The organism is Streptomyces indicus (genome assembly GCF_900100315.1).
Lineage (GTDB): Bacteria > Actinomycetota > Actinomycetes > Streptomycetales > Streptomycetaceae > Streptomyces > Streptomyces indicus.
Genome location: NZ_FNFF01000015.1, coordinates 1 through 55939, shown reverse-complemented (window position 1 = coordinate 55939; position 55939 = coordinate 1). Strand labels below are relative to the sequence as shown.

The following is a 55939-nucleotide window of genomic DNA, read 5'->3' as shown; positions in this document are numbered from 1 at the left end:
GGTCTCCACCGCCTCGTTGATGTTGAAGGGGTTCGCGGCTATGTCGCCCGCGTCCGCGACCTGCGCGAGCGCGAAGGGGGAGGCGTCCTGCGCCGGGTTGTAGGGGCGCAGGAGCCGGGAGGCCTCACGGATCGCGTTGCCGCCGAAGCGCGCGCCCGGGCGGTAGGAGACCCCGCTGTCGAAGGGCACGCCGACGACGGCGACGTCCGTGGTGCCCACCTCGTCGAGGCGGGGCAGCCGCGCGAAGGTCGCCGGACCCGCGTACCGCGGAATCCGCGAGGAGTCCACGGGCCCGCGCGGGGCGGAGGTGCCGGAGGTGGCGGGGGTCTCGCTGCTGCTCATCGTCGAGCTCCTTCAAGGTGGTGCGGGTGGTGCGGATGTACGCCCCTGCGCGGCCCCCCGGTCCGGGGGCCCGCGCACGTGCGCTGCGAATCGAAATGCGCTTCAAGTGTCGCCCAGACCGCCGAGGCGGCGATCAGGCTGTGGACGACCGACGGGTTGTGGACAACCCCGTCACCCACCAGAGGCGGGGAGCCTCAGAGGGCCGAGGAAGGCCGGACGGACGCCGCCGGCTCGGTCTCCGACGGCGGCTCCTCGCCGCCGCGGCCGGCCAGCCGCTCCCGCCAGTTGGCGAGCACGGCCTCGTCGGTGGGCTTGGTGGCCAGGGAGACGACCAGGTACGCGGCGAGGGAGGCGAGCAGCCCGTAGTAGACCGGCTCGTTGGCGAGGATCCCGTACTTCCACATCAGGAAGATCACCGTGACACCGCCGACGCCGACCGCCGCCAGCGCCCCGTACACCGTGCCGCGCTTCCACAGCAGACCGCCGAGGATCGGCACGAGCAGACCGCCCACGAGCAGGTCGTACGCGACGGTCAGGCCTTCGAGGACGCTGTCCAGCTGGATCGCGATCACGATCACGGCGACGCCCATGATGAGGATGAAGACCCGGTTGCCCTTCACCTCGTCGCGCTCCTCGTGCCCGCCGGCGGAGACCACGCCGCGGATCCGCGCCCAGATGTCGTTGTTCGCCACGGTCGCCGAGGCGATCAGGGCGCCGGACGAGGTGGACATCACGGCGGCGAGCGCGGCGGCGAGCACCAACCCGCGCACCCCGACCGGGAGTTCCTCCTTCACGATGGTCGCGAAGGCGTCGTCGGCCGAGCCGAGCTTCGGGAAGAGCACCTTGGCCGCCGTGCCGATCACGGCGCCGGCCAGCGCGTACGCCAGACAGTAGGTGCCGGCGACGGTGCCGCCCCACCTGGCCGTCCGGTCGCTGCGCGCGGTGAACACGCGCTGCCAGATGTCCTGCCCGATCAGCATGCCGAACGTGTAGATCAGGACGTACGTGAAGATCGTCTCGCCGCCGATGCCCAGCGGGTCGAAGTACGAGGTCGGCAGGGAGTCCTTCATCTCGCCGAAGCCGCCCGCCTTCACCACCGCGATGGGGAGCAGGAGCAGCAGCACGCCGATCGTCTTGACCACGAACTGCACCATGTCGGTGAGCGTGATCGACCACATGCCGCCGAGCGTGGAGTAGGCGACCACGATCGTGCCGCCGAGGATGATCGACATCGTCCGGTTGAGGTCGAAGAGGACGTCGAAGATCGTGGCGTACGCGATGGTCGAGGTGACCGCGAGCATCAGCGTGTACGCCCACATCACCAGGCCGGAGATGATGCCGGCGCGACCTCCGTAGCGCAGATCGAGCATCTCGGAGACGGTGTAGACCTTCAGGCGGGCGATCCGCGCCGAGAAGAAGACGCTGAGCGCGAGCAGGCCGAGGCCGATGGTGAACACCATCCAGGCGCCGGACAGGCCGTACTGGTAGCCGAGCCCCACACCGCCGATGGTGGAGGCGCCGCCGAGGACGATCGCGGCCATGGTCCCGGAGTACATCCACGGGCCGAGCCGGCGTCCGGCGACCAGGAACTCGCTCTTGTTGCGGGCCCGGCGCATGCCCCACCAGCCCATGGCGAGCATGCCGACCAGATAGACGATGATCACCGCGTAGTCGACGGCCACGGGCTTTCCTCCAATGCGCCTCGGGGGCGGTTCGTGGGTTGACCCTAGGTGGCCTGCACAGGGCCGTGAAGTGTACGTTTCATCCATTCCAGAGCCCCTCGATGGAGGGAACGTCCACCGTGCCGGACCCCATGGCACCGCCCGCCGCCCCGACGGCCCCGCCCACCCCTCCCATCCCGCTCGCCGCCCTGCTCGCCCGCACCGATCTGGGGCTGCGGCAGGTGGCGGGCCCGGTGGACGCGGACACCGCGGTGCACTGGGTGCACACGAGCGAGATGGCCGACCCGTATCCGTATCTGCTCGGCGGCGAACTGCTCCTGTCGGCCGGGGTGCACGGCACGGATCCGCAGGACGCGGCGCACTACGACCACTACGCGCTGCGGATCGTGCAGGCGGGCGGCGCGGCGCTCGGGTTCGGGATCGCGCCCTTGCACGACCGGGTGCCGCCTCCGCTGATCGAGGCGTGCGACCGCTACGGCCTGCCGCTGCTCGAAGTCGCCCCGAAGACCCCGTTCACGACGGTCGCGCGGGCCGTGTGGCAGCTGATGGCGCAGGCCCGCCACACCGAGCTGCGCCGGGCCGCCGAGGCCCAGCAGGCGCTGGCCGCCGCGGCGGCGCGGCCCGATCCGGTCGCCGCCGTGCTGCGCCAACTCGCGCGCAGGATGGGCGGATACGCGGTGCTGCTGGGTGCGTCCCCGGAGCGCTCCGCGGGCCGCGCACCCGCCGAACCGGTCCGAGCGGCGCTCACCCGCCTCGCGCAGGTGGTCGGTCCCGGGGCGTCCCGGCCCGCGTCGGCGACGGACACGGTGACGGTGACGGAAGCGGACACGGCCGAGGAATCGGATACGGGAGCGAATACAGAAGCGGATACGGGAGCGGATACGGGAGCGGATACGGGAGCCGTCACGGAAGCGGTCGCGCATGGGGAAGCGGCCGGGGCGGAGACGCGGGGCACGACCGCCCACCTCGCCGCGTACGCCCTCGCCGGCGCCCCCGGTCTCGCCCTCGGCGTCGTCACCGGGACCCGCACCCCCGGCGACCACGCCATCGCGGGCGCCGCGGCCGTCCTCCTGTCGCTGCTCACCGCCGAGCACCAGGGCGCGGCCGAGACCCGCCGCAGCGGCGCCCTGGTGCGGCTGCTGCTCGGCGCGCGGGCCGACGAGGTGGCGCCGCTCCTCGGGCCCGCACCCTGGACGGTCGTACGGGCCCGGCCCACCCAAGGGGACGCGGATCCGGGGGCGTTGGCGGCCGCGCTCGGCAGCGCACTCTTCGACCGGGACCGCGAGGGGGTGCGCGTGCTCCTCACCGCGGGCGCCGAACCGGCCGTGCAGGACGGCTGGATCCTCGGTGCGGGCGCGCCCGTGGACCCCGCCGATCTCGCCACCTCGGACGTCCAGGCCCTGCGCGCGCTCGGCCGTGCGGAGGCGACGCGTTCCCCGCTCGTACGGCACGGGGTCCGGCGCTCCGGGCTCGGTGAACTCGTCGCGCCCGCCGACGCGCAGGCGCACGCGGACACGCTGCTCGCTCCCCTGCGCCGGGCGCCGAACGGGCCGGCTCTCGTCGAGACCCTGCGCACCTGGCTCTCGCTGCACGGGAGTTGGGACCGCGCGGCCACCGCGCAGGGCGTCCACCGCAACACGGTCCGCCAGCGCGTGGCCCGCTGCGCGGCGCTTCTGGAGGCGGACCTGGACGATCCGGATGTCCGTATGGAGCTGTGGTTCGCGCTGCGTTCCGCCGGGTGAGCGCGGGGCGCAGGCGTACGGGTGGGACGGGCGGTGCGTCCACCGACCGGGACGCCGCGTCGCCCGCATCCCCCTGAAGGCACAATGAACCCATGCCGATACCCAGCCGCGAAGCCCTCGTCGACCATCTCGTCCGTACGCGTATCGCCGGTGACGTCGCCACACCCCGCGAGAACAACCTCTCCCACTACCGCAGGCTCTCCAACGGCGACCGCCACTACTGGCTGGGAATCGAGCTCGGCGACCGCTGGACCGACGAGCAGGACGTGCTCGCGGTGATGGCCGAGCGGTGCGGGGTGATCGACGATCCTGAGCACCGTTTCGGGCAGGACACCATCGACCCCGAACTGACCGTCGCCGGTCTGGAGCGGATGGCCGCGCGGCTGCGCAAGGCCGCCGCCGCCCAGGAGCGCGTCCTGTTCGCGACCGGCCACCCGGGCTCGCTGCTCGACGTGCACCGCAACACCGCGGAGGCGCTGCGCAGAGCCGGCTGCGAGATCGTCCGGATCCCCGGCGGCCTGGTCGCCGACGAGGGCTATGTCTTCCAGTTCGCCGACGTGGCCGTGTTCGAGCGGGGCGCGAGCATCTGGCACACCCACTCCCCCGAGCCGATGAACGCGATCCTCGACGCCCTGGAGGCCGAGGGCAGTCCGCTGCCCGACCTGGTGGTCGCCGACCACGGCTGGGCGGGGCGCGCGGGCCAGCGCGGGATCGACGCGGTCGGTTACGCGGACTGCAACGACCCGGCGCTCTTCCTCGGCGAGGCCGAGGGAACCGTCCAGGTGACGGTCCCCCTCGACGACCACGTCCTCGACCCGCGGTTCTACGAGCCGATGACCGCGTTCCTGCTGGACGCGGCGGGGCTGGAGCAGGTCTGAGCGGTCTGACGGGTCCGAGCGGTCCGACCGGCCTGACCGGCCCGGGCGTTGTCAGTGGGCGCCGATAGCCTGAAAAGGGGCTCGGCCCCCGGGCGGGAGGGGACTGTTCGGACCCGGCTGCTCACCAGGTCTTCCCGGCCTGCTCCCGCACGCTCCTGTTGATCCGGTTGAAGAAGTTCGTCAGCGAGATCTCCAGGATGAGCGCGGACAGCTGCTCCTCGGTGAAGTGGTCGGCGGCGGCGTCCCAGATCTCGTCGGTGACCCCCTGGGCGCCGTCCTGGATGCGGGTGGCGGCCTCGGTGAGTTCCAGGGCCGCCCGCTCCTCGTCCGTGAAGAACGGCGTCTCGCGCCAGCTCACCACGCTGTGCAGCCGCTCGTCCGTCTCGCCCTGCTGCTTCGCCGCCGTGACACTGGCGTGTACGCAAGGGCTGCACCCGTTGATCTGGCTGGCCCGCAGGTGGACGAGGCTCAGCAGGCCCGGCGCGACACCGCCCGAGTGGATCGCCTTGTAGAGGTGCTTGACCGCGGTGGTGACATCGGGGTTCACCGCGGCCTGCATACGGGGAGTGCGTGCGTCGGTGCGCGGGTCGGCAGGTGCTTCGGTACGTGCGTCGGTACGTGCGTTCATCGGTCTGCTCCTCGAGTGTTACGTCGGCCCGTCCGGGCCCGTCACCCTCCTGACGGAGCAGTCGCGAGGAAGGTGACAACATGGCGGAGCAGAGCGCGGTGGACCCGGTGGGGCACGGCGGTCCGAAGGACCCCGTGGCCGAGGCGTTCGAGGCACAGCGCACGCGGCTGCGCGCCATCGCGCACCGCATGCTCGGCTCGGCGGCCGACGCGGAGGACGTGGTCCAGGAGGCCTGGCTCCGGCTCTCGCGCCAGGACCCGGCCGAGATCCACAACCTCGGCGGCTGGCTGACCACGGTGGTGGGCCGGATCAGCCTCGACGTGCTGCGCTCGCGCCAAGCCCATCCGCTGGCCTCTCTCGACGACGACGGGCGTGAGCTCGTGGTGACCGCCGACGACGGACCCGGGCCCGAGGAGACGGCGGCGCTCGCCGACTCGGTCGGGCTCGCGCTGCTCGTCGTCCTGGAGTCGCTGCGGCCGCACGAGCGGCTCGCGTTCGTGCTGCACGACCTGTTCGCGGTGCCCTTCGACGAGATCGCGCGCATCCTCGGCAAGTCCACCGACGCCACGAAGATGCTCGCGAGCCGTGCCCGCCGCAAGGTGCAGGCGGGCGAGCGTCCGCCGGCCGCGGCGCGTGAACAGCGCGCGGTGGTCGAGGCCTTCCTCGCGGCGGCGCGCGGCGGGGACTTCGACGGGCTGCTCCGGGTCCTCGACCCCGAGGTGAAGCTGACCGCCGACACCCCCGAGGGCCAGGTCGTGGTCATCGGCGCCACCAAGGTCGCGGCCGGGGCGCGGATCGGTGCGATCGAGGGGGTGCTCGGCCGTGCGGTGCTCGTCGACGGGCTGCCCGGCCATCTGGCCTGGCGCGCGGACCGCACCCCGCTCGCGCTGCTCGCGTTCACGGTGGCCGAAGGCCGTATCAAGGAGATCCGCTCCCTCGCGGACCCGGCCCGGCTCGCGGCACTCGATCTGCCGGATCCGGCCGGACAGGGCTGACAGCTCAGCGCCGCACCCGACCGACACCGCGGCCCGGTCAGCAGCTCCGGGCCCGGCTGCGGAGCGAGCCCTACCCCTCCTCCGCCGGCGGCGTCGGGTCGATGAACACCCGCCGTACGGACGGGAACCGGGCCCGCAGCCGGCGTTCCGCCTCCTCACAGGAGCGCTCCACGTCCGCCGCCGAGACCACGTCGCGGAAGTCCGCCTTCGCCGCGATCAGCACCTCGTCCGGACCCTGCACCAGCGTGACGAGGTCGATCACCTCCATCACGTGCGGGACGGCGAGGAGTTCGGCCCGCACCTCCTCGCGCAGAGCCGGCGGCAGCGAGCGCCCGATGAGGAGCTCGGCGTTGCTGCGGCCGAGGGCCCACGCCACCCACACCAGGAGCAGCCCGATCAGGATCGAGGCCGCGCCGTCGTACACCCCGGAGCCGGTGAGCTGACCGCCGAGCAGGCCGCCCGCGGCGAGCGTGAGGCCGACGAGGGCGGCGCTGTCCTCCAGGAACACGGCCTTGACCGCGGTGTCCGGGGTCCAGCGGACGTAGCGCTTCATGCCCACGCGGTGCCGGTCCGCCTCGCCGCGCACCTGGCGCCAGGCGACCCGCAGGGACGAGGCCTCCAGGACGAAGGCGACGGCCAGGACGATGTACGAGACGGTCGGGTCGCCCGGCTCCTCGCCATGGGTGAGCGTGTGGATACCGTCGTACACGGCGAAGACGCCACCGCCCACGAAGGTGGCGACGGCCGCGAGCAGCGCCCAGACGTAGCGGGCGCCGCTGTAGCCGAGCGGGTGGGCCGCGTCGGCCGGTTTCTCGCCGGCCTTCAGGGAGACGAGCAGCATCACCTCGGTGACGGTGTCGGCCACCGAGTGCGCCGCCTCGGAGAGCATCGCGCTCGACCCGCTGATGATCCCGCCGACCGCCTTGGCCACGGCGATGCCGAGGTTGACGCAGACGGCGACGATGACGGTCCCGACCGACTCCGACTGCCCGGCCGGCGCTTCGAGCTCGCTCATGCAGCGACGTTATGTCCGATACGGGACGCACGCGAGGCAAGCACGGCCACGGCGCCCGGCCCGCCCGGAGGACTCAGCGCGGTACCCGGACCACACCTTCCTGGATGACCGAGATCGCGAGCCGCCCGTCCTGGGTGTAGATCCGGGCCTGGCCCAGGCCGCGGCCGCCGGAGGACGAGGGGGACTCCTGGTCGTAGAGGAGCCATTCGTCCGCGCGGAACGGGCGGTGGAACCACATCGCGTGGTCGAGCGAGGCGCCGACCACGTCGCCGACCGTCCAGCCGCCGCGGCCGTGCGCGAGCAGCACCGAGTCGAGCAGGGTCATGTCGGAGACGTACGTGGCCAGGCAGACGTGCAGGAGCGGGTCGTCGTCGAGCTTGCCGCTCGCGCGGAACCACACCTGCGAGCGCGGCTCGCGCGGCTCGCCCACGGTGCCGAACGGCGGCGGGCCCGCGTACCGCAGGTCCACCGCGCCGCGCGCCTTGATCATGCGGTCCACGACGCCCGGGTCGCGGAAGTTGTCCGCGTAGCGCGGCAGCATCTCGGCCGCCGTCGGCAGCGTCTCCGGATCGGGCGCGTCCGGCATCTCCGCCTGGTGCTCCAGGCCTTCCTCGTACGCCTGGAAGGAGGCCGAGAGATGGAAGATCGGCTTGCCGTGCTGGACGGCGACGACCCGGCGCGTGGTGAACGAGCGGCCGTCGCGGATGCGGTCGACCTCGTACACAATGGGCGCGCCCGGGTCGCCGGTGCGCAGGAAGTACGCGTGCAGCGAGTGTGCGTCGCGCCCTTCGGGCACGGTGCGGCCGGCCGCGACCAGAGCCTGGGCGGCGACCTGTCCGCCGAAGACCCGGGGCACGAGCGCGGACCGCGACTGGCCGCGGAAATAGTCCTGCTCGATCTGCTCCAGGTCGAGCAGATCGAGCAGGCGCTGGAGTTCGTCGTTCAAGACGCGAGTCCCGGTGCGGGTCCTAGAGACCCATGTCCTTCGCGATGATCGACTTCATGACCTCGCTGGTGCCGCCGTAGATGCGGTTGACACGGTTGTCCGCGTACAGGCGGGCGATCGGGTACTCGTTCATGAAGCCGTAGCCGCCGTGCAGCTGGAGGCAGCGGTCGATCACGCGGTGCGCGACCTCGGTGCAGAACAGCTTCGCGGAGGCGGCCTCGGCGGGGGTCAGCTCACCGGCGTCCAGGGCCTCCAGGGCGCGGTCGGCGACGGCCTCGGCGGCGTCCACCTCGGCCTGGCAGGCGGCCAGTTCAAACTTGGTGTTCTGGAAGGACGCGACGGGCTTGCCGAAGACGGTGCGCTCCTGCACGTACTCCTTGGCGAACTTGATCGCGGCCTTGGCCTGGGCGTAGGCGCCGAAGGCGATGCCCCAGCGCTCGGACGGCAGGTTCTGGCCGAGGTAGTAGAAGCCCTTGTTCTCCTCGCCGAGCAGGTCCTCGACGGGGACCTCGACGTCGACGAACGCCAGCTCGGCGGTGTCGGAGGTCTTCAGGCCCAGCTTGTCGAGCTTGCGGCCGATGGAGTAGCCCTCGGACTTGGTGTCCACGGCGAACAGGGAGATGCCGAAGCGGCGGTCGTCCTCGCGCGGGGCGGAGGTGCGGGCGCAGACGATCACGCGGTCGGCGTGCACACCGCCGGTGATGAAGGTCTTGGCGCCGTTGAGGATGTAGTGGGTGCCGGCCTCGTTGAGCTTGGCCGTGGTCTTCATGCCGGCGACGTCGGAGCCGGTGCCGGGCTCGGTCATCGCGAGCGCCCACATCTCCTCACCGGAGACGAACTTGGGCAGGTAGCGCTTCTTCTGCTCGTCGGTGGCGAGCAGCTGGATGTACGGGAGACCGAGGAGGACGTGCACCCCGGAGCCGCCGAAGGAGACGCCGGCGCGGGCGGTCTCCTCGTACATGACAGCCTCGTACTTGTGCGAGTCGATGCCGGCGCCGCCGTACTCCTCGGGGACGCGGATGCCGAAGACACCCAGCTCGCCGAGCTTGTAGTAGAAGTCGCGCGGGGCCTGGCCGGCCTCGTACCACTCGTCGTAGACCGGGACGACCTCGTTCTCGATGAAGGCGCGGATCGTCTCGCGGAACGCCTCGTGGTCTTCGTTGAATACGGTGCGGCGCACGGAGGTCTCCTTTTACGTTGACGGGGCGCCCACAATCGTCAAAGGGCCGCACCCTGGCTAAGCGCTTGCTCAGGTTACCGGCCAGTTGGTACGCGCGTCCAGAGATGTGCGTCACGCCCGCGCGTGGGGCGTTTCCAGCCTGCGGCTGCGCGCTGCTCCGTCGCTCCGCGAGGGGTGAGATTTTCGGGGGCTGACGCCCCCGGGCCCCCGGCGCTGCGCCCCGCCCGCGCAGGTCGCCACCGCGCCGCACAGGGGGCAGCCGCCACAGCCGCCCCCCCTACGCCGCCGCCGCCGAAAACGCCCCCAGCGCCAAGCGGTGCAGCAGGTCCGCCATCGCCGCGCGGCCCGGGAGGGCGCCCGGGCGGCTCAGGTGCGGGGTGGAGTTCAGGAGGCCGAAGACCGCGTGTACCGAGGCGCGTGCGTCCGGCTCCGCCAGCGAGGGGTAGACCTTGCGGACCACCTCGACCCACAGCTCCACGTACTGGCGCTGGAGCTGGCGCACCAGCTTGCGGTCGCTGTCGCGCAGGCGGTCCAGCTCGCGGTCGTGCAGGGTGATCAGCGGGCGGTCGTCGAGCGCGAAGTCGATGTGGCCTTCGATGAGCGAGTCCAGCACCTCGGCGGGGGCGCCCGCCGCCTCGGCCACGCGCCGCTTGCCGCCCGTCAGGAGCTGCTCGCTGATGCCGACGAGTAGCTCGGCCAGCATCGCGTCCTTGCCCGCGAAGTGCCGGTACAGACCCGGCCCGCTGATCCCGACGGCGGCCCCTATCTCGTCCACGCCCACCCCGTGGAACCCGCGCTCGGCGAAGAGCCGCGCCGCTTCCTTGAGGATCTGCTCGCGGCGGGTCGCGCCGGCCGTGGTCGTACTCATCGCACCCTCGCCTCGCCCGCGATCCCCCGCGGCCCTCTGGAGTAGTCGCTGCTCATGAAGTCATTGTAGACAGCGTGGTTAGCGCTCGTTAACCTGATGGAAATGGGTTAACGCTCATTAACCACCGTCGGCGGGGAGCAAGGGGGCTTCACGACCATGCAGCAGGCACCCGTACTGGGCAGCGGCGCCGATCCGGCGTCCGAGGCCTGGCGGACGAACGAGGCGGCGCACCGCGCCCTCGTCGAGGAGCTGCGCGACAAGCTCGCGGCGGCCCGGCTCGGCGGCGGCGAGAAGGCCCGCGCCCGCCATGTGGCGCGCGGCAAGCTGCTGCCGCGCGACCGTGTGGACACGCTGCTCGACCCGGGCTCCCCGTTCCTGGAGCTGGCCCCGCTGGCCGCGGACGGTCTGTACGGCGGGGACGCACCGGCCGCCGGGGTGATCGCCGGCATCGGGCGGGTCAGCGGACGCGAGTGCGTGATCGTGGCCAACGACGCCACCGTCAAGGGCGGCACGTACTACCCGATGACGGTGAAGAAGCACCTGCGCGCCCAGGCCGTGGCCCTGGAGAACCGCCTCCCCTGCCTGTACCTGGTCGACTCCGGCGGCGCCTTCCTGCCGATGCAGGACGAGGTCTTCCCCGACCGTGAGCACTTCGGGCGGATCTTCTACAACCAGGCCCGGATGTCCGGCGCCGGCATCCCGCAGATCGCGGCCGTCATGGGCTCGTGCACGGCCGGCGGCGCCTATGTCCCGGCGATGAGCGACGAGGCCGTGATCGTGCGCAATCAGGGCACGATCTTCCTGGGCGGTCCGCCGCTGGTGAAGGCCGCCACCGGTGAGGTGGTGACGGCCGAGGAGCTGGGCGGCGGCGAGGTCCACTCGCGTACGTCGGGTGTGACGGACCACCTCGCCGAGAACGACGCGCACGCGCTGCGGATCGTGCGGAACATCGTCTCCACGCTGCCCGAGCGCGGGCCGCTCCCCTGGTCGGTCGAGCCGGCCGAGGAGCCGAAGGTCGATCCGTACGGGCTCTACGGCGCCGTGCCGGTCGACTCCCGCACCCCGTACGACGTGCGCGAAGTGATCGCGCGGATCGTCGACGGCTCGCGCTTCCAGGAGTTCAAGTCCGAGTTCGGCCAGACCCTCGTCACCGGGTTCGCCCGGATCCACGGGCACCCGGTCGGGATCGTCGCGAACAACGGCATCCTGTTCTCCGAATCCGCCCAGAAGGGCGCCCACTTCATCGAGCTGTGCGACCAGCGCGGCATCCCGCTGCTCTTCCTCCAGAACATCTCGGGCTTCATGGTCGGCCGCGACTACGAGGCGGGCGGCATCGCCAAGCACGGCGCCAAGATGGTCACGGCTGTGGCCTGTACGCGCGTGCCGAAGCTGACCGTCGTGGTCGGCGGCTCGTACGGCGCGGGCAACTACTCGATGTGCGGCCGGGCGTATTCTCCGCGCTTCATGTGGATGTGGCCGAACGCGAAGATCTCCGTGATGGGCGGCGAGCAGGCCGCGTCCGTGCTCGCCACCGTCAAGCGCGACCAGATCGAGGGCCGTGGCGAACAGTGGGCGGCGGAGGCCGAGGACGAGTTCAAGGCCCCGATCCGTGCGCAGTACGAGACGCAGGGGAACGCCTACTACGCGACCGCCCGCCTGTGGGACGACGGGGTCATCGACCCGCTGGAGACCCGCCAGGTGCTCGGTCTCGCCCTGACCGCGTGTGCCAACGCCCCGCTCGGTGAACCCGAGTTCGGCGTCTTCCGGATGTGAGGGGACCCCTGACGATGTTCGACACAGTTCTGGTCGCCAACCGCGGGGAGATCGCGGTCCGCGTGATCCGTACGCTGCGGGCGCTCGGGGTCCGCTCGGTCGCGGTGTTCAGCGACGCGGACGCCGACGCGCGGCATGTGCGCGAGGCCGATACGGCGGTACGGATCGGGCCGCCGCCCGCGGCCGAAAGCTACCTGTCCGTCGAGGCGCTGATCGAGGCGGCCCGGCGCACGGGCGCGCAGGCCGTGCACCCCGGCTACGGCTTCCTCGCCGAGAACGCGGGCTTCGCGCAGGCCTGCGCGGACGCCGGCCTGGTCTTCATCGGACCGCCCGCCGCCGCGATCGACCTGATGGGCGACAAGATCCGCGCCAAGGAGACCGTGAAGGCGGCCGGGGTCCCGGTCGTGCCCGGCTCCTCGGGCAGTGGCCTGAGCGACCCCCAACTGGCCGATGCCGCACGGGAGATCGGCGTCCCGGTCCTGCTCAAGCCCTCGGCCGGCGGCGGCGGCAAGGGCATGCGGCTCGTACGGGATCTCGCGGTCCTCGATGACGAGATCGCCGCGGCCCGGCGCGAGGCCCGCGCCTCCTTCGGCGACGACACCCTCTTGGTGGAGCGCTGGATCGACCGGCCCCGGCACATCGAGATCCAGGTGCTCGCGGACGGCCACGGGAACGTGGTGCACCTCGGCGAGCGCGAGTGCTCCCTCCAGCGCCGCCATCAGAAGATCATCGAGGAGGCGCCCAGCGTGCTCCTCGACTCCGGCACCCGGGCCGCGATGGGCGAGGCGGCCGTGCAGGCCGCGCGCTCCTGCGGCTACTCGGGCGCGGGCACGGTGGAGTTCATCGTGCCGGGCGGCGACCCCTCCGCGTACTACTTCATGGAGATGAACACCCGCCTCCAGGTGGAGCACCCGGTCACCGAGCTGATCACCGGCATCGACCTGGTGGAGTGGCAGCTCAGGGTCGCCTCCGGCGAGCAACTCCCCTTCGCCCAGGACGACATCACGCTCACCGGGCACGCGATCGAGGGCCGCATCTGCGCGGAGGACCCGGCCCGCGGTTTCCTGCCCTCCGGCGGTACGGTCCTGAGCCTCCACGAGCCGCAGGGTGCGGGCGTGCGCACCGACTCGGGCCTGTCCGAAGGCACCGAGGTCGGCAGCCTCTACGACCCGATGCTGTCCAAGGTCATCGCGTACGGGCCCGACCGCGCGAGCGCCCTGCGCAAGCTCAGGAGCGCCCTCGCGGACACCGTGACGCTGGGCGTGCAGACCAACGCCGGGTTCCTGCGGCGGCTGCTCGCCCATCCGGACGTGGTCAGCGGGGACATGGACACGGGCCTCGTGGAGCGGGACGTGGACTCCCTTGTCGACGCTTCCGTGCCCGCCGCGGTGTACGCGGCTGCGGCGCTGCTGCGGCACAGCACGCTCGCGCCGGCCGGGAGCGGCTGGACCGACCCCTTCTCCGTGCCCAGCGGCTGGCGCATGGGCGGCCGGGCGGCCTGGACCGAGCACGCCGTGCGCGTGCCCGGACAAAACCCCGTGACGGTCGGCGTCCGCGCCACCGGACCGGGCGCGGGCGGCGGGCAGGTCGTGGGCGGCGTCGAGGTGCGGATCACGCGCGCCGACGCCCCGCCCGGCGAGCCCGTGCCCGCCCGTCTGACCGCCCGCACCGCCACCGGCCTCACCCTCGAACTCGCGGGCCTCACCCACACGTTCACGCACGCCACGGGCCCCGAGGGCACCTGGCTCGGGCTCGACGGCGACAGCTGGCACGTACAGGACCACGACCCCGTCGAGGCGGAGCTGACCGGCGCCGCGCACGCGGGCGCCGACGCCCTCACCGCCCCCATGCCCGGCACCGTCACCGTCGTGAAGGTGGCCGTCGGCGAGGAGGTGGCCGCGGGGCAGAGCCTGCTGGTGGTCGAGGCGATGAAGATGGAGCACGTCATCGCCGCCCCGCACGCCGGCACCGTCACCGCACTCGATGCCACACCCGGCGCCACAGTCGCGATGGACCAGGTCCTCGCGGTGGTCGCGCCCGCGGAGGAGGTCTCATGAGCACCCTGCCCATGGTCGTCCCGGCCCAGGGGCTCCCGCCCCGCGTCCGTATCCACGAAGTCGGCGCACGGGACGGACTCCAGAACGAGAAGGCGACCGTACCGACCGGGATCAAGGCGGAGTTCATCCGCCGCCTCGCCGCCGCGGGCCTCACCACCGTCGAGGCCACCAGCTTCGTGCACCCCAAGTGGGTGCCCCAACTGGCCGATGCGGAAGAGCTGTTCCCGCAGATCAGCGGGATCGAGGGCGTGGACCTGCCGGTGCTCGTGCCCAACGAGCGGGGCCTCGACCGCGCGCTCGGCCTCGGCGCGCGCCGTATCGCCGTCTTCGGCTCGGCCACCGAGACCTTCGCGCAGAAGAACCTCAACCGTTCGGTCGCCGAGTCCCTCGCCATGTTCGAGCCGGTCGTCGCCCGCGCGAAGGAGGCCGGGGTGCACGTCCGCGGCTATCTGTCGATGTGCTTCGGCGACCCGTGGGAAGGGGCCGTCCCCGTCCCCCAAGTCGTGCGTACGGCCAAGGCGTTGCTGGACCTCGGCTGCGACGAGCTGAGCCTCGGCGACACCATCGGCGTGGCCACCCCCGGCCACGTACAGGCGCTGCTCTCCGCACTGAACGAGGAGAGCGTTCCCACCGGCACGATCGGGGTGCACTTCCACGACACGTACGGACAGGCGCTCTCCAACACCCTCGCCGCGCTCCAGCACGGCGTCACCACGGTGGACGCGTCCGCGGGCGGCCTCGGCGGCTGCCCGTACGCGAAGAGCGCCACCGGCAATCTCGCCACCGAGGATCTCGTGTGGATGCTCGACGGCCTCGGCATCGAGACCGGGGTCGACCTGGCCGCGCTCACCGCCACAAGCGTGTGGCTGGCCGAACAGCTGGGCCGTCCCAGCCCTTCCCGCACCGTCCGCGCGCTCGCCCACAAGGACTGAGCCCGTCCCCCGTAAGGAGTGTCCGGGATGCCCCTGGACCACCGGCTTTCCGCCGAACACGAAGAACTGCGCCGTACGGTCGAGGAGTTCGCCCACGACGTCGTGGCGCCCAAGATCGGCGACTTCTACGAGCGCCACGAGTTCCCGTACGAGATCGTCCGCGAGATGGGCCGCATGGGCCTGTTCGGGCTGCCGTTCCCCGAGGAGTACGGCGGCATGGGCGGCGACTATCTCGCGCTCGGGATCGCCCTGGAGGAGCTGGCCCGCGTCGACTCCTCCGTCGCGATCACGCTGGAGGCCGGGGTCTCGCTCGGTGCGATGCCCTTGCATCTGTACGGCACCGAGGAGCAGAAGCAGCAGTGGCTGCCGAAGCTGTGCAGCGGCGAGATGCTGGGCGCGTTCGGGCTCACCGAGCCGGGCGCGGGCTCGGACGCGGGCGGCACGCGGACGACGGCGGTGCTCGACGAGGCCACCGACGAGTGGGTGATCAACGGCACCAAGTGCTTCATCACCAACTCCGGTACGGACATCACGGGTCTGGTGACGGTGACGGCCGTGACGGGTCGCAGCGAGTCCGGGAAGCCGCAGATCAGCTCCATCATCGTCCCGTCCGGCACCCCGGGCTTCACGGTCGCGGCCCCGTACTCGAAGGTCGGCTGGAACGCCTCGGACACCCGCGAGCTCTCCTTCGCCGACGTCCGCGTCCCGCGCGCCAACCTGCTCGGCGAACTCGGCCGCGGCTACGCCCAGTTCCTGCGCATCCTCGACGAGGGCCGGATCGCCATCTCGGCGCTCGCGACCGGGCTCGCGCAGGGCTGTGTGGACGAGTCGGTGAAGTACGCCAAGGAGCGGCACGCGTTCGGGAAGCCGATCGGCGCGAACCAGTCGATCCAGTTCAAGCTCGCCGACATGGAGATGAAGGCGCACACGGCCCGACTCGCCTGGCGCGACGCGGCCTCGCGGCTCGTGCACGGGGAGCCGTTCAAGAAGGAGGCGGCGCTCGCCAAGCTCTACTCGTCGACGATTGCCGTGGACAACGCGCGCGAGGCCACGCAGATCCACGGCGGCTACGGGTTCATGAACGAGTTCCCGGTGGCCCGCATGTGGCGCGACTCCAAGATCCTGGAGATCGGCGAGGGCACGAGCGAGGTGCAGCGGATGCTGATCGCGCGGGAGCTGGGGCTGACGGGCTGAGGTCGCGCGCACGGACGGACTGAAGCCCCGCGCACCGACCGGCTGAAGTCCCGCGCACGGTACGGAGGGGGCGGGGCGGACCACTCGTAAGGTTAGGTTAACCTAAGGCCAAGATCCGGCCAGTGGACCGTCCCGCCCTGACCCGTACGCCAGAAAGCAGCCCGACATGTCGCACGCCCGCACCCCCGCCCAGCTCACCCGCCGCGGTCTGCTCGCCGCCGGTGGCGCCCTCGGCCTCGGCGCCGTCCTGGCCGCCTGCGGTGACGACAAGGGCGGCGAGAAGTCCTCGTCTTCCGGCACCGGCGCTTCCGGTTCCTTCGCCTTCAAGGACGACCGCGGCACCGAGGTGAAGTCCGACAAGAAGCCGGCGAACATCGTCGCCTTCACCGGCACCGCCGCCGCCCTCTTCGACTACGGGATCCAGGTCAAGGGCGTGTTCGGCCCGACGAAGACCGCCGACGGCAAGCCCGACGTGCAGGCCGGCGACATGGACGTCAGCAAGGTCGAGATCCTCGGCAACGCCTGGGACAAGTTCAGCGTCGAGAAGTACGCGGCCCTGAACCCGGACCTCCTCGTCACCGACATGTGGATCAAGGACCAGGGCTGGTACATCACCGGCACCGCCGCCGAGAAGAAGATCCTGGACCTGAAGGTCCCCTCGGTCTACCTGTGGGCCGCCGAGACCACCATGGACAAGGCGCTCGCCCGCCGCGTGGACCTCGCCAAGGCGCTGGGTGCCGACACCTCGGCCAAGAAGGTCACCGACGCCAAGGCCGCCTTCGAGAAGGCCGCGGCCCGGCTGCGCGCGGCCACCAAGGCCAACCCCGGCATCAAGGTCATGATCGGCTCGGGCTCCGCCGACCTCTTCTACGTGACCCTCGCCAAGACGGCCGCGGACACCGCGTACTTCGAGTCCCTCGGCGTGGAGTTCGTGCAGCCGAAGGTCAATGCGCAGGGCTTCTTCGAGGAGCTGTCCTGGGAGAACGTCGACAAGTACAAGGCCGACGTGATCATGATGGACAACCGCACGGGCACCCTCCAGCCGGCCGACCTGGACAAGTCCAAGCCGACCTGGAAGCAGCTGCCCGCGGTCAAGGCCGGCCAGGTCATCCCGCGCGTGACCGAGCCGATCTACTCGTACGCGAAGTGCACCCCGATCCTCGAGGACCTGGCGCAGGCGATCGAGAACGCGAAGAAGGTGGCGTCGTGAGCGACGCACGCGCGGCAGCCAGGCCGCAGACGGCAACGAAACCCGCACCTCTGCGCCGCGCGGGCGGAGAAGCGAACAAGGAGACTCAGTGACCTTTCGCCTCTTCGGACTCGAGGTCATACGGACCGAGCGTCTGTCGCCCTCCCTGGCGCGTGTCACCTTCGTCGGATACGGCGAGGACGCGGGCCTGACCGGGTTCCACTCGGGCGGCCGCGACCAGAGCTGCTCGATCTTCCTGCCGCAGCCCGGCCAGTCGGAGCCGGTGCTGCCGCCCGAACAGGAGCCGGGCGCCTGGTATTTGGCGTACCGCTCCATGCCCGACGAGGAGCGCGCGGTGATGCGCTCGTACACCGTGCGCGCCCAGCGTCCCGAGGCCGGCGAGGTGGACATCGACTTCGCGCTGCACGCGGACGGCGGTCCGGCCTGCGTGTGGGCCGAGAAGGCCGCGCCCGGCGACCGCGTGAAGGTGCTCGGTCCGGCGGACGCGGACAACACGGGCGTACGGTTCCAGCTGCCCGAGGCGGCGCCCTGGGTGTTCCTGTGGGCGGACGAGACGGCCCTGCCGGCCGCTTCCGCGATCCTGGAGACGCTGCCGGCCGGTCTGCCGGTCCGCGCCTTCTTCGAAGTCCCGTACGCCGCCGATGAGTTGACCCCGAGAACGGCCGCGGACCTGAAGGCCACCTGGCTGGCGCGCGAGAACGGCGAAAAGGCCCTGGACGCGATCCGCGCGGCCGAGCTGCCCGCGGAGGCGCCCTATGTGTGGCTCGCGGGTGAGGCCGGCGCAATGAAGCTGATCCGCCGCCACCTCCTCAACGACCGCGGCTACGACCGCCGTTCGGTCTCCTTCACCGGCTACTGGCGCCAGGGCGCCAGCGAGGACCGGCTGCGCGACGAGGCGGCGGCGGGCGTCACCGAGGAGGACTGACGCACGCCGGCACGTCAGACTCCGGCACCTCAGCACGCCTGCACCTCAGCACTCCGGCGCCCCGGGAGACGGTCCTCCCGGGGCGCCGGTATGCGCTCGGGGCGCCGGGCGTGTGTGCGGGGCACCTCTGATGTCAGTGGGGGCCGATAGCCTTGAGGGGCTGGTGCGGCCCCCGGGCGGGAGGGGTATGTCCCGCACCCGGCACAGGACTCACCCCGCAGGCCAAGGCACCTTCGGCGACTTGTAATAGTCCATCCCCAGCGCCTCCCAGCGCGCGCCCTGCGCGGCGATCCGCACCTTGTACGTGTCCCAGTCGTGCGTGGACGCCGGCGACCAGCCGAGCTCGGCGATCCCGGGCAGCCGCGGGAACGCCATGTACTCGAGGTGCTCGCTGGTCGAGAGCGTCTCGGTCCACATCGGCGCCTCCACGCCGAGGATGGAGGACTCGGGCGCCCCGGTCAGATACGCGCCCGGGTCCCAGTCGTAGGACCGGTCCACCTCCACGAAGCCCGCCCAGGCGAGCCCGAGCTTCGTGTCCTTCGTGTACTTGTGGTCGACATACGCGCGGTCCGCCGGCGAGAGCACCAACTGCGTGCCCCTCTTCGCCGCCGCCACGACCTGGTCCCGCTCGGCCTGCCCGGTCCGGTCGTAGCCCCAGTACTGGGCGACCGCACCCTTGGCCGGGTTCGCCCCGGTCAGCTGGTGCCAGCCCATCACGGTCTTCCCGTACTTGGCGACCACCGGCTGCACCCGGTCCATGAACGTCACGTAGTCCTCGTGCGAGGTCGAGTGCGCCTCGTCGCCGCCGATGTGGATATAGCGGCCGGGGGTGAGCGCGGCGATCTCCCGGATCACGTCGTCCACGAAGTCGTACGTGACCTTCTTCGGCACGCACAGCGAGCTGAAGCCCACCTCGATGCCCGTGTAGAGCGGCGGGGCCACCCCGTCGCAGTTGAGTTCGGCGTACGAGGCGAGGGCCGCGTTGGTGTGGCCCGGCATGTCGATCTCCGGGATCACCTCCAGGTAGCGCTCACCGGCGTACCGCACGATCTCCTTGTACTGCTCCTTGGTGTAGTAGCCGCCGGGTCCCCCGCCCACCTGCGTGGACCCGCCGTACTCGGCGAGCCGCGGCCAGGAGTCGATCGCGATCCGCCAGCCCTGGTCGTCGCTGAGGTGCAGATGCAGCTTGTTCACCTTGTACAGCGCCATCTGGTCGATGTAGCGCTTGACCTGGTCGACGGTGAAGAAGTGCCGTGACACATCGAGCATGGCCCCGCGGTACGCGAACCGCGGACGGTCCTCGATGCGGCCACCCGCGACCTGCCAGGGGCCCTTCTGCGCGCTGTCCGCCTCGATCCGCGGCGGCAGTTGCTGGCGCAGCGTCTGCACTCCGCGGAACAGTCCCGCGGGCTGGTGCGCGGTGATGGTGACGCCGCGCGGCCCGGACGCGAGCCGGTACCCCTCGGCGCCCAGGTCCTTCGCGCCGCGCGCGAGGTCGAGCCGGATGCCGCCGCGGCCGCGGTCGTCGGTGACCGGCAGCCGGTATCCGGTGGAGGGCCGCAGGATGCGCGCCAGTTGCTCACCGATCCGCCGCACCTCGCGGGAGTCATCGGGGACGCGGATGGCCGTCCGTGCGGTGATCTCGTACGGGGATCCGCCGGCGTCGACCTCCGCGGGCGCGGGGACGACCTGGCCGAGCGGGGTGAGGGCAGGCCCGGCCTTCGCCTCGCCGGTGGGCGCGGCCCCGACGCAGGAGATGCCGACCGCGGCGACGAGCAGCAGCGAGCCGAGCATGCGGGAGGTGGTCCATTGCAGTCTCACAAGCCTGTTCCCTTCGAGGGGTGTGGTCCAGTCCTGTGTGCAGACGAACGGTCACCATCCGTACCGCGCCTCACTCGGGCGGTCAAGGTGTAGACCAATTCGCGGCGTGGCGCGCCCGGTTCGGCTACGCCGGGTCCGGCACCCTTCCCCCACCTCAGGCCGCTGATGCCAGAATCAGGAGCATGGCGGAAATCATCCAGCGCGACGGCACGTGGACCTTCGACGGCGACACCCTCCGGCTCGTGCCAGGACACGACAAGAACGTCGGTCTGCTCCGCAAGACGCTGGGTGAACTGGAGGTCCCCATACGGGCGGTGGCCGGCATCTCCTTCGAGCAGGGCAAGAAGCAGGGCCGCCTCCGGTTGCGGCTGCGCGAGGGCGCCGACCCGCTGACCCAGGTCTCCGGCGGCAAGCTGGCGGACGCCACGGACCCGTACCACCTGACCGTGGAGTCCGACCGCTACGGCGTCGCGGAGTACTTCGTGGACGAGGTGCGCAACGCGCTGCTTCTGGAGCAGGTCCCGGCCGACCCGTGCACCGAGTACCTCCTGACCGGCCCCTCCGTCCCGCTCTCGGTGAGCGCCGGCGACGGCACCGCGAGCTTCGACGGCGAGCGCGTCCGCCTGGAGTGGAAGTGGAACACCGAGGAGGCCAAGGCCGCCTCCGGCACCCGCACCCTCGCCCTGGAGGACATCGAGTCCGTCGAGTGGCAGCCCTCGGCCGGCCTGGAGAACGGCTACCTCCGCTTCAAGGTGAGGAACGCCTCGACGAAGGCCCCGCCGAAGTACGACCCCAACGCCATCGAACTGTGGGGCTTCAAGAAAGACCCGCTGATGGCCCTGGTCGCCGCCGCCGTCCAGGCCCGCCTCCCCCACCCGGCCCAGACCCCCGCACCCGCGGACCAGCCGAAGGCCCTCACCCCGGCCCCCGCCCCCGCGGGCGACGACCCCGACGCCCTGCTGCGCCGCCTGCGCGAACTGGGTGAACTTCACCAGGCCGGGATCCTCACGGACGAGGAGTTCACGATGGCCAAGCAGGCTGTTCTGAAGCGGCTGTAACTCAGCCCAACCAAGCCCGGCCGGCGTTTGAGGCCATCCGACCGGAGGTCGGATGCGGGGGCCCGGGGGCGAGGCCCCCGGTTTCGGGAAGGGGCGGGGAGGGGAAAACATCCACCCCCTGCCCGAAACCGGGCAGGATTCTTGCAAAGCGAAGCCCCGATCCCCCAGGATCATCCAATGCACGACGACCTCGTTGATCACCTCACACGCAGCACCCCGCTCCAGCGGGGCGAAGCACTGCGGGTGATCCAGGACGTGCTCGCCTACTTCGACGAGACGACAGAAGACTTCGTCCGTCGCCGCCACCGCGAACTCCAGAGTCAGGGCCTGGTGAACGCGGCGATCTTCGAACAGATCTCGGCAGACCTGAAATACCGCGCGGTCGCACCTCCGGAGCTCTCGCTCCGCCAGCTGCGCCGCCTCGTCTACGGCTAGACGACACCACTCGACCCAGAGGAACCCTCAATATGTGCGGAATCGTCGGTTATATCGGCAAGCGCGACGTAGCCCCCCTCCTGCTCGAAGGCCTCCAGCGCCTGGAGTACCGCGGCTACGACTCGGCCGGCGTCGTCATCACCGGCCCGAAGGCCACCGGCCTGAAGATGGTCAAGGCCAAGGGCCGCGTGCGCGACCTGGAGGCCAAGGTCCCGGCGCGCTTCAAGGGCACGACCGGCATCGCCCACACCCGCTGGGCCACCCACGGCGCCCCCTCCGACGAGAACGCGCACCCGCACATGTCGGCGGACAACAAGGTCGCCGTGGTGCACAACGGCATCATCGACAACGCCGACGACCTGCGCGCCAAACTGACCGCCGACGGCGTCGAGTTCGCCTCCGAGACCGACACCGAGGTGCTCGTCCACCTGGTCGCCCGCTCGCAGGCCGACACCCTGGAGGAGAAGGTCCGCGAGGCCCTGCGCCTGATCGAGGGCACGTACGGCATCGCCGTCCTGCACGCCGACTTCAGTGACCGCATCGTCGTCGCCCGCAACGGCTCCCCGGTCGTCCTCGGCATCGGCGAGAAGGAGATGTTCGTCGCCTCCGACGTGGCCGCGCTCGTCTCGCACACCCGCCAGGTCGTCACCCTCGACGACGGCGAGATGGCCACGATCAAGGCCGACGACTTCCGTACGTACACCACGTCCGGCACCCGCACGACCGCGAACCCGACCACCGTGGAGTGGGAGGCCGAGTCGTACGACATGGGCGGCCACGACACGTACATGCACAAGGAGATCAGCGAGCAGCCCGACGCGGTGGACCGCGTCCTGCGCGGCCGCATCGACGACCGCTTCTCCACGGTGCACCTGGGCGGCCTCAACCTGGACGCGCGCGAGGCCCGTACGATCCGCCGGATCAAGATCCTCGGCTGCGGTACGAGCTACCACGCGGGTCTGATCGGCGCCGGCCTCATCGAGGAGCTGGCCCGTATCCCCGCGGACGCCGAGCCGGCCTCCGAGTTCCGCTACCGCAACCCGGTCGTCGACCCCGACACCCTGTACATCGCGGTCTCGCAGTCCGGTGAGACGTATGACGTGCTCGCGGCCGTGCAGGAGCTCAAGCGCAAGGGCGCCCGCGTCCTCGGCGTGGTGAACGTGGTGGGTTCCGCGATCGCCCGCGAGACCGACGGCGGCGTGTACGTGCACGCGGGCCCCGAGGTCTGCGTCGTGTCCACCAAGTGCTTCACGAACACCGTGACCGCCTTCGCGCTGCTCGCCCTCCACCTCGGCCGCATCCGCGACCTGTCGGTGGCCGACGGCAAGCGGATCATCGAGGGCCTGCGCCGGCTGCCCGGCCAGATCCAGGAGATCCTCAAGCAGGAGGACGAGATCAAGAAGCTGGCGAAGCGGTACGCCGACGCGAAGTCGATGATGTTCATCGGCCGCGTCCGCGGCTACCCGGTCGCCCTGGAGGCTTCGCTGAAGCTGAAGGAGATCTCGTACATCCACGCCGAGGCGTACCCGGCCTCGGAGTTGAAGCACGGCCCGCTCGCGCTCATCGAGCCGTCCCTGCCGACCGTCGCGATCATCCCGGACGACGACCTGCTCGAGAAGAACCGCGCGGCCCTGGAGGAGATCAAGGCCCGCAGCGGCCAGATCCTCGCGGTGGCGCACCAGGAGCAGGAGAAGGCCGACCACACGATCGTCGTGCCGAAGAACGAGACCGAGCTGGACTCGATCCTCATGGGCATCCCGCTCCAGATCTTCGCGTACCACACGGCCTTGGCCCTGGGCCGGGACATCGACAAGCCGCGCAACCTGGCGAAGTCGGTGACGGTGGAGTAGTCACCCGTACGTCCTGAGGACGCACAACGACCTGAGGACACACAACGACCCCCTGCGCGTGCCACCAGCGCACAGGGGGTCGTTTCCGTGTGGGCCGAAGTCGCCCATTACCTCGGCCCGTTGGCCGCTCAGCCGGTGGCCGTCACCCCCCGGCCGGCGGCACGTCCGGTGAGTGCGGGCCACTTGGCGAGGGCCGCCGTGGCTCCGTACCAGGCGACCGCACCCGCTGCGACGCCTGCCCAGCCGCCGACCTTGGCGAGTCCGTCGGACTCCCCGAAGGAGGCGATGGCGAGAAGGAGGAGGGACAGGAAGGTGAGCCCGTACATGCCCTGTCCGAGCAGACCGCCGCCGGCTGCCCCGAGGGTCAGGCTGAGTGCGAGCAGAGCGAACAGGAGCAGGAAGAGGCCTGCTGCGTTGGTGGAGACTTCGGCGTCCGCGGTGCCCCAGGTGAACCAGAAGGCGCCGAGACCGGCGAACGCGGTGCCCGTGAAGGAGTCGCGGTCGCGGAACGCGAGAAGACCGGCGATGAACAGCGCGATACCGCCGACATAGGTCGCGACGGCCATGGCATCCGCTGCCGTGACGCCGTCGATCACATCCGCGTGACCGAGGCCGAAGGCCAGGAGGGTCACGCCGAGCGCGAGGTGGCCGAGGGTGGAAGTGGTCGTGCTTCCCGCGGAGACTTCGTTGTCCACGGCGGGCTCCCTTCGACATGCAGTTGTGCTGCGCGGTGCCGGGCCGTGCAGTTGACCCGGCAACCTTTATGTACCCTTCACAAGGGCACAAACCACCTCTACCCGGCGGTAGATTCGGTGGTCGTCAAAGGGAAGTTGACGCTTCGAACGCCCCATCTCACCTGGGACAACGAGGAGTTACGGAACGGCAACGGCGGAGCGCTCGGGGACCTGCCTCGCGAGGGCTACGGGATCACCACGACGGGGCGCTGCGCGCGCTTGGCGAGCCGTCCCGCGACCGAGCCGAAGATCCGGCCCACGATGCCGTGCGTGGAGCCGACCACGATCGCGTCGGCCTCGTACTCCCGTCCCACCTCTTCGAGTTCGTGGCAGATGTCGCCGCCGCGCTCGACGAGGATCCAGGAGACCTCCGACAGGTAGTCCGCACAGGCCAGTTCGAGGCCGAGGACCTCGGTGCGGTGGTCGGGGACGTCCACGAAGACCGGCGGTTCGCAGCCCGCCCACACCGTGGTGGGCAGCCGGTTGGCCACATGGACGATGATCAGCGCGGATCCCGAGCGCCGCGCCATACCGATGGCGTACGCGAGCGCGCGCTCACTGGAGGTCGAGCCGTCGAAGCCGACGACCACACCGTGACGGAACGCGGGATCACAGGACTTGCGGAGCTCTTCCTGGGCGAGCGGCTCGCCTGCGAAGGCCGCGGCCTCATCGGGTTCGGCGACCTGGCGCTTACGGGGCGCGGGTTCGGGGTATTCGTGACCGGCCATCGGTGTCTCGGGAAAGTGAATCCTCTGGGAGAGGGCGGTTTACGAGGAGTGTGGAGAAGAGCTCAAGGATCAGGGGTCGGCGGAGGGCGGCCCACGGAGCAGTGTCCGGGAATCATCTTCCCAACCCGTATACCCCCAGGGTACGGCGACACTCCTCTCCTGCCCAGGCGCTGCAGGGGCCTCCCGCGGCGTTCCAGGAGCATGCATGAGCGCTGACCGTATGGCAATGGTCCCTGTCTCCTACAGCCTTTTGCCCGGACTCGTCACAACCTCCCACTCCCCCGCGCCGCGGCAGGTTGACGCGCTGCGCCCGGACCGGTGACCGGCGGGGCGGCGGCGCGTTGTATCTGCGTCGCCGCCGTCCGAGGAGCCCGCCGTGCCCGCAGCCGCCCCGCAGTCGAACCCCGTACGCGGCCGCCGGCGCCGCACCTCGTCCGCCCCGGCCGCCCCTCCTGTCCCCTGTGCACCGCAGTCCCCGTGGCTGACTCCTTCCTCACGCGCCACAAGCGCGCATTCGGTGGAGGACCTGGTGGGCTGGGCGGCGTTCGTCTGTGTCCTGGTGCCGGTCGTCCTCGTCGTCTACGGGACCTCGCTCGCGGGAGCGGGCGGCGCCGCGCTCGGGCTCGCCCTCGTGACCGGGGTCTGCCGGGCGCTCCTGCGCCGCTCCGAGCGCGGGACGGCGCGGCTTTGCACCGAGCCGTCCCCGGCCCACCGGGCCCGGCACGGACGTCCGGGTACGGGGGCTCGCGCGGGCGGGCGGCACGGCGGCTGATTCACGCCGGGCGCCGACCGGAAACCATCGCGCGCCCCCATCGCTTTTCGGCCAAACTCCCGGACTGGTCGCGGTGTTGTGCCGCGCGGCCCCCAACCCCCGTACCACCAGGGGAAAAAGACCTCCAGGGGCCCCGCGCACCCTATGTGGACCGGCCACCGGCGCAAGGCGCACTTCCCTGCAACGCCCTGGAGTGCAACGCTTCGTGATCGAATGCTTCACGCCAAGTTGCCTTGTCGACAATGCAGCAGAAGCTGAACTGGTCACGCCGGCACCACCGGACACAGTAGATTCGATCATGACCGTCCAGGCGGGGGACTCGTTGCGAGGGGAAACGTGCAGGAGCGACGCTGCGGCACAGCAGGACGCCGACACGCAAGGGGTGCCGCGACCACCGAGGGGGGCTTAGCGCCATGAGCCACGACTCCGCCGCACCGGAGACGAGCCGCAAGCTCTCCGGCCGAAGGCGCAGGGAAATCGTCGCCGTGCTGTTGTTCAGCGGCGGGCCCATCTTCGAGAGTTCCATTCCCCTGTCCGTTTTCGGCGTGGACCGGCAGGACGCCGGCGTGCCGCGCTACCGCCTGCTCGTGTGCGCGGGCGAGGACGGCCCGCTGCGCACCACGGGCGGGCTCGAACTCACCGCGCCGTACGGCCTGGAGGCGATCGCCCGGGCCGGCACCGTCGTGGTCCCCGCCTGGCGCTCGATCACCGCGCCGCCCCCGCAGAGCGCCCTCGACGCGCTGCGCCGCGCGCATGAGGAGGGGGCGCGGATCGTCGGTCTGTGCACGGGCGCGTTCGTGCTCGCCGCGGCCGGGCTCCTGGACGGCCGGCCCGCGACCACGCACTGGATGTACGCTCCGACGCTGGCCAAGCGCTACCCGTCGGTGCACGTCGACCCGCGCGAGCTCTTCGTGGACGACGGCGACGTCCTCACCTCGGCCGGCACCGCGGCCGGAATCGACCTCTGTCTGCACATCGTGCGCAGCGACCACGGCACCGAGGCGGCCGGGGCACTCGCCCGCCGCCTGGTCGTGCCGCCGCGCCGCTCCGGCGGTCAGGAGCGCTACCTCGACAGGTCTTTACCGGAGGAGATCGGCGCGGACCCGCTCGCCGAGGTCGTCTCCTGGGCACTGGAGCACCTCCACGAGCAGTTCGACGTCGAAACGCTGGCGGCCCGTGCGTACATGTCGCGCCGCACCTTCGACCGCCGCTTCCGGTCCCTGACGGGCTCGGCACCGCTGCAATGGCTGATCACACAGCGCGTGCTCCAGGCGCAGCGCCTCCTGGAGACCTCCGACTACTCGGTCGACGAGGTCGCGGGCCGCTGCGGCTTCCGCTCGCCGGTGGCGCTGCGCGGGCACTTCCGGCGCCAGCTGGGGTCCTCGCCGGCGGCCTACCGGGCGGCCTACCGGGCGCGCCGGCCGCAGGGCGAGCGGACGGGCGAGGTGGCGGAGGGCCCGATCCCGCCGCAGACCCGCCGTACGGCGGCCGCGAACACCCACGGCCTGCCCTCCGCCTCGGCGGCGGCTGACCGCGGAGTCCCGGGTGCGCCGGGGATCGCGGACCGCGGCGGTACGGACCGTGGCGCCTCGGACCGTGGCGCCTCGGACCGTGGCTCGTCGGACCGTGGCTCGTCGGACCGAGGAGGCCCGGACCGTGGCGCTCCGGATCCCGGGAAACCGGGCTCCGACGCCTTCGCCCACGGTGCTTCCGGCACCCAGGGTCGTCCGACGCTGCCCGGCCAGCGGGAGCGCCCCGTAGGGTGATGGGCATGAACGATCGCATGGTGTGGATCGACTGCGAGATGACCGGGCTCTCGCTGACGGACGACGCACTCATCGAGGTGGCCGCGCTGGTCACCGACTCGGAACTGAACGTGCTCGGTGAAGGCGTGGACATCGTGATCCGCCCGCCGGACGCCGCGCTTGAGACGATGCCCGAGGTGGTGCGCCAGATGCACACCGCCTCGGGCCTCCTCGACGAGCTCGCGGGCGGTACGACGCTGGCGGACGCGGAGGAGCAGGTCCTCGCGTACGTACGTGAGCACGTCAAGGATGCGGGCAAGGCCCCGCTGTGCGGGAACTCGGTCGGCACCGACCGCGGCTTCCTGCTGCGCGACATGCCCACCCTGGAGGACTACCTCCACTACCGCATCGTCGACGTCTCCTCGATCAAGGAGCTGGCGCGGCGCTGGTACCCGCGGGCGTACTTCAACAGCCCGGAGAAGAACGGCAACCACCGGGCGCTCGCCGACATCCGCGAATCCATCGCGGAGCTGCGCTACTACCGCGAGGCGGTCTTCGTCCCGCAGCCCGGCCCGGACTCGGAGACGGCGCGCACGATCGCGGCGAAGTACGTCCTGCCTGCGGAGGAGTCCTGACGGGCCCCTGATAGGCCCGGGAAAAAGGTGGGCGCGAGCACCCTCTCGGACCCTGTACACTTTTTCTCGGCCGGTCGGAAAAACGACCGGACATGGTGGGTGTAGCTCAGTTGGTAGAGCACCTGGTTGTGGTCCAGGTGGCCGCGGGTTCAAGTCCCGTCACTCACCCTGAAGGGCAAAGGCCCGGTCTGCGCAAGCAGGCCGGGCCTTCGTCGTCCCCAGCCCGGCGGTTCCCCGTCGGACCGCAGGACGCGGCTGTGCCGGACCGGCCGGGGATCCGCAGGGCTCACGGCCGGCGGCGCGCCACGCCGATTTCGCCGGCGCTCACGCGGGCAGACAATGACGAGTGGGCCGGAGCCAGCGTCCATGGCTCCGGCCCACCCTGTCCGCCCTCGAGTACCAGGGCCGGGTGCAGGGCTACCGCTGGGCGTAGAAGTCGAGCACGGCCTGCGTGATGCGCTCGACCTCATCGTCGGTCAGTTCGGGATAGGCGGGCAGGCACAGACGGCGGGTCGCGGTCATCGAGCGCTCCGTGGCGTGGTTGCGGTGCTCGATGCCCTTGAAGGCCGGCTGGTCGGGAAGCACGTAGGGATAGACCTGCTCCGCCTCGATGGCCCGGCTCGCCAGGTGGTCCGCGAGCTCCGGGAGCTCATCGCAGCCGATGGCGTACTTGTAGTAGCCGTGCCGGTGTCCCTTCTGGGCGCGGGGAAGGATGAGCGGCAGATCGGTGAACTGCCGGTTGTAGTGGTCGGCGATCGCGTTGCGGCGCTCGACCCAGCCGGGCAGGAGGTCCAGTTCGACGGCGACGATGCCGGCGTTGAGCTCACCGAGCCGGGCGCGGCTTCCGCGGTGGTGGTGGGTGTGGCGGTCGGTGTTGCTGCGGCCCATGTTGGTGAGCTGCCGCAGCAGGTCGGCGCGCTCCGGGGTCGTGGTGATGATGGCTCCGGCGTCTTCGAGGCCGCCCATGGACTTGCCGACCCAGAAGGAGAAGCAGCCGTAGTCGCCCCAGGTGCCGGCGGCGCGCCCGTCGAGGGTGGCGCCGGGGGCCTGGGCACAGTCCTCGATCACCACCAAGTCGTGCTTGCGGGCGAGGGTGTTGATGGCCGGCATGTCCGCCATGTGGCCGTGCAGGTGGACGGGGATGACAGCGCGCGTGCGCGGCGTGATCGCCGCCTCCATGGCCTGCGGGCACAGCGTGAGGGTCGGTTCGGCGACGTCCACGATCACCGGGACGGCGCCGACGGTGTGCACCGCGAAGGCGGTGGCCGCGAACGTCGCCGCCGGCACGATGACCTCGTCGCCACGGCCGACGCCGCCCGCCTCCAGCGCCAGGATCAGCGCCTGGGTGCAGGATGTCGTGGCCACCGGGTGACCGCCCCAGGCTTCACGCAGGGCCGCCTCCAGACGTGCCGTCTGCGGCCCGTAGTGGAACTTGCCCTTGGTGATCACCTGATCGGCGATGTCGTGGATCTCGGTCCGCAGTCCGCGGACCCGGCGGTGGTGCCCTTCGGCGGGGATGGTCTGCTGCCGCAGACGCCGATCAAGCGGAATGGTGTCAGTGACACCCATGGGTTCTCCTCACTCAGAGTGATCCGGGTCCAGCCCGGCTCCTTGTTCAGATCACCCGCGTCGATCTCCTCTAACGGCCCCAGGCGCCACAGAGAGTTGGTCAAGGTCTCACAAAGGGGCGCGCTCAGCGGCGCGTTCGACCCGATCAGGCGGGCCACCTGCGCCTTACACGCGTTGAACGCCGCCCTGCCACTCAACTCATTTTTCAGTCACCGAGGGTTAATTCGCGCCACGAGAAGCTCTCAGCTCTGACGCCTGCGAGGCCTTCGCCTCGCGACGCGTCCCTGGGCAAGCCGCTCACGGGTGCTGTCCCACAGGGCCAACGGCTCGGCGGCGGCCGGCGGCTGATCCTCGGACCGCCGGCCGGGCGAGGGCCTGGGAGACTGACCGTATGACCTTGCCTTCTGGAGCGGAGTCCGAAGACTTTTCGGAGGGGCCGACGTACGACGATGTCGTACGCGCCCACGAGCGGATCGCCGGGCATGCGCACCGGACCCCCGTGCTCACCTCGCGGCTGGTCGACGCCGAGCTCGGGGCGCGAGTGTTCTTCAAGGCGGAGAATCTGCAGCGGATGGGGGCGTTCAAGTTCCGCGGGGCGTTCAACGCGCTGTCGCAGTTCTCCCGGGAGCAGCGGCGGGCGGGGGTCGTGGCGTACTCGTCCGGGAACCACGCGCAGGCCGTCGCGCTCTCCGCACAACTGCTCGGCATCCCCGCCACGATCGTGATGCCGCACGACGCCCCGGCGGCGAAGGTCGCGGCCACGCGCGGATACGGGGCCGAGGTCGTGTCGTACGACCGCTACCGCGAGGACCGCGAGGAGATCGGGCAGGCTCTGGCGGACGCGCGCGGGCTCACCCTGATCCCGCCGTACGACCATCCGCACGTCATGGCCGGGCAGGGCACCGCCGCCAAGGAGCTCTTCGAGGAGGTCGGTGAGCTGGACGCGCTGTTCGTGCCGCTGGGCGGGGGCGGGCTGCTGTCCGGGACGCTGCTCGCGGCGGGCGCGCTGTCGCCGAAGTGTGCGGTGTACGGGGTCGAGCCCGAGGCCGGGAACGACGGACAGCAGTCCGTACGGCGCGGCGAGATCGTGCACATCGACACACCCCGGACGATCGCCGACGGCGCCCAGACCCAGCACCTGGGCCGGCACACCTTTCCCGTCATCCTCGAGCGGGTGACCGAGGTGCTCACCGCGAGTGACGATCAACTCGTGGAGTGTGTACGGATGTTCGCCTCGCGGATGAAGACCGTGGTGGAGCCGACGGGGTGTCTGGGATTCGCGGCCGCCCGCGAGCGGGCCGAGGAGCTGCGGGGGCGGCGGGTCGGGGTGATCCTCAGCGGCGGGAATGTGGATCCGGCGCGGCTGGGCGGGTTTCTGGCGGGTGCCGCCGGCGGCTCGTAGGCGCACGGTGCGGAGTCGTGGGTTCTACGAGGTCTGCGCCGCCTTCTCGCCGAAGCGAACGGATCAGTCGAAGCGGACGAAGCCTGCGATACGCGGCGCGAACGTGAGCGTGGCCGGGGGCGCCACCGCGGCGCGGATGCCCTCCGTGACGTCCGCGTCCGGGGTGCCGAAGACCTCGAAGCCCTCCACGGTGCAGTGCTCCATCACCTCCCGGATGTACGGGTCGGCCAGCTTCCAGTGCAGGCGGACCGCGTCGGAGTCCGCGTAGAGCTGGAAGCTGTGCGCGAGCAGCCGCTCCTCGTCGATGAACGTCTGCACCATCAGCTGCGGACCGTGCTGCTCCGCGAAGTCCACGGCGCGGGCGATCGCGGCACGGAAGGCGTCCAGGTGCCCCTCGGTGATCCGCATCGTGTTGCGGAAGAGGAGCAGGGTGCCGTGGTCCGGGGCAGCGGGGGATGAGGTCGTGTCCGGGGTGCGCGGTGTCGTCGTCATGGCCCCAGCCTCGTACCTCAAGTTCGGTTGAGGTCAAGGGCCCCCGTACGGCAAGGTCATCACGAGGCCTGGCCTTCCGCCGCACGCCACGTCACGACGACGCCCTGACCACCAACTCCGTGGGCAGCACCAGCTGTTCGCGGGCCAGGAGGCGCGAGGCCGGCGAGTGGTGGGCGCCCACCGAGGCGATCTCCTCCAGCAGGAGGCGGGTCATCTCGCGGCCCATCTCCTCGATGGGCTGGCGCACGCTGGTCAGCGGCGGGTCCATGTGGCGGGCGATCGCGGAGTCGTCGAACCCGACGAGGGCCACGTCGTCCGGGATACGGCGGCCCGCCTCGCGCAGGATCTGCCGGGCGCCCGAGGCCATCACGTCCGAGGCCGCGAACACCGCGTCCAGATCGGGGCGGCGGGAGAGCAGCTCCGTCATCGCGCGGCGGCCGCCGCCCTCGGTGAAGTCGGCCGGGACGACGAGGGTTTCGTCCACCGGCAGGTCCGCCGCGGTGAGCGCCGCGCGGTAGCCGTCGAGGCGGCGCTGGGCACCGTAGACGTCCAGGCGGCCGGTGATGGTGGCGATCCGGGTGCGGCCGCGGGAGAGAAGGTGGTCGATGGCCGCCTTCGCGCCCTCGTAGTTGTCCGAGTCCACGGAGGTCAGGGGTTCGGAGGCCGAGCGGCGGCCGGAGACCACCGCGGGGATGTCCAGCTGCTCGATGAGGTCGGGCAGCGGATCGTCCGCGTGCACGGAGACGAGAAGCACGCCGTCGACCCGCTGCGCGGCCAGGTACTGGGCCAGGCGCTGTCGTTCACGGGCTTTGCTCGCAAACGTCAGGAGCAGCTGCACCTCGGTCTCGGCGAGTGCGACCCCCACGCCGTGGATGATGTCGGAGAAGTAGGGCTCGGCGAAGAAGCGGCCCTCCGGCTCCGGAACGACCAGGGCGATCGCGTCCGTACGGTTCGCGGCGAGCGCGCGGGCCGCCGTGTTCGGGACATAGCCGAGCTCGGCCACGGCCGCCTCGACGGCGGCACGCGTCCGTTCGCTGACGCGAGGCGAACCGTTGATCACCCGGGAGACCGTGCCGCGGCCGACGCCGGCGCGGGCCGCGACCTCTTCGAGCGTGGGCCGCCCCCCGCTCCTGGCCCGGCCTCCTGCCCGAGGCTGACGCATCGTCATACGTGCCTCCCCAGACGGATCGTCATCCCTGCCTCCCCATCGCCTCGCGGGCCGCGGTGCGCCCGTGATCACCGTATGGCCCCTTGCGCCGCTGTCCGAAACTTCGGCCACCCGGGCGAAAACTAACAGCCGGATAACCGAATCGACTCCGTCCGTCAGGTCCCTTGACACCCCTGGGCCCAGCCGGGACTCTTCAACTCATCACACATGGGAGCGCTCCCACCGTACCTGGCACTTACACAACCCGCACGTTCCCGCCCGAGCCGCACGCTGCATCCCCCCACAGCACGAGAGAGTTGGCCGGGAGTCGGCACGTCAGGGCACTAGGAGGACGCAATGCGCATGAGGCACCGAACGTCCCGTCACGCGTTGGTCATCGCGGCCGTCGCAGCGTTGGGCGCCGGGCTGCTGGCCGGCTGCGCCGAGGACTCGAAGGAGCCCTCCGGAGGCTCGGGCAAGAAGGACGCCAAGGGCAAGACCACCATCACCGTCGGTGTGTTCGGCGCCTTCGGCCTCAAGGAGGCCGGCCTCTACGACCAGTACATGAAGGAAAACCCGAACATCGTCATCGAGCAGACCTCGATCGAGCGGAACGAGAACTACTACCCGCAGCTGCTCACCCACCTCGCCTCGGGCAGCGGCCTCGCCGACATCCAGGCCGTCGAGGTCAACAACATCGCCGAGGTCACCGCGACCCAGGCCGACAAGCTGATGGACCTCGGCAAGGTCGAGGGCGTCGACAAGAACAACTTCCTGGACTGGAAGTGGCAGCAGGGCACCAGCAAGGACGGCAAGACGGTCGGCCTCGGCACGGACGTCGGACCGCAGGGCATCTGCTACCGCAAGGACCTGTTCGAGAAGGCCGGGCTGCCCACCGACCGCGAGAAGGTCGGCGCGCTGTGGGCCGGCGACTGGAACAAGTACCTCGAAGTCGGCAAGCAGTTCAAGGCGAAGGTGAAGGACGCCGCCTTCGTCGACGGTGCCTCGAACGTGATGGCCGCGGTGCACGGCAGCAGCGAGAAGCGCTTCTACGACGAGAACGGCGAGGTCGCGTACAAGACCAACCCGATCGTGAAGGAGGGCTGGAACCTCGCGGCCCAGTTCGCGAAGGAGGGTCTGTCGGCGAAGCTGCAGAGCTTCACGCCCGGCTGGGACCAGGCCTTCTCCAACGGTGACTTCGCGACGATCTCCTGCCCGGCCTGGATGCTCGGCTACATCCAGGACAAGGGCGGCGACAAGGCCAAGGGCAAGTGGGACGTGGCCCCCGCGCCCAAGCCCTCCAACTGGGGCGGTTCCTTCCTCGTCGTGCCCGAGGCAGGCAAGAACAAGGAGGAGGCCGCGAAGCTCGCCGCGTGGCTGACGGCTCCCGAGCAGCAGGCGAAGTTCTTCACCGAGCGGGCCAGCTTCCCGAGCGCCAAGGCCGCCTACGAGCTGCCCGCGGTCAAGGACGCCAAGCACGAGTACTTCGACAACGCGCCGATCGGTGAGATCTTCTCGAAGGCCGCCCTGGACGCACCCGTCCAGATCCTGGGCCCGAAGGACCTGATCATCGCGCAGAACCTCGCGGACGTGGGCATGCTCCAGGTCGACCAGAAGGGCACCGACCCGGATGAGGCCTGGAACAAGGCAGTGAAGTCGATCGACAACGCGCTGGATCAGTAAATGGCGAATCAGTACCGGACCACCGCGGCCCCCCAGGGGGAGGGGGCCGCGGCCCCGCGCGTACCGAAGGCTCCCCCGCAGGAGCCGGGTGCGAAGGAGCTCAAGGCGCGTGCGTGGCGCAGCCGGCGCTACCGCTGGGACATGAAGTACAGCCCCTACGCGTTCCTCGCGCCGTTCTTCCTGTTCTTCCTCGCCTTCGGGCTCTTCCCGCTCCTGTACACCGGCTGGGCCTCTCTGCACCGGGTCTCCCTGACCGATCCCAACAACATGGAGTGGATCGGGTTCAAGAACTTCACGCGGCTGCTCGGTGACGAATTCTTCTGGAACGCGCTGAAGAACACCGTCACGATCGGTCTCCTGTCGACCGTGCCGCAGCTCGTGATGGCCCTCGGGATCGCGCATCTGCTCAACTACAAGCTGCGCGGCTCCTGGTTCTTCCGGGTCGCGGTGCTCACCCCGTACGCCACCTCCGTGGCCGCGGCGACGCTGGTGTTCGTGCTCCTCTTCGGGCGCGACTACGGGATGATCAACTGGGGTCTCGGCCTGGTCGGGATCGACAACATCGACTGGAAGAACGGCACGTTCACCTCGCAGCTCGCGGTCTCGACGATCGTGATCTGGCGCTGGACGGGGTACAACGCGCTGATCTATCTGGCCGCGATGCAGTCCATCCCCAACGACCTGTACGAGTCGGCGGCCCTCGACGGGGCCTCGCGCTGGCAGCAGTTCTGGCATGTGACGCTGCCCTCGCTGCGGCCCACGATCCTGTTCACCTGCGTTGTCTCGACGATCGGAGCCACGCAGCTCTTCGGTGAGCCGCTGCTGTTCAACGACGGCGCCTCGCCGACCGGCGGCCCCGACCACCAGTTCCAGACGCTCGGGCTCTATCTGTACGAGCAGGGCTGGGTGAACCTGCATCTGGGCCGCGCCTCGGCCATCGCCTGGGCCATGTTCCTCATCCTGCTGGTGATCGCCGCGGTCAACTGGCTGCTCGCGCGCCGGCTGCGCAAGAACGAAGGGAGGGCCTGAGATGAGCACCACCGTCACCGACAAGGTGCCCACGGGTCAGCTCGAGAGCCGTCCCGTGAAGGCGCCTTCGCGCAAGAGCAAGGCCGGCAAGACCCTGTACGGCGGCAAGTGGACGTATCTCGTCCTGATCGTCGTGACGGTGCTCTCGCTGTTCCCGCTGGTGTGGACGGCGATCGCGGCCTCGCGCAACAACGAGCGGCTCGCGCAGACCCCGCCGCCCTTCTGGTTCGGCGGCAATCTCTTCCGGAACCTCGAGATCGCCTGGACCGACGCCAACATGGGCACGGCCCTGCTCAACACCACGATCGTGGCGACCATCGCGTCCGCCGGGACCGTGTTCATCTCGACGCTGGCCGGGTTCGCCTTCGCCAAACTGCGCTTCCGCTGGAAGAACTTCCTGCTCTTCTTCGTGATCGCCACGATGATGGTGCCGCCCCAGCTCAGCGTCGTACCGCTGTACATGCTGATCGCCGAGCTGTCCTGGACCGATCAGCTCCAGGCGGTGATCTTCCCGTTCTTCGTCTGCGCCTTCGGGGTGTTCTTCATGCGCCAGTACCTGGTGCAGGCGCTGCCGAACGAGCTGGTCGAGGCGGCGCGCGTGGACGGCGCGAGCAGCTGGCGCGTGCTGTGGCACGTGGTGTTCCCGGCGGCGCGGCCCGCGATGGCGGTGCTCGGGATGCTCACCTTCGTGCAGGCCTGGAACGACTTCTTCTGGCCGATCATCGCCCTGACCCAGAACGGAAGTCCGACCGTGCAGGTCGCTTTGACCGGTCTCGGGCGCGGGTACATCCCCGACCAGTCGGTGATCATGGCGGGCGCGCTGCTCGGCACCCTGCCGCTGCTCATCGCCTTCGTCGTGTTCGGCAAGCAGATCGTCGGCGGGATCATGCAGGGGGCGGTGAAGGGCTGAGCCCGCTCGGCCCACGCCGCCTCCGCACGCCCGCCCTCCCCTGACCCGATTCCTCAACTCCCCTTTCCCGTACCAAGAATGGGAGCGCTCCCGTGCCCGCAGCAGAGACATCCACCATCCCCGGGACAGCGCCGGCCGCCACCGGCTCCGCCGGATTTCCGCCCGGCTTCCTGTGGGGCGCGGCCACCGCCGCGTACCAGATCGAGGGGGCCGCGCAGGAGGACGGGCGCACCCCGTCCATCTGGGACACCTTCAGCCGGACGCCGGGCAAGGTGCTCGGCGGCGACACCGGTGACGTGGCCTGCGACCACTACCACCGCTTCCGCGACGACGTGCGCCTGATGGCCGAACTCGGCCTGGGCGCCTACCGGTTCTCCGTCTCCTGGCCGCGCGTGCAGCCCACCGGGCGCGGGCCCGCGGTACAGCGCGGGCTCGACTTCTACCGCGCCCTCGTCGACGAACTCCTCGAGCACGGCATCACGCCGATGGCCACGCTCTACCACTGGGACCTGCCGCAGGACCTGGAGACCGCCTTCCCGAGCGGGTCCAGCGCGGGCGGCGGGTGGCCGGAGCGGGACACGGCGGAGCGGTTCGCCGAGTACGCCGGGATCGTGGCCGGCGCGCTCGGCGACCGGGTGGAGCTGTGGTCCACCCTCAACGAGCCCTGGTGCAGCGCCTTTCTGGGCTACGGATCCGGGGTGCACGCGCCGGGCCGCACCGACGATGTGGCGGCGCTGCGCGCGGCGCACCACCTCAACCTAGGGCACGGGCTCGCCGCGAAGGCGCTGCGGGCCGCGCTGCCGGCCCGCGCGAAGATCGGTATCGCGCTCAACCCCAGCGCCGTACGCCCCCTCACGGACTCGCCCGAGGACCGGGACGCGCAGCGCCGCATCGACGCGCTCGCCAACCGGATCTTCAGCGGCCCGCTGCTCAAGGGCGCCTATCCCCAGGACCTGATCGCCGACACCTCCCACCTCACGGACTGGTCCTTCGTACGGCCCGAGGACCTTGCCGTCATCAAGCAGCCTCTGGACTTCCTGGGCATCAACTACTACGCGCCCGCGGTGGTCTCGGCCACGGACGACCCGAACGCCCCGCGCAAGGACGGACACAACTCCGGCTCCCACTCCCCCTGGCCGGGCGCGGACAAGGTGGCCTTCCACCAGGCGCCGGGCGAACTGACCGCGATGGACTGGCCGGTGGATCCGACCGGCCTCACCGACCTTCTCCTTCAGTACACCGCCGAGGCTCCCGGGGTTCCGCTCTTCGTGACGGAGAACGGGGCGGCCTTCGAGGACCGGGTCGGCGAGGACGGCCGCGTCCACGACCCGGACCGCGTCCGCTATCTGCACAGCCACCTGTCCGCCGTGCACGAGGCGATCCGCCGGGGCGCGGACGTACGCGGCTACTTCCTCTGGTCGCTCCTGGACAACTTCGAGTGGGCGTACGGCTACAGCAAGCGGTTCGGCGCGGTGTACGTGGACTACGAGACGCAGGCGCGCATCCCGAAGTCGAGCGCGCGCTGGTACGGGCAGGCGGCACGGGAAGGGGTGCTGCCTCCCGTGGAGTGAGGAGGCGCGGGCGTCGGGTGAGGTGCGGGCGCGCCGGGACGTGCTGCGTGCGGTGGCCGACGGGGGGACAGCGGGGGAAAGGGTGCGTCCCGGCCGGATCGGGGGACCCGGCCGGGCCGCGCCCGTCCGTTCGCGTCCCGGCGTCACACGCCGGTCGGGCTCGCCGGCTGTCCCTTCCTGCGGCGGCGGACCGCCGGCCCCCGGTGCCTGCGGCGGCCCTCGGTGGGGCGGCGGTCGTCGAGCTGGATCCAGATGCGGATCTCCGTACCGCCGAGGACCGAGGAGCCGATGCGCAGGTCTCCGCCCGTGGACTCGGCCATCTGCCGGACGATGTCCAGGCCGAGCCCGGTCGAACCCGCCTCGCCCGAGCCGCCGCCCCGGCGCAGGGCGGCCTCCGGGTCGGTGATGCCCGGGCCCGCGTCCGAGATCAGGACGATCACCGCGTCCTCGCCGCTGTGCACGTCGACCGCGAAGGCCGTGCCCTCGGGGGTGTGCCGGAACACGTTGCCGAGCAGGGCGTCCAGGGACGCGACCAGGTCGGCGCGGGCGACCGGGATGTGCACGGGGCGGTCCACGCCCGCGACCCGCACCTTGCGCGCCTCGTCCTCGGCGAGCGCCGACCAGAACGCCATGCGTTCGCGGATCACCTCGGCCGCGTCGCAGCCGCCGCCCGGGCCGTGCCCGGTCTGCGGCTTGGCCTCGCGGGCCGTGCGGATGATCGTGTCGACCTCGCGTTCCAGCTGCTCGACGGCCGAGCGCGTCTGGTCGGCGGCCGCTCCGTCGCCCAGGGACGCGGCGTTGAGGCGCAGGACGGTCAGCGGCGTACGGAGGCGGTGGGAGAGGTCGGCGGCCAGTTCCCGCTCGTTGGCGAGGAGTTGGACCACCTGGTCGGCCATGGAGTTGAAGGCGACCGCGGCCGACTTGAGTTCGGTGGGGCCCTCCTCGGGCACGCGCGCGCCCAGCTTGCCCTCACCGAGCGCGTGCGCGGCGCCGGCCAGGCGCTTGGCCGGCTGGATGAGCCGTACGCCGAGCCGGTCCGCCACCGCCACGGAGCCGATGATCAGCGCGACGCCCACGCCCGCGAGTACCAGCCAGGCCGTGCCGACGCCGTTGGTGGCCTCGCCCTCGGGCACGAAGATCTCCACGACCGCGTTGCCGCCCGAGCTCAGGGCGGTGGGCTGGAGCAGCACGGACCCGCCGGGTGCCTGCGCGATGAAGGCGCGGCTCTTGCGGCGGGCGGTCTCCACGTCGGCGTCCGTCGCGCGCTGCACGCCGATCTGCCGTGCGGGCTGCCCGTCGGCGGCCGGCAGGTGGACCGCCATCCGGCCCTCGCCGCCCGCGTCGGTGATCGCGATGGCCCGGTCGAGCTCGTCGCGGTCGGTGGTGATGGAGAGCGTGGGCGCGATGTTGGCCGCCTGCCGCTCGGCGTTGGAGAGCGCGCGGTCGCTCGCCATCTCCTTGATGACCAGGGCCAGCGGGACCGCGAAGGCGACCACGACCATCGTGGTGACGGCCAGGCACACCTTGACGAGCGCCCACCTCACCGCGGGGGCTCCAGCTTCACTCCGACACCGCGCAGAGTGTGCAGATAACGGGGCTTCGCGGCGGTTTCACCCAACTTCCGGCGCAACCAGGACAGATGGACGTCGATGGTCTGGTCGTCCCCGTACGACTGCTGCCAGACCTCCGCGAGCAGCTCCTTGCGCGGGACGACCACGCCGGGCCGGCCGGCGAGGAAGGCGAGCAGGTCGAACTCGCGCCGGGTGAGGTCGAGGGTGGTGCCGTCGAGCGAGGCCTGGCGGCGCAGCGGGTCGATGGCGAGCCCGCCCACGCGCAGGACGCTGGACACCGCGGCCTCGCCCGCGCCGCCGGAGCCGGCGCGGCGCAGCACGGCGGCCATCCGGGCCGACAGGTGCTCGACCGAGAAGGGCTTGGTCAGGTAGTCGTCGGCGCCGTCGTTGAGCAGCCGGACGATCTCCGCCTCGTCGTCGCGCGCCGTGGCGATGATCACAGGCACGTCGGTGATCCCGCGCAGCATCTTCAGCGCCTCGGCCCCGTCCAGGTCGGGCAGACCGAGATCGAGAATCACCACGTCGAAGCGGAAATGAGCGACCTCGCGCAGCGCCTCCAGGGCCGTCCCGACGCTGCGCACGGTGTGCGAGGCCTCGGTCAGATGCCGGATGAGGGCCGAGCGTACGAACTGGTCGTCCTCGACCACGAGCACACTTGCCATGGCCCGCACCGTACGCCATACGGGGGACGCCGGTCATGGCACCGGCATTCCCGGACGCCCGGGACACGCGTGGGCCTCATGGGGCAGGATGGCCCGCGATGCACAGGACTTATACCGGGCTGGCACATGCAGCGGCGTGGACATGCGCCACCGGGGCAGCCGTGACGCTGTCCTGGTGGGGGGTGCACACAGTCATGTCCGGGACGGCCTACGACCCGCCGAAGGCCCTCCCGCTGACCGCTTCGCAGGAGACGACACAGCAGGCGACCGATCCGAAGGCGTCCTCCTCCACGCAGCGCCCCAAGCAGCCCTCGAAGTCCGGCTCTTCGAACGAAGGCACCACCTCGGATGAACCGCCGAAATCCGCCGGTACCGGTGGCAGTGATTCCGGAGGTTCCTCCAGCAGCAGCAAGCCGAGCAAGTCGTCCGGCTCGTCCCCCTCGGCCTCGTCCTCGCCGGCCGGGGACGTGAAGGGCTACAACGTCTCGGGCGGCCGCGTCGTCTTCGAAATCCACGCCGATTCCGCCGAGTTGGTCTCGGCGACGCCCAACACCGGCTGGCAGATGCAGATCTGGAAGCAGCCGCAGCAGGACTGGATCCGCGTCACCTTCACCCAGGGCAACCGCGAGGTCTCGGTCTTCTGCACCTGGCACGACCATGCGCCGCAGGTGGAGATCGACGATCCGTGAGGCACGGCCGTGCGGGCCGCCTCCTGCCGTCCTGATTGCCGGAGGCAGCCCTCGCCTCAGTGGCGGAGGCAGCCTCAGTTGCGGACGCAGCCTCAGTGGCGGAGGCAGCCTCGCCCCTCAGTCCGCGAGCTCCCGCTCGGTCACGTCCTCGACCATCCGCCAGTCCCCGTCGACGGACTCGAACACGAGGATGCGGGTCGCCACGGACGGCACTTCGGCGCGGAGGTCGCCGCCGCGCCGGTCCGTGGTGTACATGGTCACCGTCTGGGTGACATCGACCGTGGCGCGGGACCCGTCCCGCGTCACATCGAAGCCCACGGCCTCGGCGTCGAACTTCTGCCAGACGCGGTCGGGCTCGACCAGCTCGGTACGCCCGGCGACATCCCGGTCGGCCTCCGCCTGGAAGAGCTCCTCGACGGCCTGCTCGAGCGCCTCCCGCTCGGCCGCCTCGGCCCGCTCCTGCAACACGTACACCGTCGGCGCCGCGGCCAGGACGACCACCCCCGCCGCCAGCGCCAGCTTGTGCTTCCCCCGCATGCTGTCCCCCGTTGTCGCGTGGCGGGACTCTAGCCCGCGCAGGCGGCCGCCGCCCATGGATCGGCAGCGAAAAGATCCCCGGCCGTCAGCGGAAGACACCTGGCGGAGGCGCCGGTGAGGCGACGGCCGCCGCATCGCGCACCGCGGCCGCTCCCCCGGTGAAGTCCGCGAGGGCGCGGCCGTGTTCGACGCGGCCGGGGTGGGGGTCGGAGGCGATACGGCGGGTCAGCTCCGCGACGGGGAGCGCGGCGTCGGAGGCGACCAGGACCGCGTTGCCGAACCGCTTGCCGCGCAGCACCGCGGGGTCGGCCGCCAGGGCCAGCTCCGGGAAGACTGTGGCGGCGGTGGCGATCTGGCCGCGCAGATGCGCGAGCGGCGGGCCGTCCGCGAGGTTGGCGGCGTAGTGCCCGCCCGGCCGGACGACCCGGCGTACGTCCTCCAGGAACTCCACGCTCGTCAGGTGTGCGGGGGTGCGCGCGGCGCTGAACACGTCGGCGATGACGAGATCCGCCCAGCCGTCGGGGATCTTCGCGAGTCCCTCGCGTGCGTCGGTGGACCGCACCCTGATCCGCGCGCCCGGGTCCAACGGGAGCTCCCTGCGCACCAGTTGGACGAGGGCGGCGTCGCGCTCGACGATCTGCTGCACGGAGCGCGGGCGCGTGCCGGCCACGTAGCGGGCCAGCGTGAAGGCGCCGCCGCCGAGATGGACCGCCTGGAGCGGCCGGCCGGGGGCGGCGATCAGGTCGATGACATGTCCGAGGCGGCGCTGGTACGAGAAGTCCAGATAGGCCGGATCGTCGAGGTCCACGTGGGACTGGGGTGCGCCGTCCACGAGCAGGGTCCAGGCGCGCGGCCGGTCCGGATCGGGCATCAGCTCGGCGAGCCCGCCGTCGACGGTCTCGACCACCGCCTGAGCTGCACTTCTCCTCCTGGCCATCTGGCCATTATGCGGCGGGGGCGGACGGGGGCGCGCTGCGAGGTGCCCGGGGCGGCGGCGCAAGGTGCCCGGGGGCGGGCGGCGGTGGGTTCGTCCCGCGTGAGCGATGATGGACAGGCGAGGCGATCAACGGCGATACGCCCGAAACGTCAGCATCCGGTACGTCGGCACCTACGCACCCCGGCACGTACGGACCCCCGGCCCGTCCCGTACGCACCGCCCACGGCGCGTGCACGGCCCCGTACCCCTTCGCAGTTCTGGAGCGACCCATGGCAGCCCGCATCCTCCTGGCCCGGCACGGACAGACCGCGTGGTCCCTGTCCGGCAAGCACACCGGCCGGACGGACATCCCGCTGCTCGACGAGGGCCGGGCGGGCGCGAAGCTGCTCGGCGAGCGGCTGCACCGCGCCCCGTACAACGGCCTCGCCGACGTCGAGGTGCGCACCTCGCCGCTCGCGCGCGCGGCCGAGACCTGCGAGATCGCCGGTTTCGGGAAGCGCGCCGAGCGCTGGGACACCCTCATGGAGTGGGACTACGGCGCGTACGAGGGCATGACGCCGGCCGAGATCCAGGCGGTCCGGCCGGGCTGGTTCATCTGGCGCGACGGCGTCCCCGGCGGCGAGACCCTGGCCGAGGTCACGGCGCGCGCGGACGAGGTGGTCGCGTGGGCGCGCTCGGCGGACCGGGACGTGCTCGTCTTCGCGCACGGCCACATCCTGCGCTCGATCGGCGCCCGCTGGCTCGGCCTCCCGCTCGACTTCGCCGCCCGCATCCGCCTCAACCCGACGTCCCTGTCGGTCCTGGGCTGGGCCTACGGCGAACCGGCGATCGAGTCGTGGAACGAGACGGGGCATCTCGAAGGCTGAGAGCAGCCGGAAGAGCCCCTGCTCCTGGCCTCCCTCAGGCAATAGGCCCGCACCCCCTCAGACGGTACGCCCGAGCCCTCGCCGTCTCAGGCCGTACGCCCGAGTCCTCCGTGCCGCTCCAGGAAGCGGGCCACTCCGGATGCGCGCCGGTGCGGGAGCAGGACGCGTGCCGTGCCGCGCAGTATCGCCTGGACGCGGGTCGAGCCGACCTCGCCGAGCAGGTCGAGCACCCGGCTGCCCGCCGCGGCGGCCTCGTCGGGCCGGCCCGCGCGGGCCAGGTCGTCGGCGAGCTCGGCCGTGTACAGCGCAATGTTGCGCGTGAAGTGCGGGTCCTGGAGAGCAACGGCCGTACGCGCGTGGGAACTGGCCCGCGACCACTCGCCGAGCGCCGACCAGCACTGCGCCTCCAGGCCCGCGAGCTCGGCCGCGCCGAAGAAGGACATCCACTCCGGGTCGGCCTCCGAGGGCCCACGGCCGAAGAGCCGCTGGGCGCGGGCGAGCGCCTGCTCGCAGCCGGCCCGGTCGGACAGGCCCGCGAGCCCGCCGGCCTCGCGCAGCGCGAGCAGCGAGAGCAGCCGGTCGGAGCCGAGCGGTCCGGCCGCCCGCTGCGCGGCCTGCGCCGCGCGCACCGCCTCGCGCGGCCGGCCCGCGTCACGGGCCAGGAACGACATGTTGCAGAACGCGTGCGCCTCCAAGGCCGGGTCGGCGAGCAGCCGCGCGGTGGCCAGCGCCTCCCCGTAGTGCGAGCGCGCGTCCTCGTAGCGCCCCGAGTCGTGCGCCAACCAGCCCACCGAGATGGCCAGTTCACCCGCGCTCGCCTGGAGCCGGTCGAGTACGGACTGGCGGGCAGTGCCCTCGTCGAGCAGCGCGTAGGCACTGCGCAGCGGGCCGGCCGCGCGCCGGTACAGGCCGTCGGCGCCGTGCCGGTCGTCGAGCAGCCGGATCCGGCGCACCGCCTCCTCGACCGCGTCGGCCTCGGGGACGCCCACCCGTCGGCGCGACGGCGCGGCGGCCGCGGGCGGGGCGAGGCTCAGCGGGGCGGCGGCGGAGGCGACCGCCGCCGTGGTGCCGGTCATGAACACGCGACGCAGCACGTCGCTCTCCTCTGGGTGCTTCAAGTACGGGGTGGCGCCCGGCAAATACGGGGTGGCGCCCGGCGGTGGGGAGCCGGCGCGATTCGAGGTGGTGGCGCCCGGCGGCGGGGAGCCGGCGCGATTCGAGGTGGTGGCGCCCGGCGGCGGGGAGCCGGCGCGGGTGGCGCGCGCGGCCGGGACGCGGGGCAGCGGCGGGAGGTCTTCCCGTACGCGCTGAAGATCTTCCCGTCCGCGCGGGTGCTCGGGGTGCGGGACGGGCGTGCGGGCCGCCGCGCGCGCCCTGCGCCCGCGGACGGTCTCGCGGGGCGCGAACCCCATGTCGGTGAGGGTGCGCCCGGGGAACATGTGCAGGAAGACCCGCTCGTACGCGTAGTTGGGGCAGCGGATCTCGCCCGCCTCCACGCGCCCCACATAGCGGGCGTCGCAGGAGACCCGCTCGCCGATCTCGCGCGCGGCCCTGCGGACGGCCGCGGCGAACTCGCCGGGCGACAGGCTGCCGCGCAGCATGCGGAAGGCCCTATTCGGCCGCGGCGCGGGGGCACCGCCCGCCTCGGCGGCAGGGGCGGGTGCGCTCGCTGCGGGTGCGGTCGCCGCCGGCGATGCGGTCATCGCTGCGGGTGCGGTCATCGCTGCGGGGGAAGTCGCTGAACTCCGCGAGGACGACGCCATGGAACAGCCCTCTCGTCACGGCTCACGGTGGGCCCGGTGCCACGTTCCGATGTCACGGTCCGGTGGCTCCGGCGAGTGACGAACGTACCGGGAGTGACGGGTGCGGCACGCAGAGTTCTGCTACAAACCGGAAATCCCAGCCGTGATCCGCCATCATCTGCCATCCAATGCGGCGATTCGACGCCGTAGCCGTTGACGCGGCGGCGCGTTGAACCATGCGGCGACGGGTCCCCGCACAGGTTCGGCCGCGACGCTGCTTTGACGTTCCTGCGCCGCCCTGCCCCCGCGCCGCATATTCCGACCCTGCGCATCCTCAGCACGATCAACGTCAGCTCGATCGATGTCAGCTCGATCCGAGCATCCTGAGCCAGGAGGGGTTCCCTTGTTGGAAGCCGGTATGGACAGCAGCGGCTCCCGTACGCAGCGGGCCGGGGAGATCTTGGCCCCGCCCTGGCCCGTCGCGTCGGTACCGATGAGCGCGCCCCCGGTGCCGGTCGGCACGCCGATGCCGATGAGTACGCCGGTGCCGGTCAGCGCCCCTGTCCATGTGCTCGCGCCGCCCCCGGCCGCCGCCGCCCCGGTTTCGGCCGCCCCGGCCGGTGTCTCCCCGGCCTCCTCCGCCCAGCACCTGCCCTCCGCGGACGCGAGCACGCCGCCCGGCGCGTGCGACCTGGTGACCGTGCCGACCCGGCAGGGCCTGGAGGCCGTGGACATCCTGCGCAGGGGCGCCCCCGCGATCGGCCCCGTGCTGCACGACGACAGCCGCGACACCCTCGGGTTCGTGGTGCCGGCCGGCACGGCGGACGCCTGGGACCTGCCGGGTTCCGCCTGCACCCAGACCGCGGGCCGCGGTCTGCCGCTGGCCGCGGCGGCCGGCGCGGACCAGGGAGCGGACTGGCTCCTGCCGCCCACGGACGAGAGCCCCGTGACGGACCCGGCCGCCCTGCGCGAGGCACTCGGTGAGGCGGCCCGCATGATCGCGGCGGCGGACGGCTGCCGCTGAGAGGCACCTGGCGCCGGGGGCGATTCACCTGGCGCGGGAGCGGGCCACCGAGCTCGCCGGACGGGCTGCCCAGCAGCGGGACGAGAGCGGGACGAGTCCCGACCGACCCGGGGGCCGAGTCGCTCAGCATGCGGGACAAGCCCCGAGCCCACGGGACGAGCCGCCCGACGCGCGGGGCGGGCCCCGTGTCGGCCGCAGGACGAGTCTCCGTATCCGGCATCACCGACGTGTTGTCAGTGGGAAGTGCGAGACTTCCGCAGGTGAGCGAAATCCCGACGACGACCGGAGCCGAACCCCTGCGGACGCGGCTCGCCACCCTGCGCGGACCCGACGCCCAGCCCAAGCCGCTGGACGCCCGGGCGCTCGCCGCGCTCGCGGCCAACCCGGGGTGCCGCAGGCGGGCGTTGCTCGACGGTGCGGGGGTGGACAAGTCCGCCCTCGCCGAAGCCCTCGGCTCCCCGTCCGGGTTCGGGCAGTCGCAGTTCGCGTTCATCCGGGGCAATGCGTTCGAGGCCCGGGTCAAGGGCGACGGCGGCGCCGAGCTGCTCCGCCTGGCCCACCAGAAGCTCGGCGGCCCCGAGCCCACCCCCGCCACCTCCCGCGTGCCCGAGCTCACCGCCGTCGGCCCCGAGGGCCGCGCCGCCCGCACCGAGCTCGCCCTGGGCGAGGCGGAGGCCGGCGCCTGGACGCTGCTCGACCATCCGATGGTGGCGCTCGACGTGGCCGGTTCGTCCGCGTTCCTGGAGCCGGACGCCGTGGTGGTGCACCCCGACGGCCGGTGGGCGGTCGTGGAGATCAAGTCCTTCCCGATGATCGACGGTTCGGCCGACGCCGCGAAGGTCGGCGCCGCCGCCCGCCAGGCCGCCGTCTATGTGCTGGCACTCGAGCGGATCGCCGCGCGGATCGACCCCGCGCCCGAGGTGGGCCACGGCATCCTGCTCGTCTGCCCGAAGGACTTCTCCAACCTGCCGACCGCCTCGCTCGTCGACATCCGTAAGCAACGGGCGGTGACCCGCCGCCAGTTGGCCCGGCTCACGCGCATCGAGGACATCGCGTCGGCCCTCGCGCCGGGCACGACCTTCGCGCTCGACCAGCCCGCCGAGCAGCTCACGCACGCGGTCGAGTCGGTGCCGGCCACGTATGCGCCGGAGTGCCTGGCCGCCTGCGAGCTGGCCTTCCACTGCCGCGACCGGGCGCGCGAGCAGGGCGCGGTCACCGCACTCGGCCGCGCGATCCGCGGCGAGCTGGGCGAACTGGCCACGGTGGACGCGGTGTTGACCGCCGCCCGCGGCGAGGCCGGCGACCCGGACGACCCGGCGGTGGCCGCCCTGCGCCGGGCCGCGGCCCTGCGCGCGGAGGCCCTCGCGTCCGCGCCGCCCGCTCCCCGCATGGAGGAGGCGGCCGTGCGTACGGAAGAAGCCGCAGGCGTACGGGAGGCGGGCGCCGCATGTCGCTGATCACCACCCTGGCCCGGTTCGAGGCCGTGCAGAGCGGCCGGGCGCAGCCCACGGCCACCGTGCGGCACCGCCATCTGTCCGAGCGTCCCCTGGTGTTCGTGCCGCTGACCACCGCGGGCGAGGCGGGGGCGCCGCTCGGCGCGCTGGTCGGCACCGACCGCGCGCAGCCGCGGCTGCTCGTCGTGCCGCAGCCGCGCGACCGTGAGCTGCGGTTCGCGTTCCTGGCCGAGCTGGCCGAGGAAGTCCTGCCGTACGTGGAGTCCTTCGCGGGTCAGACCCAGCCCGAGACGCGGAACGAGACGGATCCCGAGACCGGCAAGAAGGTCAAGGTCGAGGTCGAACTGTGCGTGGACGCACCGCAGTTGATCGTCCCGAGCCGCGCCGGTGTGGAGTTCGTCCGGCTGCTGGGGCGCTCCATGCGCTTCCGGCGGACCGCCGAGCAGGACCCGGACACGCCCTATCCCGCTCCCCCGCGGGTGCCGCTGCTCGGCCGCTGGCTGACGCACTTCGGTGAGCGGGCCCATGTGCCGGGCTCCGCCCAGCTGCTCGCGATGACCGAGCTGCTCGGGCGGCACTGGGCCACGGGCCAGTCCAGCCTGGAGGACCAGCATCTGGGCGCCCTGCTCGCCTGGATCGATCCGCCGCCGGGCAGGACCGGAGCCGAGGCCGCCCTGGAGGCGGAGCTGGGCCGTGACGCGGAGGGCCAGCTGCTGTGCCCGCCCGCGGGTCCGGCTACCGATCCGGCCTTCGACAACCGGCTGCTCGCCCCGGCCATCGAGCGTTTCGACCGCGCGCGGACCGCGCTCCAGGCGGCCGAGGACGGCCTGGACGCGGACGACCGGCTGGGCGAACTGGCCGCGGCGCAACGGGAGATCGCCCGCCTCATCGCCTCGCGCACCCGCCCCACCTGGGACGCGGTGTGGCGCGGCCTCGACCTGCTGCGCACCCTGCCCGACGCGGGGCACAACGGGGAGCGCTGGACCCGCGACCTGTGGTCGTACACCGGCCACCGCGACCGCGTCGTGGCGGGCGAGCCCCCGCAGCCGCGCCGCGACGACGCGGTGACCGCGGCCCGCAAGCTGCAGCGGCGCGAGGAGGCGCAGGCCCGCCTGGAGGCGCACGAGGCGCTGGACGACCCGCTCGTGATGGCGGGACGGCGGCTGACCGGCGAGGCCTTCGCCGGTGAGGTCACCGAGGCGGTGATGGCGTACACGGAGGACAAGCGGCCCCGGCCGCGCCCGCTGATCACCGTGCGGACGGAGGACCGGCCGCATCTCGGAGCGGGCGCGAAGGTGTACCGGTCGCTCCAGGGCAAGCCCCAGTCGGCCGAGTTCGTCGGGTATGACGGCGAGGGCGGGGTCGTGCTGCGGATCCTGGACAAGATGGGGCGCGGCAAGGAGCCCGACGAGGGGTCCGTGCCGGGGAAGGGCGACCGGCTGTGCTGGACGCTGTTCGAGCACGACGCGCGGGGCGGGGCGAAGCTGCCCGACGCGGAGGCGACGCCCTGGACGCACGGCGGCCCGCCCGGCGACCCGGCTCCTGAGCAACCCGACCCGCTGACCCCGGAGGACGTCCTGTGACCGGCCGCTCGGACCTCGCCGCCGAAGCCGCGGGCTTCGATCCGTCCGCGGCCGCATCCGCCGCCACCGCCGCGATCCTGCACGACACGCTGCACGGCACCGACCGCGGCGTGGTCGTGGACTCCCCGCCGGGCGCCGGCAAGTCGACCCTGGTGGTGAACACGGCGCTGGAACTGGCCGCCGCGGGCCGCCCGTTGATGGTGGTCGCCCAGACCAACGCCCAGGTGGACGACCTGGTGCTGCGCCTGGCCGAGAAGAACCCCGACCTGCCGCTCGGCCGGCTGCACAGCAGCGACGCCGACGCGTACGACAAGGCGCTCGACGACCTCCCCCAGGTCCGTACGTCCTCGAAGGCGGGGGACCTCACGGGGCTCGGCGTCGTCCTGTCGACCGCCGCGAAGTGGGCGCATGTCAAGGACGTCGAGCCGTGGCAGCACGCGATCGTGGACGAGGCGTACCAGATGCGTTCGGACGCGCTGCTCGCCGTGGCCGGGCTCTTCGAGCGGGCGCTGTTCGTGGGCGACCCGGGGCAGTTGGACCCGTTCTCGATCGTCGGCTCCGAGCAGTGGGCGGGGCTCTCCTACGATCCGTCGGCGAGCGCGGTGAGCACGCTGCTCGCCCACAATCCGCACCTTCCGCAGCACCGGCTGCCGGTCTCTTGGCGCCTCCCGGCCTCCGCGGCGCCGCTGGTCTCGGACGCCTTCTATCCATATACGCAGTTCCGCAGCGGCACTTCGCACGGCGACCGCGCCCTGAGCTTCGGTGTCGCCGGGGACGGCAGTGCGCACGACCGGGTGCTCGACGAGGCGGCGGCCTCGGGCTGGGGCCTGCTCGAACTGCCGGCGCGGCACACTCCGCGCACGGATCCGGAGGCGGTACGGGCGCTGGCCCAGGTGGTGCGCCGGCTCCTGGACCGCGGGGGTGTCACGGTCAGCGAGCGCTCACCGGACCCGGCGCCGCTCACCGCGGACCGTATCGCCGTCGGCACGGCACACCGCGACCAGGCGGCCGCGGTCCGAACGGCCTTGGCGGACCTGGGAGTCCAGGGCGTCACGGTCGACACGGCCAACCGCCTCCAGGGCCGTGAGTACGACGTGACGGTCGTGCTGCACCCGCTCTCGGGCCGCCCCGACGCCACCGCCTTCCACCTGGAGACGGGCCGCCTGTGCGTGCTCGCCTCACGGCACCGGCACGCGTGCATCGTGGTGTGCAGGGCGGGCGTCGCCGAACTCCTCGACGAGCATCCGTCCACGGAACCGGTGCAGTTGGGCGTCACGGTGAAATTCCCGGACGGCTGGGACGCGAACCACACGGTTCTGTCCCACCTCCAGGAGCATCGGGTCAGCTGGCGTCCGTAACGGCCCCGCGCACGAGCACCCGTCAGCCGCCGTCCCTGACGCGGTACATGCCGACGGAGTCGTGGCCCGCCACGTCGGCGAAGCCGAACTTCTCGTAGAGGAAGCGGGCCGGGCCGTCCGCGATCAGTGAGACATACGCGGTCGCGGGGGCCCGGCGCTCCAACTCCTCGGTGAGCGCGGCCATGATGCGCCGGCCGAGCCCGCGTCCCTGGTGGCCGGGGTGCACACAGATGTCGACGATCTGGAACGCGGTACCGCCGTCCCCGATGATCCGCCCCATGCCGATGGGCTCGCCCTCGTGGTGCAGCACCACCCCATACCAGGTGTGCGCCAGTCCGATCGCCGCCGCCTCGGGGTCCTTGTCGGACATCCCGGCGTCGGTGCGCAGCCGGCGGAACACCTCGACGGTGGGCACGCCCGCCCGCAGCTCGTACGAGGTGTCGCGCGGCGGCTCGGCGGCGGGGTGGTTCATCGGTGGGCCACTTCCTTCGGCTTCGCGGGGATCAGCCATCCGACGACGAGGATAGAAAACGCCGCGATGCCGGTGGCGACCAGGAAGGCGTCGTCGAAGCCGGAGGCGTCCCGGACCCCGGTGTGCACGGCGATGCTGGCGGCCGCGGTGCTGGAGACGGCCGCGGCACCGGCCGAGGCGCCGAACTCGTGGAAGGTGCTGACGATTCCCGAGGTCACACCGGCCTCGTGCGGGGCGACGGCGCCCAGCGCGGTGGCGGAGGCGACCACGAACAGCGCGCCGAGCCCCGCCGCGGCCACGCTCACTCCGAGGACCATCGCGAGGGTGCCGGACCCGAGGACGGGCACGAGGAACCCGGCCGCGGTGACGACCAGGGCGACCGCCGCGAGGAGCCGCGCCCCGAGACGCCCGATCACGCGTCCGGACGCGGCGGCGGCGACCATCGTCAGGAGCGCCACCGGCAGGAACAGCGCACCGGTCGCCAGCGCCCCGTGGCCCTGGTGGTTCTGGAGGTAGAAGGAGCCGAGGAAGAAGACGCCGACCATGAGCGCGGTGGTCACCGCGATCACGAACACCCCCGCCACCACCGAGCGCCGGCCCAGGATCCCCAGATCCATCAGCGGCGCCGTGGCGCGGCGCTGCCAGAGCGCGAACAGCACGTAGCCGAGGGCCGCCACGCCCGCCAGGACCAGGGTGAGCGGGTCCAGCCAGCCCTCGTCGCCGGCGCGGATCAGCCCGTAGATGAGCGCGCCGGTCGCGGCGGCGACCAGGACGGCGCCGGGCAGGTCGAGGGAGCCGGTGGCGGCGCGGGGCAGCGGCGGCAGGATGCGCGCCAGCGCGACCAGGACGACCAGGCCCACGGGCACGTTGACGAAGAAGACCCAGGCCCAGCCGGGGCCGGCCGTGATCAGCCCGCCGAGGAGCACGCCGAGGGCGGCGCCACCGCCGCCGAGCGCGGACCAGATGCCCAGGGCGCGGTTGCGTTCGTCGCCGTCGAACAGCCGCACCACCACCGACAGGGCGGCGGGCGACACCATCGCGGCGCCCACGCCCTGGGCGACGCGCGCGGCCAGCAGCAGGCCCGCGCCCGTGGCGAGTCCGGCGAGCAGGGACGCGGCGGTGAACACCGCGAGCCCGGTGAGGACGATCCGCTTGGGGCCGAACAGGTCGGCCGCCCGGCCGCCGAGCAGCATCAGGCTGCCGAAGGCGAGGGCGTATCCGCTGACCACCCAGGTCAGTGCGGCCCGGCTGAGGCCGAGCTCGGCGCCCATGTCGGGCAGGGCGATGGCCACGACGGTGATGTCGAGGATCAGCATCAGCTGGGCGAGGCCGAGCAGGCCCAGGGCCTGCCAGCGCAGCGGGTGCGGTGCATCCGCTGCTCGTGCGGTGGTGGATCCCGTGTCGCTCATGACGTGCACTCCCCATCGTCAAGTCGTACAGGTATGTTCAAGTTATACGCCCAGGGGGTATAACGCAAACAGTCCTGTTCGGGTTAGTGGGGTACCGTACGCACATGGGCAGCAGCAGGAACTCCACGGACCAGAAGCCCCCGACACCCCCGGCCGCCACCAAGCGGGCCGACGCGCGCCGCAGTATCGAGGCGATCGTGCAGGCGGCCGCCGTCTGCCTCGGCCGGAATCCGGAGGCGAGCCTGAGCGAGATCGCGCGGGCCGCCGGCGTGGGCCGCGTGACGCTGTACGGGCACTTCTCCTCGCGTGCCGAGGTCGTGGACGCGGCGATGAGCCGGGCGCTCGAGCAGGGCAACGAGGCGCTGGAGGGCGTGGACCTGACCGGCGATCCGCGCCGCGCCCTCGCCCGGTACATCGAGGCGAGCTGGCACCTGGTGGACCAGGCGCGCGCCCTGCTCGTCGCCGCGCAGCGCGAACTCCCGCCGGGACGCATCCGCGAACTGCACGCCGGCCCCGCCGCGCGGGTGGAGACCCTGGTCGCGCGCGGGCGCGCCGAGGGCGTCTTCCGCACCGACCTGCCGATCTCCTGGATGGTCAACGTGCTGCACGCGGTGATGCACAGCGCGGCCGAGGAGATCCGCGCCGGGCGGCTGACCTCCGAGCACGCGGCGGGCCACATCACGGCCACCGCACTCGCCGCGTTCACCCCTCCGGGCAAGCCGGTCCCCGAAGCCGGGCAGGACTCGGCACGCGGAGCCGACGACGGCGCACCATAGAAGTTCGCAGTACGAATTACGCTGTTACGCTGGCCGCATGGGCGAAAAGGAAACGAATGCGGACGGCCAGCTCGGCATGGTGGCCGGACTCGTACGGGCCTCGTTCCTGGTGAATGCGGTGTACGCCGAGTCGGCCCGGGAGTACGGACTGACCCCGCAGCAGGGGCAGTTGCTGTGCGTCCTGATGGCGCGGCCGTACGGCATGGGCGAGTTGGGCTCCACCCTCGGGCTGGCCAAGTCGAGCCTGACCGGGCTGGTCGACCGGACGGCGCGCAACGGGCTCGTACAGCGGGAGCCGGACCCCGAGGACAGCCGCGCCGTGCGGGTCACCCTCACCCCCCAAGGCGCCGAGCTGGCACGGGACTTCTACGCCGAGACCTGCCGCCGGGTCGACCGCCTGCCCGACGGACTCGCCGCCGACGAGCGGGAGCTGCTCGCCGGACTGCTCAGCCGGGTCGTGCGCGACAACGAGGTGCCCGAGGTGTTCCTGCGCCCGGACGGCGGGTGACCTCGGACGGTTGCAGTTCGCAGTGCGAACTAATAAAGTTCGTACTGCGAACTCAACCGTGAGCTCACTGACCGCGGAGGCGTCGAACCATGTCCGTACCGAATTCCGCACCCCTCCTCTCCCCGCCGCTCTTCGGCTTCGGAGCGCACAGCACGCTCGACGAAGGGCCGGAACTGCTCCGCATGGTGCAGCAGGCCGACCGTGACGGCCTCGACCACTTCTCGCTCTCGGACCACCCGTACATCGGGGAGCGCCTGGACGCGTACGCCACGATCGCCTTCCTGCTCGGCCGTACGCGGCACATCGCCGGATTCGCCAACGTCACCAACCCGACCCGGCCGCCCGCGATGCTCGCCCGCACCCTGACCTCGCTGTCGGCGCTGAGCGACGGGCGGATCATCCTCGGGATGGGCGCGGGCGGGATCTGGGACCGGATCGCCGACATGGGGGTCAGGAAGCTGTCGCCCGCGGAGGCGGTGGAGGCCTTCGAGGAGGCGATCGTGCTGGTCAGGAAGCTCTCGGGGGGCGGCGATCCGGTCACCTTCGAGGGCCGCCACTTCCAGGTCCGGGCCATCGCGCCCACGCCCGTGCCCGCTCCCCCGGTCTGGACGGGCTCGGTGGGCCGCAAGTCCCTCGCCGTCACCGGCCGCGTGGGCGACGGGTGGATCCCGGGGCACGCGGCGGACTGGCTCAGCGAGCGCTACCGCACCTCGCGGCCGGTCATCGACGAGGCGGCCCGCGCGGTGGGCCGCGATCCCGGCGCGATCGCCACGGTCTTCAACCTGCCCGGACGCATCACCGAGACCCCTCTCCCCTCGACCCGGGACAGCGAGGGCCGGTGGCTCGGCGGCAGCGTCGCCCAGTGGACCGAGGAGCTCACGTCGGCGGTGCTCGAACACGGCGCGGCCGGCTTCACGCTCTTCTCGCCGAAGGGCGGCACGCAGGACGCGCGGTCGGTGGGCCGCTGGGCGGCGGAGATCGCCCCGGCGGTACGGGAGGCGGTGGCGAAGGAGCGCGCGTGAGGTTGCGCCCGGACGGAGGGTGCGCCCGGACGGAGAGGCGCCCGGACTCCGCGCCCGGCGCGCCCTCAACGCGGGAACCGGCCGGTCAGTCCTGGGGCTCGCCGCGCAGCAGCCCCCGGCCGAACTCGACCATCTTCTTCGCGTAGTCCTCGGTCCACTCGGCACGCTCCGCGATGGCCGCCGGGGTGAGCCGGTCGAAGCGGTGCGGGTCGGCGAGCTGGGCGGCGGCGATGGCCTGGTACTCGACGGCTCGGTCCGCGGCGGCGCGGAAGGCGAGGGTCAACTCCGTGGCGCGGGAGAGCAGTTCGCGGGGGTCCTCGATCGACTCCAGGTCGAAGAAGTGCTCCGGGTCGGCGGCCGCGGCGGTGGGCTCGAAGAGCAGGGGTGCGGGGCGCAGGCGTCGGGCCTGGCCCGGCGCGGCGGCACGTTCGGTCCGCTCGGAGTCCGCCATCTGGTGTTCCTTCCGTCCGTGCCCCCTTCCCCTTCCCGGTCCAGGTGGCCGCCTTCCATTGTCCCGGCTCGCGCAAGACCGCCTCACGGGTGGCGCCGCTTGCCTCGTGGCATATGCCGGATGCGTGGGCGGACGGTACTGCACCACCCCCGCTCGCGTCCCGGAAATCCGTAACTCCACGAGTCCGTCCGCTCACCAGCGGTAGATCTGGATGCCATGAGCACTCGGCTGACCCCCACGCAGCAGTCCCCCATGGAAGCGCACGCCGGCTACGTGACGCCCGAGGGCGCCGCATGGCTGGCGTCCGCCACCTCCCACCCGCGTTCCACCCTCGCCCTGTGGCAGTCGCGGCCCACCGCACCCGTCGTGCTGCCGTGCGGCACCGCCTTCGACGTGGTGAGCGTCCCCGCAGTCTTCGGCCGCCGGATGCTGGACCGGCTGTGGGAGGACGGACCGGGTTCGGGGCCCGTCGCCACGTACCGCGGCCGCGTCCTGATCTTCGCCGCGCCCGGTACCGCGCAGCGGCTCCCGTCGCTGCTCGCCTGGGAGGAGTGGGGCGAGGCGGTGCCCACCCCGCTGTGCCACGGAGTGGGCGACGCGGTCACGGTCCCGGCACCGGCCGAGACGCCCGGCGGCACGAACGGGTCGCGCTGGCTGGTCGCCCCGGACACCCGCCACCCCTGGCTGCCGGGCCCGGAGGTCCTGCTGTGGGCGGGCGTGCAGGCCGCGCGGGCGGCGGTCCGCATATCGATTTTTCCTCCCGCCGATCAGGATGCTAAGGTCTACGACGTCAGCAGGCGCCGCTAGCTCAGTTGGTTAGAGCAGCTGACTCTTAATCAGCGGGTCCGGGGTTCGAGTCCCTGGCGGCGCACGCGAAGACAAGGCCCTCCGCTTCGGCGGGGGGCCTTCGTCATGCCCGACGCTTCTGCG

General features: G+C 71.9%; 52 protein-coding genes and 2 tRNA genes (1 of these 54 cut by a window edge). 32 read left to right on the top strand and 22 right to left on the bottom strand.

Features of this window, described 5'->3' with window-relative positions; all coding sequences use genetic code 11:
* A protein-coding gene (gene speB, locus BLT97_RS28810; protein WP_093615351.1) for an agmatinase crosses the window boundary here: on the bottom strand, nucleotides 1-342 show its 5' end (the start). The gene continues 657 nt to the left of window position 1, outside the view; only the first 342 of its 999 coding nucleotides appear in the window; the start codon lies at nucleotides 340-342; its stop codon lies beyond the left edge, outside the window.
* A gap of 194 nt (nucleotides 343-536) precedes the next feature.
* The gene (locus BLT97_RS28805; RefSeq protein ID WP_093615349.1) at nucleotides 537-2024 is read right to left on the bottom strand and encodes a sodium:solute symporter family protein; all 1488 of its coding nucleotides are present in this window, start codon (nucleotides 2022-2024) and stop codon (nucleotides 537-539) included.
* A gap of 101 nt (nucleotides 2025-2125) precedes the next feature.
* On the opposite strand from BLT97_RS28805, the gene BLT97_RS28800 reads away from it, so the two are divergent.
* A complete protein-coding gene (locus BLT97_RS28800) occupies nucleotides 2126-3766 on the top strand; it encodes a PucR family transcriptional regulator (RefSeq protein WP_093615347.1) in 1641 nt (546 codons plus the stop codon).
* A gap of 92 nt (nucleotides 3767-3858) precedes the next feature.
* A complete protein-coding gene (locus BLT97_RS28795; RefSeq protein ID WP_093615345.1) occupies nucleotides 3859-4644 on the top strand; it encodes a phosphatase in 786 nt (261 codons plus the stop codon).
* 121 nt (nucleotides 4645-4765) lie between these two features.
* Here the strand turns inward: BLT97_RS28795 and BLT97_RS28790 are convergent, their stop codons facing one another.
* Nucleotides 4766-5203, bottom strand: coding sequence for a carboxymuconolactone decarboxylase family protein (locus tag BLT97_RS28790; protein WP_093615564.1), 438 nt, complete (start codon nucleotides 5201-5203; stop codon nucleotides 4766-4768).
* A gap of 149 nt (nucleotides 5204-5352) precedes the next feature.
* Here BLT97_RS28790 and BLT97_RS28785 point away from each other — a divergent pair, with 149 nt between their 5' ends.
* Nucleotides 5353-6267, top strand: coding sequence for a sigma-70 family RNA polymerase sigma factor (locus tag BLT97_RS28785; RefSeq protein WP_093615343.1), 915 nt, complete (start codon nucleotides 5353-5355; stop codon nucleotides 6265-6267).
* Nucleotides 6268-6337: 70 nt separating this feature from the next.
* Here BLT97_RS28785 and BLT97_RS28780 read toward each other — a convergent pair whose 3' ends face one another.
* The 4 genes from BLT97_RS28780 to BLT97_RS28765 form a co-directional block, all read right to left on the bottom strand.
* A complete protein-coding gene (locus BLT97_RS28780; RefSeq protein WP_093615341.1) occupies nucleotides 6338-7282 on the bottom strand; it encodes a cation diffusion facilitator family transporter in 945 nt (314 codons plus the stop codon).
* 73 nt (nucleotides 7283-7355) lie between these two features.
* Entirely contained in the window at nucleotides 7356-8228 is an 873-nt protein-coding gene (tesB, locus tag BLT97_RS28775; RefSeq protein WP_093615339.1) for an acyl-CoA thioesterase II, read from the bottom strand.
* 22 nt (nucleotides 8229-8250) lie between these two features.
* Entirely contained in the window at nucleotides 8251-9408 is a 1158-nt protein-coding gene (locus tag BLT97_RS28770) for an acyl-CoA dehydrogenase family protein (protein WP_093615337.1), read from the bottom strand.
* A gap of 277 nt (nucleotides 9409-9685) precedes the next feature.
* Nucleotides 9686-10276 carry an SACE_7040 family transcriptional regulator gene (locus BLT97_RS28765; protein ID WP_093615335.1) on the bottom strand — a complete coding sequence of 197 codons (591 nt, stop codon included), beginning with the start codon at nucleotides 10274-10276 and terminating at the stop codon, nucleotides 9686-9688.
* A 156-nt stretch (nucleotides 10277-10432) separates the two neighbouring features.
* Here BLT97_RS28765 and BLT97_RS28760 point away from each other — a divergent pair, with 156 nt between their 5' ends.
* The 6 genes from BLT97_RS28760 to BLT97_RS28735 all read left to right on the top strand — a co-directional run bounded on the left by BLT97_RS28760 (nucleotide 10433) and on the right by BLT97_RS28735 (nucleotide 18367).
* Nucleotides 10433-12049, top strand: a complete 1617-nt coding sequence (locus BLT97_RS28760) for a carboxyl transferase domain-containing protein (protein WP_093615333.1) — start codon at nucleotides 10433-10435, stop codon at nucleotides 12047-12049.
* A gap of 14 nt (nucleotides 12050-12063) precedes the next feature.
* Nucleotides 12064-14106 carry an acetyl/propionyl/methylcrotonyl-CoA carboxylase subunit alpha gene (locus tag BLT97_RS28755; protein ID WP_093615331.1) on the top strand — a complete coding sequence of 681 codons (2043 nt, stop codon included), beginning with the start codon at nucleotides 12064-12066 and terminating at the stop codon, nucleotides 14104-14106.
* Nucleotides 14103-15038 carry a hydroxymethylglutaryl-CoA lyase gene (locus tag BLT97_RS28750; RefSeq protein ID WP_093615329.1) on the top strand — a complete coding sequence of 312 codons (936 nt, stop codon included), beginning with the start codon at nucleotides 14103-14105 and terminating at the stop codon, nucleotides 15036-15038. The genes BLT97_RS28755 and BLT97_RS28750 overlap by 4 nt, the downstream gene beginning before the upstream one ends.
* A gap of 27 nt (nucleotides 15039-15065) precedes the next feature.
* Nucleotides 15066-16232, top strand: a complete 1167-nt coding sequence (locus BLT97_RS28745) for an acyl-CoA dehydrogenase family protein (protein ID WP_093615327.1) — start codon at nucleotides 15066-15068, stop codon at nucleotides 16230-16232.
* Nucleotides 16233-16398: 166 nt separating this feature from the next.
* Nucleotides 16399-17442 (top strand): ABC transporter substrate-binding protein, encoded by a 1044-nt coding sequence (locus BLT97_RS28740; protein ID WP_093615325.1) that lies wholly within the window; start codon nucleotides 16399-16401, stop codon nucleotides 17440-17442.
* Between the two features lie 88 nt (nucleotides 17443-17530).
* Nucleotides 17531-18367 carry a siderophore-interacting protein gene (locus tag BLT97_RS28735; RefSeq protein WP_093615323.1) on the top strand — a complete coding sequence of 279 codons (837 nt, stop codon included), beginning with the start codon at nucleotides 17531-17533 and terminating at the stop codon, nucleotides 18365-18367.
* Nucleotides 18368-18577: 210 nt separating this feature from the next.
* Here BLT97_RS28735 and BLT97_RS28730 read toward each other — a convergent pair whose 3' ends face one another.
* On the bottom strand, nucleotides 18578-20161 hold the full coding sequence (locus BLT97_RS28730) for a beta-N-acetylhexosaminidase (protein WP_093615321.1): 1584 nt from the start codon (nucleotides 20159-20161) through the stop codon (nucleotides 18578-18580).
* A 209-nt stretch (nucleotides 20162-20370) separates the two neighbouring features.
* Here BLT97_RS28730 and BLT97_RS28725 point away from each other — a divergent pair, with 209 nt between their 5' ends.
* The 3 genes from BLT97_RS28725 (at nucleotide 20371) to glmS (ending at nucleotide 23531) form a co-directional block, all read left to right on the top strand.
* Nucleotides 20371-21246: a DUF4429 domain-containing protein gene (locus tag BLT97_RS28725; RefSeq protein WP_093615319.1), complete on the top strand. Its 876-nt coding sequence runs from the start codon at nucleotides 20371-20373 to the stop codon at nucleotides 21244-21246.
* Nucleotides 21247-21423: 177 nt separating this feature from the next.
* A complete protein-coding gene (locus tag BLT97_RS28720; RefSeq protein WP_093615317.1) occupies nucleotides 21424-21681 on the top strand; it encodes a hypothetical protein in 258 nt (85 codons plus the stop codon).
* A gap of 32 nt (nucleotides 21682-21713) precedes the next feature.
* The gene (gene glmS, locus BLT97_RS28715; protein ID WP_093615315.1) at nucleotides 21714-23531 is read left to right on the top strand and encodes a glutamine--fructose-6-phosphate transaminase (isomerizing); all 1818 of its coding nucleotides are present in this window, start codon (nucleotides 21714-21716) and stop codon (nucleotides 23529-23531) included.
* A 128-nt stretch (nucleotides 23532-23659) separates the two neighbouring features.
* Here the strand turns inward: glmS and BLT97_RS28710 are convergent, their stop codons facing one another.
* Complete coding sequence (locus BLT97_RS28710) at nucleotides 23660-24226, bottom strand: GPR1/FUN34/YaaH family transporter (RefSeq protein WP_093615313.1); 567 nt, start codon at nucleotides 24224-24226, stop codon at nucleotides 23660-23662.
* A gap of 224 nt (nucleotides 24227-24450) precedes the next feature.
* Nucleotides 24451-24993, bottom strand: a complete 543-nt coding sequence (locus BLT97_RS28705; RefSeq protein ID WP_093615311.1) for a universal stress protein — start codon at nucleotides 24991-24993, stop codon at nucleotides 24451-24453.
* Between the two features lie 517 nt (nucleotides 24994-25510).
* Between BLT97_RS28705 and BLT97_RS28700 the strand changes: the two genes are divergently transcribed.
* From BLT97_RS28700 to BLT97_RS28685, 4 genes are all read left to right on the top strand, one after another.
* Nucleotides 25511-25765 (top strand): hypothetical protein, encoded by a 255-nt coding sequence (locus tag BLT97_RS28700; protein WP_093615309.1) that lies wholly within the window; start codon nucleotides 25511-25513, stop codon nucleotides 25763-25765.
* Between the two features lie 413 nt (nucleotides 25766-26178).
* On the top strand, nucleotides 26179-27531 hold the full coding sequence (locus BLT97_RS28695) for a helix-turn-helix domain-containing protein (protein ID WP_093615307.1): 1353 nt from the start codon (nucleotides 26179-26181) through the stop codon (nucleotides 27529-27531).
* Between the two features lie 5 nt (nucleotides 27532-27536).
* The gene (gene orn / locus BLT97_RS28690; protein ID WP_093615562.1) at nucleotides 27537-28145 is read left to right on the top strand and encodes an oligoribonuclease; all 609 of its coding nucleotides are present in this window, start codon (nucleotides 27537-27539) and stop codon (nucleotides 28143-28145) included.
* A 95-nt stretch (nucleotides 28146-28240) separates the two neighbouring features.
* Nucleotides 28241-28313 (top strand) — tRNA-His (locus BLT97_RS28685).
* Between the two features lie 249 nt (nucleotides 28314-28562).
* Here the strand turns inward: BLT97_RS28685 and BLT97_RS28680 are convergent.
* Complete coding sequence (locus BLT97_RS28680) at nucleotides 28563-29714, bottom strand: DegT/DnrJ/EryC1/StrS family aminotransferase (RefSeq protein ID WP_093615305.1); 1152 nt, start codon at nucleotides 29712-29714, stop codon at nucleotides 28563-28565.
* 391 nt (nucleotides 29715-30105) lie between these two features.
* Between BLT97_RS28680 and BLT97_RS28675 the strand changes: the two genes are divergently transcribed.
* Complete coding sequence (locus tag BLT97_RS28675) at nucleotides 30106-31116, top strand: threo-3-hydroxy-L-aspartate ammonia-lyase (protein ID WP_093615303.1); 1011 nt, start codon at nucleotides 30106-30108, stop codon at nucleotides 31114-31116.
* 63 nt (nucleotides 31117-31179) lie between these two features.
* Here the strand turns inward: BLT97_RS28675 and BLT97_RS28670 are convergent, their stop codons facing one another.
* Together BLT97_RS28670 and BLT97_RS28665 are read right to left on the bottom strand one after the other, a co-directional pair.
* Entirely contained in the window at nucleotides 31180-31608 is a 429-nt protein-coding gene (locus tag BLT97_RS28670) for a hypothetical protein (RefSeq protein ID WP_245769592.1), read from the bottom strand.
* A gap of 91 nt (nucleotides 31609-31699) precedes the next feature.
* Entirely contained in the window at nucleotides 31700-32776 is a 1077-nt protein-coding gene (locus BLT97_RS28665; RefSeq protein ID WP_425442774.1) for a LacI family DNA-binding transcriptional regulator, read from the bottom strand.
* 336 nt (nucleotides 32777-33112) lie between these two features.
* Between BLT97_RS28665 and BLT97_RS28660 the strand changes: the two genes are divergently transcribed.
* From BLT97_RS28660 to BLT97_RS28645, 4 genes are all read left to right on the top strand, one after another.
* The gene (locus BLT97_RS28660; RefSeq protein ID WP_093615301.1) at nucleotides 33113-34438 is read left to right on the top strand and encodes an ABC transporter substrate-binding protein; all 1326 of its coding nucleotides are present in this window, start codon (nucleotides 33113-33115) and stop codon (nucleotides 34436-34438) included.
* Nucleotides 34439-35467 (top strand): carbohydrate ABC transporter permease, encoded by a 1029-nt coding sequence (locus BLT97_RS28655; protein WP_093615299.1) that lies wholly within the window; start codon nucleotides 34439-34441, stop codon nucleotides 35465-35467. It begins immediately after the preceding gene.
* Nucleotide 35468: 1 nt separating this feature from the next.
* Nucleotides 35469-36377, top strand: coding sequence for a carbohydrate ABC transporter permease (locus tag BLT97_RS28650; RefSeq protein WP_093615297.1), 909 nt, complete (start codon nucleotides 35469-35471; stop codon nucleotides 36375-36377).
* A 116-nt stretch (nucleotides 36378-36493) separates the two neighbouring features.
* The gene (locus tag BLT97_RS28645; RefSeq protein WP_093615556.1) at nucleotides 36494-37948 is read left to right on the top strand and encodes a GH1 family beta-glucosidase; all 1455 of its coding nucleotides are present in this window, start codon (nucleotides 36494-36496) and stop codon (nucleotides 37946-37948) included.
* A gap of 143 nt (nucleotides 37949-38091) precedes the next feature.
* Here BLT97_RS28645 and BLT97_RS28640 read toward each other — a convergent pair whose 3' ends face one another.
* Nucleotides 38092-39492, bottom strand: coding sequence for a HAMP domain-containing sensor histidine kinase (locus tag BLT97_RS28640; RefSeq protein ID WP_093615295.1), 1401 nt, complete (start codon nucleotides 39490-39492; stop codon nucleotides 38092-38094).
* Nucleotides 39489-40181 (bottom strand): response regulator transcription factor, encoded by a 693-nt coding sequence (locus tag BLT97_RS28635; RefSeq protein WP_176953922.1) that lies wholly within the window; start codon nucleotides 40179-40181, stop codon nucleotides 39489-39491. Before BLT97_RS28635 ends, BLT97_RS28640 begins: the two co-directional genes overlap by 4 nt.
* Nucleotides 40182-40279: 98 nt before the next feature.
* On the opposite strand from BLT97_RS28635, the gene BLT97_RS28630 reads away from it, so the two are divergent.
* Complete coding sequence (locus BLT97_RS28630; protein ID WP_093615291.1) at nucleotides 40280-40870, top strand: hypothetical protein; 591 nt, start codon at nucleotides 40280-40282, stop codon at nucleotides 40868-40870.
* Between the two features lie 117 nt (nucleotides 40871-40987).
* Here BLT97_RS28630 and BLT97_RS28625 read toward each other — a convergent pair whose 3' ends face one another.
* Nucleotides 40988-41407 carry a hypothetical protein gene (locus tag BLT97_RS28625; RefSeq protein ID WP_093615289.1) on the bottom strand — a complete coding sequence of 140 codons (420 nt, stop codon included), beginning with the start codon at nucleotides 41405-41407 and terminating at the stop codon, nucleotides 40988-40990.
* 85 nt (nucleotides 41408-41492) lie between these two features.
* Nucleotides 41493-42344: a spermidine synthase gene (locus tag BLT97_RS28620; RefSeq protein ID WP_093615287.1), complete on the bottom strand. Its 852-nt coding sequence runs from the start codon at nucleotides 42342-42344 to the stop codon at nucleotides 41493-41495.
* A gap of 269 nt (nucleotides 42345-42613) precedes the next feature.
* On the opposite strand from BLT97_RS28620, the gene BLT97_RS28615 reads away from it, so the two are divergent.
* Nucleotides 42614-43210 carry a histidine phosphatase family protein gene (locus BLT97_RS28615; protein ID WP_093615285.1) on the top strand — a complete coding sequence of 199 codons (597 nt, stop codon included), beginning with the start codon at nucleotides 42614-42616 and terminating at the stop codon, nucleotides 43208-43210.
* Between the two features lie 86 nt (nucleotides 43211-43296).
* On the opposite strand, the gene BLT97_RS28610 is transcribed toward BLT97_RS28615, so the two are convergent.
* Both BLT97_RS28610 and BLT97_RS38065 read right to left on the bottom strand, forming a co-directional pair.
* A complete protein-coding gene (locus tag BLT97_RS28610; protein ID WP_093615283.1) occupies nucleotides 43297-44811 on the bottom strand; it encodes an NsdA family TPR-like regulatory protein in 1515 nt (504 codons plus the stop codon).
* Nucleotides 44812-44821: 10 nt separating this feature from the next.
* A complete protein-coding gene (locus BLT97_RS38065; protein WP_176953921.1) occupies nucleotides 44822-44992 on the bottom strand; it encodes a hypothetical protein in 171 nt (56 codons plus the stop codon).
* A 492-nt stretch (nucleotides 44993-45484) separates the two neighbouring features.
* On the opposite strand from BLT97_RS38065, the gene BLT97_RS28605 reads away from it, so the two are divergent.
* The 4 genes from BLT97_RS28605 to BLT97_RS28590 all read left to right on the top strand — a co-directional run bounded on the left by BLT97_RS28605 (nucleotide 45485) and on the right by BLT97_RS28590 (nucleotide 50371).
* Nucleotides 45485-45976, top strand: coding sequence for a hypothetical protein (locus BLT97_RS28605; protein ID WP_425442775.1), 492 nt, complete (start codon nucleotides 45485-45487; stop codon nucleotides 45974-45976).
* 269 nt (nucleotides 45977-46245) lie between these two features.
* Nucleotides 46246-47433: a hypothetical protein gene (locus tag BLT97_RS28600; protein WP_093615552.1), complete on the top strand. Its 1188-nt coding sequence runs from the start codon at nucleotides 46246-46248 to the stop codon at nucleotides 47431-47433.
* On the top strand, nucleotides 47424-49013 hold the full coding sequence (locus tag BLT97_RS28595) for a cytochrome c oxidase assembly protein (protein ID WP_093615281.1): 1590 nt from the start codon (nucleotides 47424-47426) through the stop codon (nucleotides 49011-49013). Before BLT97_RS28600 ends, BLT97_RS28595 begins: the two co-directional genes overlap by 10 nt.
* The gene (locus tag BLT97_RS28590) at nucleotides 49010-50371 is read left to right on the top strand and encodes an AAA domain-containing protein (RefSeq protein ID WP_093615279.1); all 1362 of its coding nucleotides are present in this window, start codon (nucleotides 49010-49012) and stop codon (nucleotides 50369-50371) included. Before BLT97_RS28595 ends, BLT97_RS28590 begins: the two co-directional genes overlap by 4 nt.
* A gap of 22 nt (nucleotides 50372-50393) precedes the next feature.
* Here the strand turns inward: BLT97_RS28590 and BLT97_RS28585 are convergent, their stop codons facing one another.
* Both BLT97_RS28585 and BLT97_RS28580 read right to left on the bottom strand, forming a co-directional pair.
* A complete protein-coding gene (locus BLT97_RS28585) occupies nucleotides 50394-50843 on the bottom strand; it encodes a GNAT family N-acetyltransferase (RefSeq protein WP_093615277.1) in 450 nt (149 codons plus the stop codon).
* Entirely contained in the window at nucleotides 50840-52252 is a 1413-nt protein-coding gene (locus BLT97_RS28580) for an MFS transporter (protein WP_093615275.1), read from the bottom strand. Before BLT97_RS28580 ends, BLT97_RS28585 begins: the two co-directional genes overlap by 4 nt.
* A gap of 104 nt (nucleotides 52253-52356) precedes the next feature.
* On the opposite strand from BLT97_RS28580, the gene BLT97_RS28575 reads away from it, so the two are divergent.
* The 3 genes from BLT97_RS28575 to BLT97_RS28565 all read left to right on the top strand — a co-directional run bounded on the left by BLT97_RS28575 (nucleotide 52357) and on the right by BLT97_RS28565 (nucleotide 54558).
* Entirely contained in the window at nucleotides 52357-53028 is a 672-nt protein-coding gene (locus tag BLT97_RS28575) for a TetR/AcrR family transcriptional regulator (RefSeq protein ID WP_093615273.1), read from the top strand.
* Between the two features lie 37 nt (nucleotides 53029-53065).
* A complete protein-coding gene (locus BLT97_RS28570; protein WP_093615271.1) occupies nucleotides 53066-53536 on the top strand; it encodes a MarR family winged helix-turn-helix transcriptional regulator in 471 nt (156 codons plus the stop codon).
* A gap of 89 nt (nucleotides 53537-53625) precedes the next feature.
* The gene (locus tag BLT97_RS28565; protein ID WP_093615269.1) at nucleotides 53626-54558 is read left to right on the top strand and encodes an LLM class flavin-dependent oxidoreductase; all 933 of its coding nucleotides are present in this window, start codon (nucleotides 53626-53628) and stop codon (nucleotides 54556-54558) included.
* Nucleotides 54559-54643: 85 nt separating this feature from the next.
* Here BLT97_RS28565 and BLT97_RS28560 read toward each other — a convergent pair whose 3' ends face one another.
* Complete coding sequence (locus BLT97_RS28560) at nucleotides 54644-55009, bottom strand: hypothetical protein (protein ID WP_093615267.1); 366 nt, start codon at nucleotides 55007-55009, stop codon at nucleotides 54644-54646.
* A 216-nt stretch (nucleotides 55010-55225) separates the two neighbouring features.
* Between BLT97_RS28560 and BLT97_RS28555 the strand changes: the two genes are divergently transcribed.
* Together BLT97_RS28555 and BLT97_RS28550 are read left to right on the top strand one after the other, a co-directional pair.
* Nucleotides 55226-55816: a bifunctional DNA primase/polymerase gene (locus tag BLT97_RS28555; RefSeq protein ID WP_245769591.1), complete on the top strand. Its 591-nt coding sequence runs from the start codon at nucleotides 55226-55228 to the stop codon at nucleotides 55814-55816.
* Nucleotides 55807-55880 (top strand) — tRNA-Lys (locus tag BLT97_RS28550). The genes BLT97_RS28555 and BLT97_RS28550 overlap by 10 nt, the downstream gene beginning before the upstream one ends.
* Nucleotides 55881-55939 lie beyond the last annotated feature (59 nt).

Coding starts and splice junctions, on each gene's coding strand:
- BLT97_RS28740 (WP_093615325.1), top strand. CDS start 16,399: ATGTCGCACGCCCGCACCCCCGCCCAGCTCACCCGCCGCGGTCTGCTC.
- BLT97_RS28560 (WP_093615267.1), bottom strand. CDS start 55,009: ATGGCGGACTCCGAGCGGACCGAACGTGCCGCCGCGCCGGGCCAGGCC.
- BLT97_RS28720 (WP_093615317.1), top strand. CDS start 21,424: ATGCACGACGACCTCGTTGATCACCTCACACGCAGCACCCCGCTCCAG.
- BLT97_RS28755 (WP_093615331.1), top strand. CDS start 12,064: ATGTTCGACACAGTTCTGGTCGCCAACCGCGGGGAGATCGCGGTCCGC.
- BLT97_RS28605 (WP_425442775.1), top strand. CDS start 45,485: ATGAGTACGCCGGTGCCGGTCAGCGCCCCTGTCCATGTGCTCGCGCCG.
- BLT97_RS28795 (WP_093615345.1), top strand. CDS start 3,859: ATGCCGATACCCAGCCGCGAAGCCCTCGTCGACCATCTCGTCCGTACG.
- BLT97_RS28780 (WP_093615341.1), bottom strand. CDS start 7,282: ATGAGCGAGCTCGAAGCGCCGGCCGGGCAGTCGGAGTCGGTCGGGACC.
- BLT97_RS28730 (WP_093615321.1), bottom strand. CDS start 20,161: ATGCTCGGCTCGCTGCTGCTCGTCGCCGCGGTCGGCATCTCCTGCGTC.
- BLT97_RS28620 (WP_093615287.1), bottom strand. CDS start 42,344: ATGGCCAGGAGGAGAAGTGCAGCTCAGGCGGTGGTCGAGACCGTCGAC.
- BLT97_RS28670 (WP_245769592.1), bottom strand. CDS start 31,608: ATGACGACGACACCGCGCACCCCGGACACGACCTCATCCCCCGCTGCC.
- BLT97_RS28635 (WP_176953922.1), bottom strand. CDS start 40,181: ATGGCAAGTGTGCTCGTGGTCGAGGACGACCAGTTCGTACGCTCGGCC.
- BLT97_RS28680 (WP_093615305.1), bottom strand. CDS start 29,714: ATGGGTGTCACTGACACCATTCCGCTTGATCGGCGTCTGCGGCAGCAG.
- BLT97_RS28580 (WP_093615275.1), bottom strand. CDS start 52,252: ATGAGCGACACGGGATCCACCACCGCACGAGCAGCGGATGCACCGCAC.
- BLT97_RS28615 (WP_093615285.1), top strand. CDS start 42,614: ATGGCAGCCCGCATCCTCCTGGCCCGGCACGGACAGACCGCGTGGTCC.
- BLT97_RS28790 (WP_093615564.1), bottom strand. CDS start 5,203: ATGCAGGCCGCGGTGAACCCCGATGTCACCACCGCGGTCAAGCACCTC.
- BLT97_RS28695 (WP_093615307.1), top strand. CDS start 26,179: ATGAGCCACGACTCCGCCGCACCGGAGACGAGCCGCAAGCTCTCCGGC.
- BLT97_RS28565 (WP_093615269.1), top strand. CDS start 53,626: ATGTCCGTACCGAATTCCGCACCCCTCCTCTCCCCGCCGCTCTTCGGC.
- glmS (WP_093615315.1), top strand. CDS start 21,714: ATGTGCGGAATCGTCGGTTATATCGGCAAGCGCGACGTAGCCCCCCTC.
- BLT97_RS28625 (WP_093615289.1), bottom strand. CDS start 41,407: ATGCGGGGGAAGCACAAGCTGGCGCTGGCGGCGGGGGTGGTCGTCCTG.
- BLT97_RS28785 (WP_093615343.1), top strand. CDS start 5,353: ATGGCGGAGCAGAGCGCGGTGGACCCGGTGGGGCACGGCGGTCCGAAG.
- BLT97_RS28555 (WP_245769591.1), top strand. CDS start 55,226: ATGAGCACTCGGCTGACCCCCACGCAGCAGTCCCCCATGGAAGCGCAC.
- BLT97_RS28760 (WP_093615333.1), top strand. CDS start 10,433: ATGCAGCAGGCACCCGTACTGGGCAGCGGCGCCGATCCGGCGTCCGAG.
- BLT97_RS28745 (WP_093615327.1), top strand. CDS start 15,066: ATGCCCCTGGACCACCGGCTTTCCGCCGAACACGAAGAACTGCGCCGT.
- BLT97_RS28725 (WP_093615319.1), top strand. CDS start 20,371: ATGGCGGAAATCATCCAGCGCGACGGCACGTGGACCTTCGACGGCGAC.
- BLT97_RS28660 (WP_093615301.1), top strand. CDS start 33,113: ATGCGCATGAGGCACCGAACGTCCCGTCACGCGTTGGTCATCGCGGCC.
- BLT97_RS28630 (WP_093615291.1), top strand. CDS start 40,280: ATGCACAGGACTTATACCGGGCTGGCACATGCAGCGGCGTGGACATGC.
- BLT97_RS28665 (WP_425442774.1), bottom strand. CDS start 32,776: ATGACGATGCGTCAGCCTCGGGCAGGAGGCCGGGCCAGGAGCGGGGGG.
- BLT97_RS28585 (WP_093615277.1), bottom strand. CDS start 50,843: ATGAACCACCCCGCCGCCGAGCCGCCGCGCGACACCTCGTACGAGCTG.
- BLT97_RS28595 (WP_093615281.1), top strand. CDS start 47,424: ATGTCGCTGATCACCACCCTGGCCCGGTTCGAGGCCGTGCAGAGCGGC.
- BLT97_RS28570 (WP_093615271.1), top strand. CDS start 53,066: ATGGGCGAAAAGGAAACGAATGCGGACGGCCAGCTCGGCATGGTGGCC.
- BLT97_RS28750 (WP_093615329.1), top strand. CDS start 14,103: ATGAGCACCCTGCCCATGGTCGTCCCGGCCCAGGGGCTCCCGCCCCGC.
- BLT97_RS28705 (WP_093615311.1), bottom strand. CDS start 24,993: ATGGCCGGTCACGAATACCCCGAACCCGCGCCCCGTAAGCGCCAGGTC.
- BLT97_RS28610 (WP_093615283.1), bottom strand. CDS start 44,811: ATGCTGCGCGGCAGCCTGTCGCCCGGCGAGTTCGCCGCGGCCGTCCGC.
- orn (WP_093615562.1), top strand. CDS start 27,537: ATGAACGATCGCATGGTGTGGATCGACTGCGAGATGACCGGGCTCTCG.
- BLT97_RS28575 (WP_093615273.1), top strand. CDS start 52,357: ATGGGCAGCAGCAGGAACTCCACGGACCAGAAGCCCCCGACACCCCCG.
- BLT97_RS28655 (WP_093615299.1), top strand. CDS start 34,439: ATGGCGAATCAGTACCGGACCACCGCGGCCCCCCAGGGGGAGGGGGCC.
- BLT97_RS28675 (WP_093615303.1), top strand. CDS start 30,106: ATGACCTTGCCTTCTGGAGCGGAGTCCGAAGACTTTTCGGAGGGGCCG.
- BLT97_RS28800 (WP_093615347.1), top strand. CDS start 2,126: ATGGAGGGAACGTCCACCGTGCCGGACCCCATGGCACCGCCCGCCGCC.
- BLT97_RS28765 (WP_093615335.1), bottom strand. CDS start 10,276: ATGAGTACGACCACGGCCGGCGCGACCCGCCGCGAGCAGATCCTCAAG.
- BLT97_RS28650 (WP_093615297.1), top strand. CDS start 35,469: ATGAGCACCACCGTCACCGACAAGGTGCCCACGGGTCAGCTCGAGAGC.